Origin of the sequence: Undibacterium sp. Di27W, assembly GCF_049340345.1 — a bacterium.
Classification (GTDB): Bacteria; Pseudomonadota; Gammaproteobacteria; order Burkholderiales; family Burkholderiaceae_D; genus Undibacterium.
Window position 1 is genome coordinate 57672 of record NZ_JBMPOS010000006.1, and the last position, 57142, is coordinate 114813.

The following is a 57142-nucleotide window of genomic DNA, read 5'->3' on the forward strand; positions in this document are numbered from 1 at the left end:
CTCTGAAATCATCAGGCATTTCCACTACGCGCCCGGCGCGATAATCAAAAAATACAAAGCCTGACTTTGCCATGGCAATCAGGGTTTGATCTGCGGGTCGGCTAATGCGGAAAGTAATATCGCCACCATATTTATTAAAATCCATGACGCCAACTTCAAACATGAGCTGATCACGCGCATGGGCTTCCGCCTTATAGGTAGTGGCCAGGTCAGTGACAATGATGCCACTACCACCAGCCGCAGTTTCGCGTATGCCAAAGTCATACAGAAAGCGTGCGCGGGCTTCAGAAATCATGGAGATCATGGAATCATTGCCCAGATGGTTGGCGCCATTGATGTCGGTCACGCGCACGGTCAACTGGGTAGAGAAATAGTATTGATCTTCAGGGAAATGTAATTGCAGGCGTGCCATGATAATGAAAGAAAATACGCGATAAAAGCCTCATTTTACTGTGTTTACAAACTTCCCTTGCTAATCAACGTAGCGGCTGGCAATTACATTTGGAAACAAGCATCTCCTGCTATCCATACCTTTGTATAGTGAGCAAGGGGTTAAGCGCATGTTAACTTTGCATGACTGTCAGCCAACAAGAAAAAGCTGAGCAGTATTACCGGATTATCTGGCGCTATAGCGCTGTAAACATGTATATGTGAGGAAGACAAAGTGAGCGACAAACCAAAATTGAATCTGGCAGAACGCCGTGCCGTAGCCGACTACAAAGAAAGCACTTTCGCCAAGAAACTTGAAGACCTGCAAGGTGCTGCCGGTTTCCCGGTTGAAGTAGAAGTAGACTGGGAAAGTATGGCAGTATCCGGTCAGCAGGATTTTTATAGCCGTGAAGATTACTGGACCAATATTTTCTTTACTCCAACTGCCAAGGCCCTGGGCGAAGTCACCGCTGATGCCATGGGCAAAGAAGCTCTCACTGCAGAACTGAAAGCCATCAAATTCCACTACGATGAAGCAACTGCACCATCAATGGCATTTGAAAACGGCGTGAAATTTGAAGCAGGTGTTTTGACCATCAATTTCAAACCTTTCAGCAATGCTGATTCTATTGATGACCGCGCAAAGGCGATCAGGTCTACACTGGAAGCGGCACTGTAATATCAGCTTGCTGTGGCAGTGACGAGATAGTTGACGCCACATAAGTAAAAAGACCTGCAAAATATTGCAGGTCTTTTTTTCAGTTCTTTTGCAGTTGTTTTGCAGTTATTTTGACTATCAGTCCAGAACAGGCGGGTTCAGTATAAATGCAGCGTTTTGTATCAAGCCATCCCTGACTTCATACATGGCGATCATTTCCATATGCCCGGTGCCTTCAGGAAAAGTACGTGTCACATCCTCATGGTCAATGACAAGCTGGCCTATGACTTCGCGGCGTATTAGCCTGGAATGCAAATTGGGTTCAGTAAAGCGTGCCGCCATGCGGGGGCGGAGTTCTGCATGGCCGCTGGCCAGTAACTTGCCCGGAAACTCGAATTGCTGCGCATCGACTGCATAGGTCTTGAGTATGGCTTCGACGTCGCGGGCATTATAGGCATCAAGCTGGGCTTGCACGATGGCTTCGGGGGTAGTGTCAGTAGTGAGTGTCATCAATTTCATTCAAGTGTCATCAGGAAAATTTCAGCCTGGCTGGCGTAGTCGCTGTGCTCAGGTCAGCATCAGGTAAATTTTCTAGCACAGCTTCTACTGTTGGTTGCTCCAGCAAAGCGCTCAACACCGCCGCATGTGGTTCGGCCCAGATACCGTCGTAGTCTTGTTCACCTGCCGTGGCGATGGCAAAAGCCAGTTGCTCTTGCGGCGGACAAAACTCTGCCTGCACACCGGGTTTGTTGCCGCGCGCATCCAGCCTGTACCAGCCATGTTGAGGCAAAAACACGGCATTCAAGCCATGCAGGCAAAATGGTGGTTCATTGGCGATAGTCAGACGTTGATAACATAATCCGGCAGGAATACCATTGGCACGCAACAGGGCCGCCAGCAAGTGGCTCTTGGCATAGCAATAGCCCGTACCATGCACCAGCACATCGGAAGCCTTGCAGGTGACCGGGTTTTGCCGGTAATCCCAGCTATGCCTGATCTGGTCACGGACAAAATGAAAACAGCGACGCGCAATCTCGGTCTGATCATCACTGCGTCCTGCCAATTGCAGAGCCTGTGCCAAGACAGCAGGATGCTGCCAGTCTATATAAGTACTACTTGCCAGAAATTCTTCCATACGCCTCTACGCTGTATGCATGCGCAATTGCATCATACTTTATAAGCCATGCCACCATCACTCATCACCCATCTCCTATCACACGCCCCGTGCCAACGACCTGCGCACCCAGCATGATCTGTACCGCAAACAGGCTTGCTGGAGAATCAGATGTTTGCTTCGACAAAATTAAGCTCTATGCCATTGCCTTCAGGATCACTGAAAAGCACCTGATGTTGCGTGGCGAAACCAGGTGATGCTTCTACCGTCGCATGACGATAAGGGATGTTATCTGCCTGCAATATCGCCAGCATGGCAGGTAAATCAGTGCAGGCAAAGGCAACATGATCAAAGCCAGTTTTCAAGGCGGTCTGGCGCACTTCGCCAGGCCGGTTCTCGGACAAATGCAAGACATCGCGGCCACCGGCATACAGCCAATAACCAAAACTTTTCAAGGGACGTGGTCCTGCTGTCAGGCCTACATAGCGTAGATAAAAATCCCTGAGTTTTTCCAGGGTGACACGATCACCGCGCAGATTGTAATGGCCGAGTGCAATGGCGGGCATAAATTTTCTTTCTAAAAGCTATTCTTTATTTAAGCCAGCCACGACGGCGGAAATACCAGAATGGTGTAATCGCCGACGCCAGCATCAGGGCCAGTGCAAACGGATAACCCAGTTGCCAGTCCAGCTCCGGGAACCAGCCCTTGAAATTCATGCCATAGATACTGGCGATCAGCGTAGGTGGCAAGAATGCCACGCTGGCGACCGAGAATATCTTGATGATTTTGTTCTGGTTAATGTTGATGAAACCGACGGTGGCATCCATCAGGAAGTTGATCTTGTCGAACAAAAAGGAAGTATGACCATCGAGGGATTCTATATCCCGTAAAATCTGGCGAGCCTCTTCAAACTGATCCGCATTCAAGAGGCGGCCACGCATCAAAAAGCTGACGGCACGGCGTGTATCCATCATATTGCGGCGTATGCGGCCATTCAAATCTTCTTCGACGGCGATAGAGTTCAGGGCTGCAGCAGCATCCTGATCGCTAAAGTCTTTTTGCAGCACGCTACGGCTGACATCTTCCAGGTTTTGATAGATACCTTCCAGTGCATCGGCAGAATACTCGGCATCGGTCGCATACAGGTCCAGCAACACATCCTTGTAGTCGGCAATCGAACCAGGACGCGAGCGGGCGCGCATACGCACCAGCCGGAACACTGGCAAGTCTATGGTATGCACTGAGAATAAAATATCGCGCGCCAGGATAAAAGCCACCGTCACCGTGCGTGCTGGTTCATCGTCATCATCGATCAAGAAGTCAGTACGCAGATGCAGGTCACCGTTGTCGGCTTCATAATAACGCGCCGACGCTTCAATATCCTTGACCTCATCTTCCCCCGGCAAAGTCACGCCATAGATACTCTTTACCCATTCGCGCTCTTCTTCATTGGGGTCAGTCAGATCGACCCAGATAGGCAGGGTATTTTCAAGATCAGCGCGATTTTCCACATTGATCTGGCTCAGGCGGCCATTGTGCAAGACGAAGACATTAATCATAGGCAAATTCCGGGAAAGCAAAGTCTTTGGTTTGGCTGGATTGTAAACCTGTTTTCATTCCGTGGGCGCAGTGAGAAGAGATTTTTATCGCTGCCTCCTACATATCATACATGTCCTACATGACACTCCTGCAAGCCATCAGCAGCAAATAAAGTCAGCAAAGCTTATGATGCAAGTTTATCACTTTCAACTTGATTTCATCATGTTCAATATACGCGAAATTGATCACCTGGTACTGAGAGTGAAAGACCTGGACAGCATGCTGCATTTTTATTGCACCATACTGCCTTGCACGATAGAACGCAGGCAAGACGAAATAGGCTTGGTACAGCTACGTGCAGGCAGGTCCTTGATTGATCTTATTCCAGTGACCGGCAAGCTGGGCAGTATGGGTGGTGCAGCGCCCGGCAAGGAAGGCCGCAATCTGGATCACCTTTGTCTGCGGGTAGAACCCTTTGATGCCAATGACATATACACGCATCTGCAAGCCCATGGCGTGCCTGCCGGGGAAGTTGAGCAACGCTATGGGGCCGAGGGGGAAGGGCCATCGATCTATCTCAGCGACCCGGAAGGCAATGTTGTGGAACTCAAAGGGCCGCCCAATGTTGCCGGGTGACACTTTCTTGTAGAGCGATACAAGTACTGTGTAGCTAATGCTTAGTATAGTGCGCACCCTAGTTTTTCAGCGTTTGAAGCTCGCTGACAGTTCCATCAAACGCAAGAACCCGGCACGGTGGTAACACAGATTTGTTATCAACTTTTATTCAGGCCAGCTGTCAGGTCGCTTTACAACAAAAGCAATCCGCCTGCTGGTGCTTCTGCCCAGGTCGTTATGACGCACCTTGATCCAGTTCACTCATTGATGAGTAGAATGCCATCATTTTGCATTTTTTTATTGATTTCCTCGAACTCAAGAAATTCATCCGATTCGAAAAAATCATCAAAAGCGAGTTGAGGTAAAGCAGGATTTGCCTGCGTATTCCCATAGGCGAGATAGCGGCAAAAACTATCCAGCATGGTCAAGTCCTTGTGATATCTCTCCAGCCACAGGAATTGACCTGCCTCATTCAACTCCAGGAAAACATATTCACCTGAGGTGGAAAAAATCAAATCTATGCAGGCAAACACCAGGCCTAGTTGCTGACATAAACTCAGACAACGCTGGGTAACTTCTTCTGGCAACTCCAGTGGTTCTACCGGTATTTTGTTTTTAGGAAGATCATAACGCCAGTCCACTGTCTTCTCGTCACGCTGGCTGTCTATCTTTGCCGCAATGACGCGATTGCCTATCACGGTCACCCGTGCTTCAAATTGCTTGGCAACCAGATTTTGATAAATAGAGGGGCAAGCCATCAGTGCCATGTCGTGCTGCAATTGCTCTTCTTTGACTTTCGCAGTCTTGATGATATGGGCGGAGCCATCAACTGCCGTCCAGCCACCAACGCTAAAAGATTTTCTGACCATCTGTTTGTCATTGGCATGGAAAAAATCGCGCACCTGGCGGGCATCATTACCAATCATGGTATTGGGTATGGAAAAGCCCAGGGATCTGGCTATTTCCAATTGCAACATTTTGCTATTGGATCGCCTGGCAGCATGGATATCATTAACCCATAGCGCATGCTCGCCACCTGTGACAGAATAAATATTATTAAAGAAATGCGTAGACTCTTTCTTGATGATGCCCAGATCGGCAGGATGGCTATTTTCCATGGCTACGGGCAAAGTTGCACGGCGAAACCATACTTTGTCATACACGCCAGCATATTCGTGCCCATCCAGTTGAAAGGCAAATGCACCAGCTTGTTGATCACTAATAGACCAGCTTGCCGTAGCATGTCTTGGAAAACGCGTGGGGTCCCATAAAACAGCATCACTACCAAGTTTTTTTAATCCCCAGGAGACGGCAGCCGCATCCGCATCATCGAATGAGGAGATAATCAGTATCTTCATTATTTTTTCGCAGGTATTCAATGCACGTGCAGGTGTGCCAGTCATCCTGCAAAGTGACAGGATAGTATCCACACCAACTACCTGTGGATACTATGCAGTTCGAACCAAATTCAATAATTCATCACTCGTAATTATCAGGGTGCATATCGCTCATTGCTTCCCCGTTCGGCCTGATGTTAGATTGAGAAATATATCTGGTATTTCTTGATTCAAATCCACTGCCACCAGATACCATTGCCAGTTCTTCCGCAGTGATTTCATGTGCCAGTTCACGAGCCAAAATACGTTGCGCTTGTTGTTTTACTTCATTCATGTAAAGTCTCCAAAATTTTCAATGATTACCAAATTCATGACAGTCTTGCGAACGCCACGAAGCACTCAATGTAAATGATAGGAGTCATTTTTACATCTCATACTTTAGTAGTAGAAATTCAAAATTCACTCAACCCTCGGTGAAGATTATTAGCCGCCCAATACCAAAGTCTGTTTTGGGAAAAATGATGCATCTGCAAGCTAAGTCAGCCACCCTGCGGCCTATTTAGCTTGTACCACCGTCTCTGTTTGCGGCAAGCTTTGTATGATCTTGCCATTGTCATCCAGGAAGTTCAGCATGGGCTTGCCTTCCGGGGTGACTATCATCATGATGCGCGCCTTGCCTTTGGCATCTGCCATGATGATGGCTGAAGATTTACCGCGGGTTTTTCCAACAAACAGGCGATTGGTTTGCTGACCACCGGCGTCTTTCCATTTCTGTAGCAAGGCATCTTTCTCAAGGCCTGCAGGGGCTTTTTCATAGGCTTCATACAGGCCATCGTAATCTTTTTGCAGACCGCGATCATAAATTTTCAAACCTGACTCCATGCTGCCATTGCTTTCATAATGGCCCAGTGAGAGTTGCTGATCGCCGCCAAATCTGTCCATGGAAAAATGCATGCCTGAGACAGGCTTTCCCTGTTCATCGAGCTTGCCATCAAAGATGAAGCCGCCATTTTCATCGCCGGTCGCATTATAGAAAATCATGCCTGGCCTTTGTGGGCCACCGCGCTCAAGCTGCTTGCCATTGGTCACAGGTTGGGGCAGGCGCAAATGATTGGCGATGACCATCTCTTGCTTGCCTTCGGGCGTGATGATGTTGATGCGTTCCACATCAATTTCAGAAAACTTGCCGCGGTTTTCTGTATTCGCAGCGGCTGTCAATAGCATGACAGTCATGCCCGCAGCGCCAAGTGCCAAGGCTTGCTTGAGCAAACGGTTCTGGCGGCTTAATTGTGTGATGAGTTCTTGTTGATCCATAGGGTCTCCCTGTTTTTTAAGACGTTAAAATTTGCTTGCATGCACATCGTTCTGCAAGACCTACGCATGCTATTCATTTGCATGCAACTGAGCCAGATGACTGCGATTAGCGGTAGGATGGGAGGTTTGAATAGCAGATATATATGACCAACGGGAGTAATGAATAGTGCAAATTCCAGGGCAAATTAAAACCATAGGCCTGATCGGCGGCATAGGCTGGGCTTCCAGTGCTGAGTACTACCGTCTCATCAATGAATTAGTGGCTGAGCGCATGGGCCTGAGCCACAGCGCACGCATCGTTTTGTCCAGCCTGGATCAATACGATTTCACTTCTCGTGCGGCAGAAAAAGACCCGCAAGCCATCGCTGATTTTTTAGTCGCTCAGGTGCAGAATTTGCAAAATGCTGGTGCCGATTTTTTCTTGTTTTGTGCGAATGGTGCGCACCGTTTTGTCCCGGCTATTTTGCCGCGCCTGCCGCTACCCTTGATCAGCATCGTTGATGTTACTGTTAATCAGGTACAGGCAAGCGGCATCCATAAAGTGGGGCTGCTTGGTGTCAAGCAAACCATGGCTGGCAGTTTTTATCATGACAAATTGAGCGCGGCAGGCATCAGCACATTGACGCCAGACGCAGCTACGCAAGAGCGTATTCATGACATCATCTATAGCGAGCTGATACATAATCGACTGACAGAAAAAAGCCGCAAGCTCTTTATTGATTACATACGGGCACTGACAGATCAGGGGGCACAAGGCGTGATTCTGGGCTGCACCGAAATCCCCTTGCTCATTCACCAGACGGATGTCTCCATACCAGTATTCAATACCACGGCCTTACACTGTCAGGCAGCAGTCGACTTTGCCTTAGCTTAGCCACAAGCGAACCCGGGGCGTGGTATAGCTGATACTTTGGTCTGTATTCACAATGGCAGGAAATAGGCCTAGACTGGTCAGGCAAGACCATGCGAGACAACATGCAAGAGGTAAAGATGACTGAGCAAGTAAAATCCGTCTTGGGTAATTTAAAATTTTTCCCTGCCATGTACAGGGGCAGTTATGACGATGAGGCAGCAGCACTGGCAAACTCGAACTTGCCAGCAGGCAGCATCCAGGAATCGGAAGTCATCAACATGGTACGTGCTGCAAAAATGCTGATTTACCAGGCTCCCGCTGGCAGCACGGATGGTGATGGTAAATTGCTGCTGATACTGTCGCCCGCCCCAGGTGGTGCCTGTAATTTGTGGTTCACCTCCCTGGACATGGCCAGCGAAACCATAGAACAAGCCATGGATGACGTAGAGGAATTTGAAGCTATAGGTGGTGGCGGATTCCAGATATTTGAACTCTGAGTGTAGTGGTCAAGTTTGTGCCTGCAAATGAGAGCGTAAAATGCCTGGCTATTCATCTTAGTGACTTATGCAATATGCCTTATCACTTACTCAGCATCCCGTTTGAACATTTGCAGGCGCTGGCCAATGCAAGCTTGCCCACCACACCGCCTTATACCCAGGCCAGCGATGCCCTGCCACCCGCCTTTGTAGCTACGCGCGCACTGGAACAAATGGCAGCCGGTGCGTCAGCTTATTGGTGCAGCACGTTTTACATCATCGCCACAGAACGGCAGCACATCGTCGGCAGTTGCGGTTTCAAGCATGCGCCACGTGATGGAGTAGTGGAAATTGGCTATGGCATTTCGCCCGAATGCAGAAAACAAGGGGCCGCCAGCGCCGCCGTGCTAGCCTTGTTGCAACTGGCATTCGATGGCGGAGCGACGCAAGTATTGGCCGAGGTTAATCCAGCGAATCTGGCCTCGACCCGGGTCGTGAAAAAATTGGGATTTGTTGACACCGGCAGTTATATTGATGAAACTGAGGAAGAACTGGTACGCTGGCGCGTCAACAAAGTTGACTGGTGCCCATTGTCCCTCCCGCTTCATTAAATAAGCAGGAGGCCAGGAGAATGTCTTGAAAAAGCTTAAGCGGGAGCATTAACCAAGCCATAGGAAACTCCGGCATCATGTTTTACCGGTACTATCAAATAGTAAGCTTGGGTCAGACCTATCTTGCTGGCAGGACTATCTGGTGGCCCTGTCTATTGCCCGGTTCGTTGCTTTCATGTGCAGGTCATTTTCAGCTGCAGTAGAGGCAGTGGCACCCTTGCCCAGTGCCTGTTCCATGATTTTTCTTTTCACTTCTTCATCGGTCTGCGGCGCTGTCCCTGTCGTTCCATTTGTCGCTTTGTTGCCATCGTCATTGAGTACAGCTGCTTTCACAGGGTCCACACCTTTGGAATCAGCAAGCTTGATTTTTTTGGTACTGGGATTATTGTCCAGACATAAAGTATCTGAGTACACGGTCTTGCCGTCTATCGTGCAACGGCGTATGCCTTCGCTGGTGGTAGCAGCTTCGCGCATACCCGGCCCCTGGTTGTTACCGACAGGCAAGCCGGCGGCATTTTTCAAATCGTTGCCGATGACATTGGCCGATTTGCCCCAGCGCGCCCACAGGTCGGGCATGGGCAAATGACCATAGCGCACATAGTATAAAAAAGTCATGCCCAGTGCAGCCACCAGCATGGAGACGAAGGAAACCATCACCAGGCTGAGTCCGCGTTGTTTGGTATATTTCATGGTAATTCAGAATTGCCCATGCGTTGCAAGATGACTTCGCTGCGTCTTTGCAAATAACCTGAGCCTTGGTTCTTATCAAAATAACGTGGTTTAGGTAACATCACCGCCAGCCTGGCTGATTGCGAAGGACCAAGATTGGCAGCGCTGGTATGGTAATAATGCTGGGCGGCAGCTTCTGCTCCAAACACGCCCACACCCCATTCTACGACATTCAGGTAAATTTCCAAGATGCGTTGTTTATCCATGCACATTTCCAGCATATAAGTGATGATGAGTTCTTCACCCTTGCGAAAATAGCTACGATCTGCCGAGAGAAACAGGTTTTTAGCCAGTTGCTGGGTAATGGTAGATCCACCAGAAACCACTTTGCCTTTTTTCTGGTTTTTCTCATAAGCGGCTTGCATGGCTTCCCAGTCTACCCCTTCATGATCGACGAAACTGTCATCTTCCGAGGCAATCACGGCACGTTTCAGATTATTCGAAATGCGCTTATAAGGCACCCATTTATGCTGAAGTTTGAAGTCAGGTTTTTTTTCTTGCAAGACATCGAGTTGATGGCGCATGAAACTGGTGGAAGCTGGGTTGTGATCTACCCACCACCATATCTGCACCAGGAAATATGCCTGTAGCAAGAGGAACAAAAGCAGCGGCACCAGCACCAGCCAGATCAGAAGACGGCCAAATAATTTCATTCTTGGCTCGCTTGCAGTGCAGCACGCATTTCTGTCAACACCTGCGCAGATGGCGGGCGCACACCGCGCCACAGGGCAAAGGCTTCTGCCGCCTGCTCTACCAGCATACCAAGGCCATCACGGCATAATGCACCTTGGCTGGCAGCCAGGCGTAAAAATGCCGTAGGCGCAGCCGCATACATCATGTCGTAAGCCAGCGTGGTTTTACAAAATACGGTATCAGCCAAAGGCGGCACCTCGTCACTGATGCTGGCAGAAGTGGCATTGATGATGACATCAAAAGGCTGCTGCAAGTCTGCAAAGCAGTAGGCTTGCAGATCACAACTGGTACTCAAACTTTTTGCCTGTTCCAGTAAATCCTGGGCTTTGGTCAGCGTGCGGTTGGCGATAGTCAGTGTCGCTGGCTGTTCCTGCAGCAGCGGCAACAAGGCACCGCGTGCTGCACCACCGGCACCCAGCAACAACACGCGCTTGCCACGCAGGCTAACACCGGCATTACGCACGATATCCGCCACCAGGCCTATGCCGTCGGTGTTGTCGCCATACATGCGACCCGACTCAAACTTGAGGGTATTGACAGCACCTGCTATCCTGGCGCGTTCACTCAATTCTGTGGCGAGCGCAAAGGCTTCCAGCTTGAATGGCAGGGTCACATTGGCCCCCTTGCCACCAGCCACGACAAAGTCATGGACAGTCTTGGCAAAACCATCCAGCGGTGCCAGCAAGCCTTGATAATCGAGTTGCTGCGCTGCCAGTTCGGCAAAGCGGGCATGAATGGCGGGCGACTTGCTATGGGAGATAGGATTGCCTATGACGACATACTGGTCAGGCTTCAATTTGTTCCCCCGCGTAACTCGGTTTGCAATTGGAGGTCGCGATTGAAATTAAATTTTGTAATGACAGCCCATACATCCGTTTTATCTTCGGAACGCATATTTTTCGGGAAAGCACCAAAAGGTGCAGCGCGACGAACGATATTCAAGGCTGCAGCATCCAGCGCCTTATTGCCTGAAGATCTTTCTATCCTGGGTCCGCCCTCTGCTTCATAGATCGCGCCATCCTGAAAGACGGGGATATACACGAGTAATTCTCCATACATTTTTTTCCCGTCTTTACTAGGAAAATTCAATGTCCCCATGTCCTCAATGCGCTTTTGCATTTGCTTGTAATACTGCGCATATCCGGCTTTTTGGGTAGTCGGTGTGATGAAGGTCTTGCGAGGGCGCTTGTTTTGATCTTCAATTTGCTGATCAATCTCGGCTGCAGTACGCGATAGTCGCTTACTTGCTTCGGTTTGATCGGTTCCGTTTGCAGGCTTGGGTTTATCATCTTTCAAGCGCTTGTCCTGCTCTTCGACGAGTAGTTTTTCTTGATGTTTTTTTTGGTCCAATAATTGTTTTTGTTGCTCTTCCAACTCAGTAATACGGCGTGTTTCAACACGTACGGCATCACCATCTTCGCTCAGTTTCATGTCCGGCAAAGGTGACTTGCTGCGACCACTGTCGTGTGCGCCACCGCCATCAAGATCTGCCTGTGCCAGCGCTTCGGCCTTCATCGGGCGTTTTTCATGTTTGGCATTGACAAGGATGACTTCCAGGTCTGGTTCACGCAACTTATTGTCTGCTGTCTTGGGTGCCACAAAATGAATCAGCAAAGCCGTTGCGTGCAAGACTAACGAAGCAGTAATAGCTACGCCAAAAATCAATTTTTCATAGCTAAGCTTGCCTGCACTGAGTTGTGCAGGCTGGTTTTTAAGCGTGATCTGCGCAGTTTTGCCCGTGCTTTCACTCACGACGGGAGCTTTGCTGTCAGTCGCGGCAACCGCAACGACGGCATCATCCCCTGCCTTGGCGAGCTGGATTTGCTCGTCAGGCAGTTTTTCTTGTTTGACCTGTTTTCCAGGTTTGATTTTTTTATTCTGGCTTTTCATTACTAGGCTTGTGACTGTTCTTCATCTGGATTGGTCGCAGTGTGATCTGCTGCCGGTGCATCTGCAGCCGTAGCTGCTGCCTCGTTCGGTTCTACTGCAGCGCCCTCTTCTGCACTGAAATCTTCTGCAACTTCGGTACTGGTTTCATCGTCCAGTTCTTCTTCATCGAGTTCGGTGACGGTAGACAACAACTCCAGCAAGCGCGCTTCGACCTCAAGATCAACTTCATCCCAGCGCAAGATATCCAGGCGTACCTGGGCACCGCGGGCAGTTTGTGGCATGCCCGGCAAACGGATGATGAGCGGAATATCGACCAGGCGCAAGACTTCGTCTTTCAAAACAACAGCTTCGACCTGACGTTGCTCTTGCTGCCCCAGCCAGCGCAGGCACCAGTAGCGTTCCATATTGTTCTGGAAGTCGGCATAGGCTGCATAAGCTGCATCAAAGCCCGAGACAATGGCGAACAGGTCAGCATCCTTAGGCTTGAAGGTAGCCACCAGCGGTGCCGTAATGCCATGCTGTACGCAGGCGATGATCTGCCATTGATTGACCAGGTCGGTATAGCGGCGCAGCGGTGAGGTGCTCCAGGCATATTGATCGACACCCAGGCCCTGATGCGGCGCTGCATGGGTTAGCATGCGTACCTGCATGCGCGCGGTCCAGCCACCGGGGCCGCGGCCACCAGCCACACCCTGGGCACGGTAGATACCAGGGATGCCATGGTCAGCCATGAGTTTGCCCCAGGTGCTGTTGGCAAAAATCATCAGTTCGGCGACGATCTTGTCCAGCGGCGCACCACGCTTGCGGCGCACGATGGAGACAACATCGTCTTCCACATAGAAATTGAAATCGACACGGTTATTTTGCTCAGGCTTCATGCCAAAGCTTTCACGCTTGAGCATGCGGCCCTGCTCCAGCACTTGCGCCCACTTCCACAATTGCGCAATGTCGGCCTTGTGTGGATATTCACCGGCATCATTAGCGAGATTGTCTTCAGTCACTAATGCATCCAGATCATTGTGGCGCAGATTGCTGGCCATGGGCACGGCTTCTACCTTGGTCTCGGTGCTGATAACAGACCAGTCTTCAGTATTCAAAGTCGCATACAGTGATACTGCCGGGCGGGTCTGGCTGGCACCGAGGGTATAGACATTGACGAGTTCATCCGGCAGCATGGTGATCTTGTCGCCAGGCATATACACGGTAGACATGCGGCCACGGGCGATATGGTCTATCGCATCGCCACGCTGTATGCCCAGGGCTGGCGCAGCGATGTGGATGCCGACGCGCAGTTGGCCATTGCCAAGATCAACGACAGAAAAGGCATCATCAATCTCAGTCGTGGTAACGTCATCGATGGAGAAAGCCTGCACATCAGCCACCGGCAAATCGGTAGGCAAGGTCGGTACGTTGATTGCAGGGAAACCCACACCTTTGGGGAAATGTTCGTAATGAAACTTGGCCAGGTGCAAATGCTTGGGGCTGGCAATGCCACCGACCGCCAGCATCAGGCGTTGTGGCGACATTTGCATGGCGTCGCAGGCTTCTGCCAGGGCCTTGTATTCTATGCTGTTCTTGTCGGGCTTGAACAAGAGTTGCAGCGCCAGTGATTTCATCGTATCTGGCAGGTGGTTTTGCTTGAGCTCTTCTACATAGCCAGCCTGTACCAAGGCTTGCTGTTTTTTCTTTTCGATACCAGCGAGTGCGGCTTTTAAGGATGCTTCGGGCGCAGCCTTGTAGCGGCCACGGCCTTTTTTGTAGAAATAAACGGGCGCGTTATGCAAGGCATAGATCAGGCCAGCCGCTTCCACCGGTTGTGGTGCATGGCCAAAATATTCTGTGCCCAGTTCGGCAAAACCAAATTCTTCCTGGCCAGCGACTTCCCACAAGAATTCCAGGTCTATCTCAGCCGCTGCGGCTTTCGCCTGCTCTATCAGACTGGCAGGATCGGGAGAGGCAAATTGCAGCAGCACATCCTTGGCCTTGACCTTGGTGCGTTTGCCACTGGCCATCTCAACCTGATAAGCCTCACCAGCATGCGTCATGATACTGCCTGCCTTGAAATCACCGGATTCTTCGAAAAATAAATTCATTCAATACTTCTTTATGTTTTAAGACCAAAAAGCTCAACACTGAGGTACGGAGACATAGAGAAAGACAGGAGAAAATCCTGGATTTTTGCTGCCTCTTTTTTTATTCTCTGTGTCTCTTGGTTGAGATGTTTGTTGTTCTATATTTACTTTGCTTTTATCAGCAAAGCGGAAAATTATTCATATGCCTATTTCATTTCCCTCCCCTTCAAGGGGAGGGTTAGGGTGGGGATGGGGTTCGGTTGATTAGCTGCTTACTTCGTTTGCTGAAGAACCCCATCCCCATCCCAACCTTCCCCTTGAAGGGGAAGGAGTTTACACATTGCAGCTTACGTTTTGGCTGCATCAGTTTGCCACGAACGCCACTGGATTCCTGCCTTCGCAGGAATGACGACTTTACGATTGCGGCTTCATTAATAAAGTGACGCAATGTACCTCTCAACCTCTTTTTTGCATTTCTCTGTGTCCCTCAGTGATATCTCTGTGTCTCTGTGTTGAGAGGTCTTAAGGTTTTACATCTAAACCAGGCGCAAACCCTCAACCACGGGCAAAAACACTTCCGTCACCTGCAAACACCCGCCCTTGCGCCAGAACAAAGACCTGCGTGCCAGCATGCTGTGCACGCCTGCCAGTTCCGGCTGTCTCGCCACGATGCGGCGTATCAGCGGGTGGCTCTGGCGTAGTCTGGCGTAATACAACTCACCACGACGCACCAGCGGGTCCTTGAACAAGGTGCTGCCCAAGGACTTTTCACCGAGCGCTTGAAACAGCGGCCATTCATTGGCAGTAGCACTCAACGGGACGATGGTATGTCCATACACCATGGCCACACCATCGCAACGCAAAAACACCTCGCGCTCATGGACTTTCATGGCGCGCGGCAAACCTATGGCAGCATATTCATCCTGCAAGCAGATTGCCTTTTTCTGCGACAAACGCTGTACGCGAAACTGCTGGCATCTTGCCACCAGCCTGGCTGTCAGCGAATCGCGATTGGTCAGCCAGTCTTCCATCAATGCACTGGTATCAACAGCATTCACATGCGCATACCATTGTGCGGCCAATGGGCGCTGCATCTGCTTACTTATCTGCAAATCCACAGGCAACATCTTTGCATTCAAATCAAGTCCTGTCATCCGCAAAGTCCATCACCTGATCCAGGTAATCAGCAAATTCTGCTATGCCATGATCACTGCCTTCAATCACAACTTGCTTGGCACGCGGATAATGGGCCACCATTTCGCGCCAGTCCAGTACTTCATCGCCAGTCGCAGCAATCAAGAAATAACGCTCAGGCTGGGTGATCTGTTCTACGGCCAGGGCGCGCAGCTCAGCCATGTATTCTGCCTTGAATTCAAAGACGCGGTCGCTATGGTAATAAGTCGTTACACCTACATAGCTTTCCAGGTCACGCGGCGGCTTGACGGCGGGATTCAGCAAAATGGCTTTACAGCCATATTTTTCCGCCAGCCAGGTTGCATAATAACCACCCAGCGATGAGCCTATGATGCAGATATCTTCTGCCTTGTGCCCGGCCAGCAAAGCTTCGGCCTGTTGTATCGCCAGCGTTGGCGAGGGTGACAGGTCGGGGCAGGCTATGTCATCGCTACGACCCAGCTTTGCCATATGCGCGAGCATGCAACGTGCCTTGTAGGAATCTGGCGATGAGCGAAAGCCATGCAGGTAGAGGATCATGCTGCAATCGCCTGTTTGTCTGCTTGCTGGGCACGGTCTTGCAAGGCATCCAGCAATTTTTGGTGGACACCGCCAAATCCGCCATTGCTCATGACAAGCACATGGTCACCAGCTTGTGCCTTGCTGACGATGTCCTGTACCAGCTCATCTATTTTTTGATGGCATGCGACTTTATCTCCCAGCGGTGCCAGGGCTTCTGCCAGATCCCAGCCTAAAGCTGATTTACCGTCTGCCTCGCCAAAACCAAAGACCAGGTCGGCGTGCTCCAGACTACCGGGCAGGGCTTGCTTCATGGTGCCCAGTTTCATGGTATTCGAGCGCGGTTCCAGCACAGCCAGGATGCGCGCTTCGCCGACCTTGCGGCGCAAACCTTCAACGGTTGTCGCAACAGCGGTGGGATGATGGGCAAAATCGTCAATGACGGTAACGCCATCTGCGACACCGCGTACTTCCATGCGACGCTTGACGCTGACAAACTGGGCCAGGGCTTCTATGGCAATTTCTGGTGTGACACCGACATGGCGGGCGGCGGCAATTGCGGCCAGGGCATTCTGGCGATTATGTTCACCGTTCAAATTCCATTGCACCTTGCCTTGCAACTGGTCATTGAAGTAGACCTCAAAGTCTTCACCGTCTTGCATAACCAGACGCCAGGCCTGGTCCTTGCCAAAGAATTCTTTTTCACTCCAGCAGCCGCGTTTAAGCACACGTTCCAGTGATTCATTGTTGCCATTCACGATCAAACGGCCTACACCGGGCACGGTACGCACCAGGTGGTGGAACTGGGTTTCTATGGCTGCGACATCTGGGAAGATGTCGGCATGATCATATTCAAGATTATTCAGCACAGCAGTCTTGGCATGGTAGTGCACGAACTTGCTGCGCTTGTCGAAGAAGGCGGTATCGTACTCATCTGCCTCGATGACAAAAAAGTCAGATGAATGGCTGCCCCACAAGCGCGCCGAAATGCCGAAGTTCAGCGGTACGCCACCGATCAAAAAACCTGGTGCATAACCGGCATATTCCAAAATCCAGGCCAGCATGGCCGATGTGGTGGTCTTGCCATGGGTACCAGCAACAGCGAGTACCCACTTGTCACGCAGGATATGCTCGCCCATCCATTGTGGGCCAGACACATAGGGCAAGCCTCGGTTGAGGATTTCTTCCATCAAGGGGTTGCCACGGGTGACTACATTGCCTATGACATATAAATCCGGTTCCAGCGCTATCTGCTCAGCCCCAAACCCCTGGGTCAGGCTGATGCCCTGGGATTCTAGCTGGGTGCTCATGGGCGGATAGACATTGGCATCACAACCAGTCACTGTATGACCTGCTTCTTTTGCCAGCACAGCCAGGCCACCCATGAAAGTGCCGCAGATACCTAAAATATGAATATGCATAATTGAACCAAATTCCAGAATCCCGCAATTCTACCTGAGAGCGGCCATAGTAAGCAGTGTTCTTAAAACCTCTCAACACAGAGTAAGGAAAGGCTGCTTGCAAGCAGCCTTCGTTTCGCAGGCGTGGGGTATGCCCCACGAATTCCCCACTTCACCACGAAGGGTGCACAAAGATTCATAGAGAAAATCAAAAATATTAAAAATACAAGGCATTAATAGGTTTTGCCTTTCTCTTGTATTTCTCTGTGTCTCCGTGTCTCTGTGTTGAGGGGTCTTATGTATTCAGTTATGATTACCCCATGATGATCCATACACCAAATGAAGCAGAAAGCCTGAGGGCTGAGATTGCGGCGCTGGCAGCGCGCATGATAGCCGAGGATGGGGCTGACTATGCCTCGGCCAAGCGCAAGGCGGCCAAGCAGTTGCTGGGCAACCATAAAGTCAAGGGCGATGTCTTGCCTGACAATGCGCAAATTGAGCAGGAAGTGCGCGAATACAATGAATTATTCTTTGGCGACACCCAGCCGCAGCGTTTATTGCACTTGCGGCAACTTGCTCTCGAAATCATGGACGAGCTGGAGCGCTACTCCCCCTACATCGTAGGTGCAGTGCTGAATGGCACAGCAGGCAATCATTCCGACATATACCTGCATCTGTTTGCCGACAATACCAAGGATGTTGCCATTTATTTATTGAACAAGGATGTGCAGTTTGAAGTTTCAGAAAGTTTCAATAATCGCAATGACCGCATAGAAACCCTGAGTTTCATGTACAAGAACGAAGGCGTGCATCTGGTCTTGCAAGATCAGGATGCCATACGCAGCGGTCACGGCAAGAGCACTGAGCGTGCCACTGCGGCTGGCTTGCGGGCAATATTGGCAGAAGCTGAAACTGAGTAAAAGCTTGCCTGAGCCATCAACATGCCAGGCTTGATCTACAGAACCCTGACCATCTGAACAGGGCGGCATCAGAAGAACGAGGTGATCCATGCGATCTGTTTCAAAAGCAATCCTCGGTTTTTGTCTCGTCCTGCATTTGCCTGTTTCAATGGCAAATGAATATGGCAGCCCGGCTGAAGCGATTGCTATGGTGAAAAAAGCTGGCCGCCTGATACGGGCCGAAGGGCCAGCCGCTTACGCCAAAATCAGCGATCCCCAGGGGCAATTTGTAGACCGCGACATGTATGTCTATGTGACCAATATGCAAGGCGTAATCCTGGCCCATGGTGCTACCCCTAAAGTCATAGGCAAGGACATCATGGATATCCAGGATGGCAATGGCAAGTTTGTCATGAAAGAAATCCTGCAACTGGCCAATGGCAAGGGATCAGGCTGGGTAGACTATCAATGGCCAAATACTGTCAACAAAGCCATAGAGGCAAAATCGACGTATATAGAAAAAGTCGGCAATGTCGTCGTAGCTTGCGGCATTTTTCGCAAATAGCCAGGGGCTCTGCTCTATTTCTGTTCCATCGCTGCAGCTGCTTCTCTAAAACGGGCAATGCGCTCGTCCGTCGCCGGATGACTGGAGGTATAGCCATAGACCGCGCGCAACCATTTCGGGGTCGCGTCTATTCCCGATCGCTTGCGAGTATGACTCATTTCTTCCAGCGCATCTGCGAGATGTATGGGTGAAATATTTCTCTTTGTGAGAGCTGCAATGGCATAAGTATCAGCCTCAGTTTCCATCTCCCTGCCATATTCCTGCCCTATCAGCGTTGCCGGAGCAAGCGCCGCAACTGAACTGAAATCACCGAACAGACTACCAGCAGCAACCGTCACCAGTGCTTGGCGTGCCAGACGGCGCATCGCATGGTGGTTTTGTATATGGCCGATTTCATGGGCCAGCACGCCCGATAATTCATCCGCCAGAAAACCACTCAACTCATTACCACTATGGCCAACGATGAGAGTAATCAACTGGTCCGTCACGACCACGGTGCCCCCTGGCAAGGCAAAGGCATTCGGGCCTATGCCTGGCGCATCGCGCACTTCCAGGTGGATCGGCACATAGGCATCTTCAGGGCGCAGGCGGCGCAATAATTGCTCGGCTTGCGCTATGGTGCGGTCGTCGAGTTTGCTTGGTTTAAGCATGGTTTGATCAAGAAAATTAATGATCTCGCTGCCAAGCACACGCTCATAACTGACAGGAACGAGGGTCGCAACCCGGTCTGCCAATACAGGTACACCCCATTTATACGCCGAGAACAAGATACCGGCCATGACGATAATGGCCAGCAAGGCTGCCTGCCATCTGTGCTGCCAGCGTTCTATGAGGGATGGCGTATAGCCAAGATGGGCCAGCAGGCTTTGTTTGTCGGTCTGCCCATAAATTTCACAATGGCTGCCATCAGCAAAATTAAGTACGCATGGGGCATCCTGGAAAGCTTCTTCCAGTTGCAACTGGCTCTTGTCTATCTGCCTGTCTATACCCTCACCCGTCAGGCTGATACCGCTCGCCTGAAAATACAGAATGACCTTGTGCAGCAAAGCCTGGCGATGATCAAAATAATGTGCTTGTATCATAAATGCTCTCTACCACGATAAATCAAAACCAAACAAATCTGCACTGCTCTCACCGCTGGCCTGGCCAACCTGTCCAGATTTTCCTGCCTGTGCAACCTGTGCATACTGGCTCGCGAGTATTTGTTCAAGACCGGCAGCTTTCAGGCTGACATGCTGCAAACGGAAACGGTAGACATTCACCACCGCAAAAGGCCGGTATAAACCCAGCGTCAGCAGAGTCAGAAGCAGGTTTTTCATCTGCAAAAAATAATAGGCTTTGTAAGGCAGATGTGAGTCGATTGCTATACCCGGGAAACTGGTGGCATTCCAGGATTTGTTCCAGATTTTGACTTGCAATAAAGTGCTGCCACTGAGGAGGATGGCATAGGCCAAGACAGCCACCGCAAATCCTACCGGAACCAGGAGCCAGCCATAGGTTTCCATAAAAATCTGATAGTTGCTCATTGCCTGATTTTTGAGCGAAGCAAAGAAAACCGCAGCTCCCATACCAACCAGCATGGCAAAGACCAGCAAGCTGAGGCCAATAATGAAATAAGACAGGAAAAAAGATCCTCGGGTGAGGCTGCACCTACTCCTCAATTGGGCAAAGGTCAGCTCTTTGTGCTGGTACATGCGCATGCGTGCATGCAACCAGGGCCAGCTTAAATAAGGAATAAATGCATACAGCAGCGTGGTCGGTCGATGCGGAATTAATACACCGACCAGAGCCGGTAATAAAACCATCATGCCTAACGGTGTATAGGTCTTAAAAGCATCTGACAATGTGCCGTGAAATTGAAAACGCAGGCCAAGATAACTGGTATTGCGCAAGCGAAAACGCAAAGCGCTACGCATGATCCAGGGAATTCCCAACAGGAAAATGAAGAACAGGCTCAGCGCAACCGTTTTTGAAAGGGAGAAAAGATAGTGATAACAAAACAGCAGTATCACTGCAATCACCCTGCCGCGAAATATGATTTTGGGATCGCCATGAAAATTGAAGGCTGCGCCGTTCAACTGGGTATTACGATCAAAATAGCTGAGCCGCCGCACTTTCGCCCAGGCCGAATAAATACCCAGGGTCGCCAGACTTAAGCAGAGATTGACTATCCAGATACGGAAGTATTCTTTGCCCGTACCGGTGAATGACAAGTTGTATTCCGTTTGCTGCTCTGTCGCTGCCACGGCATTGGCGGCTGCGGCGGCATCACGGTCTGGATTGGTAGTTGCCGGCTCAGTATTTGCCGCAGTTGGCCACATCCCTGTGGCCTCGGTTTGTATTTGCATGCCTGAATCTTTATGGACTATATCCCGCTCTATTGGCAGGAAAGCTGCAAAATAACATGAGACTCATGAATTTGTAAAATTTTGTTACATATTTTATTCAACTGCTGTTGCGCCGACGGTCAAACCCTGCCTGCGAATCGCTACTCCCACACATTATTGTGCCGCCGCCCGGAAGCGGGCTACCCGGTCTGCTGTCGCGGGGTGACTGGACATGTATTGGCTGATTTGTCTTCCCGTCGAAGAGTCTTGATCTTGCTCGTGTCCGCGTTCGTGTTCGCGTTTGTGCTGGTTTTCCATGCGTTCCAGCGCATTCGCCAGGCGTACAGGTGACATATTGACTTCTTTCATGCGCTTGATGGCATAGTCATCGGCTTCGGTTTCCATTTCGCGCGAAAATTTCTTATTCACGATACCCGCCGTGGCCAGGCTGACGACTGAACTGAAATCTGAAAACAGGCTGCCAGCGATCACCGTCACCATGGCGTCGCGCACCAGGCCACGCATGCTGTGATTGCCTTCTACATGGCCGATTTCATGGGCCAGCACACCCGCCAGTTCCTCGACTTGTCCGGGGCTCAGTTCACCCTCTTTTTTGCCACTGAGCAGACGTATCATGTCATCGGTGACGACGACGGTGCCACCAGGCAGAGCGAAGGCATTGGCGCCAATTTTCGGCGCATGCCTGACTTCAAGATGGATGGCAATACGGGCATGGGCAGGCATGACGCGCAATATCGCTTCCCTCGCCTGATTGACACGTGCTTCACTCAGGTTGCTGGGATTGAGTATAGTATTGTCCAGCAACTTCATGATTTCCGTCCCTAGCGACTGCTCGTAGCGGGTCGGCAAACTGGCCGCAATCTTGTCTGCCAGGACAGGGACACCCCATTCTTTTGCTGCCAGCAATATGGCAGCCATGATGATAATGGCGACCAGAGCCCACTTCCATTGTTTTTGCCAGCGCTGCACCAGACTGGGCTGGTAGTGAAGGTAGTCAAACAGCGTCTGCTGATCGGCCTTGTCATGAATTTCACAATGGCTACCATCGCTAAAATTAAGTATGCAGGGTGCATGCTCAAAAGGCTCGGCCACTTTCAGCCTGGCTTTTTTGACGGGGAAGGTTTTACCTTCAAAGAGTACATTGACGACACCCTCTTGCAAGTCCAGATAAATACTCTGTATCAGGCTTTGGCGGTGGTCGAAATAATTGGCTTTAATCATCATTCACCAGGATAAATCAAACCCAAACATATCGGCTGAGCTATCGCCCGTGGCCTGGGCTTGCCCGACTTTCCGGGTCGCCTGCACCTGATCGAGGTCTTCAGAACGCAGACGCATATGCGCCAGCCGGAAGCGGTATACAGCAACGATGGCAAATGGTCGGTACAGGCCCAGACTGAACAAGGTGAAAAAGAAATTCTTCACTTGCAGCAGCCAATAGGGCCGGTAAGGCAGCACAGAATCTATATCTACCCCAGGAAAACTGGTGCTATCCCAGGACTTGTTCCAGGCCACGACCTGGATATAGCTGATGCAGGCGAGCGCCCCCAGAATGTAGATCACGGACATGACGAAGCCCAGCAACAGATAAAATACCTCCTGGCGGCTCAAATACTGCATCAGGCTGCTACCATGTTTTTGCAAGACTATGGACACGACACCTATCAGTAGAAATCCCAAAAAGACAGCGCACACCAGCGCCAGCAATACCCCGACATAGCTCCAGCTGAACGCCCCGCTTTTCATATCGCAAGTGGCGCGCAAATTGCCATAACTGATATTGTCATGCTGGTATATACGCATCCTCGCATGCAACCAGGGCCAATAAAGATAGCCTATGAATGCCAGGCCCGCCAGGTAGGACTCTTCAGGAAACAGCACGCCAAACAGACCCGGCAACAGGAAAACGAAGGCCACCGGAAAATAGGCTGCATAGGCATTTGGTATGGAGCCATGAAACTGAAAACGCAGACCACGGTAACTGGTCTGGTGCAGACGAAAACGCAGCGCACTGCGCATCATGAAGGGTATGCCCAGCAAGAAAATGATAAAAAAAGTCAGGGCCAGGCTTTTGGAAAAAGTAAACAGATAGTGGTAGCAGAACAGCAAAATCACTGCCACGATGCGGCCACGCAATATGGTCTTGGCCTCACCATGAAAATTGAAACCACCGCCAGCAAAACTGGTATTGCGGTCAAAATATTCCAGGCGTCTGACCTTGGCCCAGGCGGAATAAATGCCCAATGTTGCCAGGCTCAGGCAAAGATTGACTATCCAGATACGAAAATATTCTTTACCTGTGCCGGTAAACACTGGATTTTGCCATTCAGGCACTACGACCTCATTGGCAATGCTGGCCGTAGTCGCAACTTCTGTTGCTGACATCGGTACCCCAGTTTCACTATTCCAGTCATGATAATCAGCAAGGGGAATGGTGGGCAGCCAGACTTCTGCTTCTGTGTGAATTTGCATTGCTCAAGATGGTGAAATGAGTATCTGTGAAATAGAATGTCAGAATAAGATATCAAAACAATATGACAAAATAACACAAATTTTAACTACGTATAATTTTTTAACAATGCTTTAAGCAGATAAGCAAAACCTGCACGCAAGCCAACTCAACCATCTCATGGATAGAACACCCCTACATGAAAGCCCGCGGCTTTGAGAGTGGGTAATTCAAAATACAGTTTAATGTTTTGCTCGCCGCCCGCCGCAAAACCTTTTTCCAGTTTGTCTTTTTCGGTCAGATAATCGGCCGGAGTAAAAGCACGCTGCAACAAGGGTTTGTCCTTGATGTCGTTCAAGACCAATTCTATATTGGGCCAGGTTTGCACCACATCGCTCTGGTTCTGGATTTGCATGACCAGCATGAAGACATTGCGTTCCGGGGCCAGGTTTTGTAATTCATTGGAATCGACAATGATCTTTTCTATCTGTGCTGGCAAAGCCACCTGACAACTCAGGTATTTGCAGGCTTGCTGCAACCAGGGCCTGGTGTCTGGCAAGCGGACCGCAAGCTGGTTACGGAAAATATAGGCAGACTGCCCCACCAGGAGTGGGATCAGCAAGACTATCATCAAGCCCAGCATGATATTAGCCATGCGCTTGCGGGCACGCTGTTTTTCAGCCTGGATGACAAAGTTCGGTTTATCCTGTTCGACCTCGATATCGCTGCTGGAATCTTCATTGATGGCGGCCTGCTGGGCCAATGCTACCTCAGCAGCATCGATATAAGCTTTCTGGTGGCTGTCTTCGTCCACCGCATCATTGAGAGAAACGGCATCGCCAGGCTCTGCCAATTCGCCATGATCTTTATGACGCCATACCTTGGTGACGCTATTGGGCGATAGTATTTCTGTCGGTGCAAAGGCACTTGCCTGGTCGGCTTTTTTGCTTTGCTTGTCGACTTTCTTGATTTGTTCTTCCGTCACTTCACTGACTGACCAGTCGGCTGTTGGCGGATCCATCAGGGCTGCGCGGGTTTCCAGCTCCACACGGGCGACATCAGTCTCATGCAGCTCTTCGGCAGGCAAGAGCAAACCACCGTCACCCATATCAAACTCTAGCGCAGAAGCCGTGCTGGGCACAGTCTCTGGTTTAGGCGGGGTACCTTTGGCAATGCCCGGCTTAGGTACTGCCGATGGGGTTGCAGGCGCGGATTGTGCAGCCACTGGCGGAACAGCTTTGACTGGTGGCGATGCTGGAGAAACAGGGCTTGGCTGATGTGGTACTTTGACATCCCTGGGCATGTCAAAAGTCTCCGCTTCAAATTCCAGTTCTGCCTTGCTGATCGCAGCCAGGACCTCGGTTGCAGGCTTGGCCGTAGCGCTCGCAGGTCTGGCCACGATGACTGGCTTCTCTGACGCAGGTGTTGCTGGAGACACTGCTGGCTTGGCTGCAGCAGCAGGCGCAGTCGTTGGTGCAGCAGGCGGCACTACTGTAGCCGCCGGAATTGCAGGCTTGGGGGCTTCAGGTGCCGGTGCTTTTATTTCTTCAAGCGCGGGGCTGGCTTCTGGCGTGAACTCAGTCCGTACTTCGCTGACTACCGCCGGCGTGACCGGCCTGGCAGATGCAGTTTGAACAGATACGGGTTGGGCAGTCTCGACCTGGGGCTTGGCAGCCATTACAGGCGTGCCGGGTATACTACTGGTCGTCACTGCTGGCGTTGCCGCCGCTGGTAATGCTACCGCACTTGCTGTACTGGTCGGCTTGGCCGGAACCGGTGCAGGCTGCGGCGCTTCCGCCGGTATCAGGTTTTCTACGGCATTAAAAGTTTGCTGACATGAGCCACAACGCACCAGGCCCGCATGCAATTTCAACTGATCATTGGCTACCTTGAAGGCAGTCTGACAGTGGGGGCAGCGGGTCGCCAGTGCCATAGTCGCCTCAGTTATTCAAAGAGCCTGACAACGCGACCCAGCCTTCATGCTCAGCCCAGACGGTGAGCTTGATGAAAGGCGCATAGGCTGCTGCCACTTCTTCAGCCTGCCTTGCCAGCACGCCTGAGAGTATCAGTGAGCCACCGTGGGCGACACGGCCAGCCAGCATCGGTGCCATCAACTTGAGCGGGCTGGACAGGATATTCGCCACGACCACATCAAATTTCTGGGAGGCCGGATGGGCAGCACCAAAACCTTCTGGCAATGCATATTCTATCTGGCAGTTATTACGTTCTGCATTGAAATTCGCAGATTCTATGGCTTGCGGATCGATATCCACACCAATCACACTGGCGGCGCCCAGCTTGCTGGCGACCATGGCCAGAATGCCGGAACCGCAACCATAATCGAGGACAGACAAATCCTTGGGTGCGTGTGCTTCCAGCCATTCCATGCACAGCTTGGTGGTAGGGTGGCTGCCGGTACCAAAGGCCAGACCGGGATCGAGTTCCAGGATCAGGGCATCAGGATCAGGCGCATCATGCCAGCTAGGCACAACCCAGATATTCTTGCCGATATGGATAGGGGCAAACTGCGATTGCGTCAGGCGCACCCAGTCTTGCTCTTCGACATTGCGGGTGAGATAGGCTGGCACTACAGCCAGGCCAATAGCGGCGGCAGCTTCAGCCACCAGCTCAGCGTGATCGGCGTCGATATCAGCCAGGGCCACTACGCGGCTACGGTCCCAGGCGGCTTCGTCCGGCTCCATGCCTGGCTCACCAAACAAGGGGCGTTCAGCATCCGTACCTTCATCGGCATCTTCCACAGACACCGACAGGGCGCCCACATCCATCAGGGCATCCGACAAAGCCTCAGCCTGCTCACGCGCTACTTCTATGACTATTTCTATCCAGCCCATATCACAAATTCCAATGCAACTTTTAAACTTCCAAACCAAAAGGCCTCACGCCACAGAGGAGGGAAAGGCTGCCTACAGGCTGCCTTCGTTCCGCAGGCGAACGGCATGCCGTTCGAAACCCCTGCTACACCACCGAGACACGGAGAAAAGCAAGAGAAAAAATTCATCTTGAACTCTGCGAGGCTCAACCATTTATGCGGCGATTATTAATTCATTAAACATCTCAACAACAAAAAGCTTACCACAGAGGCTCCATAACAAAGCCAAAAGCACAGGGAAAAACTTGTGTTTTCTCTGTGCTTCTTTTTCAACTTCGTAGGTTGGGCCGGGCCTCGCTAGGCTACGCCTTATCAGCCCAACACTGTGCCTTCGATTAACGTTTACACAGAATCGGATGCCGAGTGTTGGGCTGGTGATGCGTAGCCCAACCTACATTGCTGAACCTCAACAAACGTATGCGTTATTCAAACGCAGAGTGTTGGGCTGGTAAATCGTAGCCCAACCTACAATCCTTCGTGACTCTGTGTTGAGAGGTCTTCACTCCAAATTACTTGGATTTTTTAGACAACTCCGGCATATCCGCTAACTTGTGTTCCAAATAATGAATATTCGTACCACCCTCAATAAAGCGTGCATCTATCATCAGCTCGCGGTGCAGGGGGATGTTGGTTTGTATGCCTTCTACCACCATCTCTGACAAGGCGATCTGCATGCGACGGATGGCTTGTTCGCGGGTTTCGCCATAGGCGATGACCTTGCCTATCATGGAATCATAATTCGGCGGCACGAAATAACCGGCGTAAGCATGCGAATCCACGCGTATCCCTGGGCCACCCGGTGTATGCCATGATGTTATACGGCCTGGAGACGGGGTGAACTTGAACGCATCTTCAGCATTGATACGGCACTCTATGGCATGGCCCTTGAGCATGATATCAGTTTGCTTGAAGCGCAGTTTTTCATTGAAAGCAATGCGGATTTGCTCTTGTACGATATCGACACCAGTGATCATTTCTGTCACTGGATGCTCAACCTGCACACGGGTATTCATTTCTATGAAATAGAATTCGCCGTTTTCATACAGGAATTCAAAAGTACCAGCACCACGATAACCTATCTTGCGGCAGGCAGCAGCGCAACGGTCACCAATTTTCTCTATGATCTTGCGCGGTATGCCTGGTGCCGGCGCTTCTTCTATGACTTTTTGATGGCGGCGCTGCATCGAGCAATCGCGCTCACCCAGCCAGATGGCATTGCCATGCTGATCTGCAAGAATCTGGATTTCCACGTGACGCGGATTTTCCAAAAACTTTTCCATATACACTTCAGGATTACCAAACGCTGCACCCGCCTCTGACTTGGTCATGGTGACGGCGTTAAGCAAAGCAGCTTCAGTATGCACCACGCGCATACCACGACCACCACCACCGCCAGCGGCCTTGATGATGACAGGGTAACCAACCTTGCGGGCAGTTTGCACAATGACTTTAGGATCATCTGGCAATGCGCCTTCAGACCCGGGCACGCATGGCACGCCTGCCTTGATCATGGCATGCTTGGCAGATACCTTATCACCCATCAAACGGATGGATTCAGCACGCGGGCCGATGAAGACAAAACCGGATTGCTCTACACGTTCAGCAAAATCGGCGTTTTCAGACAAAAAGCCATAACCTGGATGGATAGCCTGGGCGTCAGTCACTTCAGCAGCACTGATGATGGCTGGCATGCTCAGGTAACTCAAATTGGACGGAGCCGGGCCTATGCAAACAGATTCGTCGGCCAGCTTCACATATTTTGCTTCGCGGTCGGCTTCAGAATGCACGACCACGGTTTTGATACCCATCTCGCGGCAAGCGCGCTGTATGCGCAGCGCGATTTCACCACGATTGGCGATAAGAATTTTTTCAAACATGATTTAACTTTGCGGTGGCAATGGTTGCAATTGCGTGAGCAGGAAACCCTGTCCAGTATTACCCTCAACACGGGCAAATCGACAGTCAGTTCGCGCACGCGCGCCTGGATCAGCCAATCACGAACAGCGGCTGGCCGTATTCTACAGGCTGACCATTTTCAACCAGAATCTGTTTGATGGTGCCACTGAAATCGCTTTCGATTTCATTCAGCAACTTCATTGCTTCAATAATGCAGAGGGTGTCGCCAGCATTGACGCTCTTGCCGATATCAGCAAAAGGCGCAGCACCTGGAGAGGAAGAACGATAAAAAGTACCGACCATGGGGGATTTGACAATATGACCATCTGGCACAACCGGGGCCGCTGCCACTGGGGCCGCTGTAGCGGCAGGCGCTGCAGCTGGCATCATTTGATGCTGCGGTTGCATCATGACTACCTGGTTTTGCGGCATCGCAGAAGACTTGACGATGCGGACCTTACCTTCACCTTCTGTTACTTCCAGTTCAGCGATATCTGATTCTGCTACTAGGTCGATCAGGGTCTTGAGTTTTCTTAAATCCATGTGGAATCCCCTTGAAAAAAGTGGTTCTGAATTAATTGAGATGCACCACCGAACATGAAAATAGCTCTGATGATGCCATCGAAGATTGGATTATATACGAAATAAGCTGTCATTATCAGCAAATTACGCGAAGATGCAAGAATTTAAATATTTTTTAATGAAAAGTCAATCGCCAGACGGTAACCTTCGGTACCCAGGCCGCAAATCACGCCCTTGGCGATTGCAGACAAGAAAGAGTGATGCCTGAAGGCTTCTCTCTGGTGCACATTCGAGATATGCACTTCAATAAACGGGATTGCCACCCCTGCCAAAGCATCCCGCAAGGCGACGCTGGTATGGGTCAGGCCGCCAGGGTTGATGATAATAGCATCGACTTGCTCATTACGGGCAGCATGGATGCGATCAATTAACGCGCCCTCATGATTACTTTGAAAAAATGACAACTCCGCGCCAGCTGCTTTTGCCTGCTCCTGCGCTGCTGCTTCTATCTCTGCCAGGCTAGTGGCACCATAGGTAGTGGGCTCGCGTGTACCGAGCAGGTTCAGATTGGGGCCATTCAGCAGCAATAGTTTGCGCGCCATAGTCACATTCAATTTGACGAAGATGGCCGCATTTTGCCGTTAATCAGCGCAGATTGGCAAGGAAAAACGAAGCAACTTCTATTTTTCCAAAGAAAATTTGGCAATATCGGCGCGCAATTCTTGCATCTTCAGGCGCCCCAGGTAAGATTTCAACACCCTGCCATCAGGGCTGATCAGAATAGTAAACGGCAAGCCCCCTCCCGCATTCCCCAATTGGCGCGACAATTCCGTACCTTCCATGCCCGCCGCAAACAAGGGATAACTGATCTGGTATTTTTTTGAGAATTCGGCAATATTGCTGGGGCTATCGATGCCAGGCCCGAGGATTTGTACAGGCTTGCCCTTGAACTCTTGTTGCAAACTCGACAACTCAGGCATTTCTTGCACACAAGGTGCGCACCAGGTTGCCCAAAAATTAACAACCAGGAACTTTCCCTGCCACTGCGCCATGGTCTGGCTCTTGCCTTCTGCATCCTTGAACTGCTGCACCATCAATTGCGCCACTGCCTTATCGGCTGGCGGCTTGGGAGTGGTCTGAAGATTACCTGCATAAATCCCCAAACCAGCAAACACAGCACCCAGCACTACCGCCAGGACAATAAACTTCTTATTCATAGACACACTCACATAAAACCAGCATCGCGGCTCAAGGCAGGGATATTAGCTTAGCTGGGGGATTTATGCTCGACAGCCCGAGGCTTCAACAATATAGCAGCGGAATACTATTATCCAAATATCATGAAATAATATTCCGCACCACAACTCACCTGACGTTTGCTGCCTACACCTCTACATCCATCAAAAAGATAGACTCCGACCAGGTCGCAGCACCAAGACAATTCACGGCTTTGCGTAATTGCGCTTCAAGCCTTGCACTTGCAGCAGGATCAGCCGACATGCCAGGTAATTGCTCAGTATGCGCACGCGTCCGGTCGCAAGCCTGCAAACCCTGTCTTTGCTCTTGCGACGGCAACAGGCGCTCCAGCAATTCTGGCTCAGCCATGATGCTGAAGAAGCATTTGATGACTTGCTGCGCATTGAACTGGTCTTTGCAATGCTCCCAGATTGCCAGCTCCAGCCACTCGATGACAGCATCACCGAGCTGTATCTGCCTCAGCCCGGCAAAACTGTCTGACCACAAACGCTCGTCAAAATACCTGAGCAAAAGACACAGACCCAGTGGTGTCAAGCCCTGGTAATGCATATCGCGACCATGCACCTGATGTATGCCCAGCGCACTGGCATAGTCAAAAAATTCCTGCATGGCCTCTGCATCTACCTCCACGCGTGCTGGGCGTGATTCAGATTTGCAACTGATATCGAAAGAACTGTAGCTGTCACTATCAAGCGCATCTGGCAAACTGTGTTTGGACAATTTCCTGGACATGGATCTTGGACGTGACATGTCAGGCGCAGAAATACAGGGTGCCGCCATTGCGGGCACTGGCGCGCATGGAGCGCACGCAGCTCCAGCAGCTACAGCCCCCATGCCACCCCAGCCAGCAGGCAGCATATGCGCCACTTCTATCAAGGCTGGCATATCCAGTGGTTTGTCTTGTTCCGCCCTTTCTTCGACGATCAGGAAGCTGGTTTCTTTGGAGATCAATTGGTATTGCACAGCCAATTCCTGCACCACTGATTCTTGCCCCACCACTCCTTGCTTGCCAGATAAATAAGTAGCGGCCGCCACACGTGACAAACCACGTCCTGACTGCACATCATGTGTCAACTCCAGTCTGCCTATCTCGATTTCTTCGGCCTGTCCTGGCAAACGGGCAAACAATTTCATCAAGCCCTCAGGTTTTTCTGGCAAGAGATAAAACATATTCAGGGTCTCACCTTTGAACACGCTTGCAGGCAAGCTTGTGGACCACAGCGGCTGGCTGACAAAACCGGTATCAATACGAATATCTTGCCAGACTGGCGAACGCAATTTCATGAACATGCGCAAGATGGCCGGTGCTACGTCTTCACCTGGAGCCACATATTCACAGGAACCACCACTGGCCGTGGCCAGGCGTTCCAGATGTACTTCTGCCGGACTGGAACCTATGCCAACGATAAACACTCTTTGTCCGGCAGCGCGGGCACTGACTATCAAACTATCGACACTGTCGATTTCACCATCGGTAATCATCAACACATCGCTACGCCCGCTGCTCTGGATGGCAAAGGTGGATTCCAGCGCCAGTGCCATTTCGGTGCCGCCAAGATTGGCACCAAGCTCATCTACCCAGCGCAGGGCTGCAGCCTTGCTAGGCTTGGCAAATTTCCACATCACCGGTGAACGATGCTGGACCTCGCTGCCAAAGCGCGACAAGGAAATATGGTCTCCCGCATTGAGTTGCCCGACTATTTCTTTCAGAGCCGTGCGCGCAGCCCTGATACTGTCGCCATTCATGGAACCAGAACAATCGACCAGCAGCTTGACAGCCACATCATTCATGTTTTCAGGCGCAATGTGCGGACAAAAGCTGGCCAGCAAAGCAACATGCCCGGGCTGGTGGTAGTCTTGCCCCAGGACGCTGAATGCCTGCTGCCTGAACTGGTCTATGCACAATAAAAAATCACGGTCCAGATTACCTTTGCGGGACAAGCTGACGATCACACCACTATCCCTGGGCATGACGCTGATGGGATGGCTGGGTGAGGCAATGCGTGCACCCGCCACCTCTGCTGCGAGGCGCAGTGTGATATCGAAGGGATACTCTACCCGCACATCATGTTTGGGCGCTGTCAGGCGCTCAAACAGGTTTGGCTTCTTGCCCGTTATGGCTTGTGTCATTTCATAACGCGGCGCGATCACCGTGGGCACACAAATGCGCAAGGCATTCAAGCCATCCATCTCGAAAAAACGCAGGCTTTGCGCATAACTCATGCTCAGTGTACAAGCTTCGCCAGGGGCCAGATTACCTATGCTGAGGCTATAACTGCGATCTCCATTTTCTTGCAGCATGAAAGCCGTATTACCTTCAGAGATGGCTTCTTCATAATCGATTTCTGCTTTCTTCCTGGGTATGACAGTGCCAGATAACTTCTTACCATCCAGCTCGACTTGTATGTCCAGTAACACTGCATCGATGGGCAACGGAAAGGTGTACAACACCTCTACATGCTCTTTATCCGAAGGATTGATAAAGCTTTGCGTGAGCTGCATTTCCAGCGACATGCCTTGTATGACGCCGCTGGCACTGACTTTGGTCAAGGCCATGTCCTGGCCCAGACTGGATTGTATTCTTGCTGTGTTTTGATCAAACATATTTATCTTCCTCCACTAAGCCTTCGCATTCATGCGTCCAGGCTGGTTTTCATACTCTCTGCCAATGCTATCGCCTGCCTGACAAATTCCCTGAGCTGCTCTGGAGTCCAGCCTGCCTTGCCGGCATCAATCACCAGTTCTACTCCGTGCGCTACTGTCAAATGCGTGCAAACAGAAATTGACCCGATTTGCTGCAGTTTCACTTCCAGCGGGGCAGGTGCGCCGTGCAGCAATTCACGTATGCGCTCCAGTGATACCCCCGCAGAACTCCACTTCTTAATCAACAACAATTGTTCGAGATGCTGCGCTCCATAACGCGCCGCCCGCGTCCCGCCTTCAGGCTTGCTGACCAGCCCTATCTGCATGTAGTAACGCACCGTGCGTACCGACATCTCTGCCATCAAACAGAGTTCAGGGAGCAGATAGCTGCTGTCTTTTTTATCAGAAGAAGTATTCATACAGTACTTTATAACAGTTAAACTGTCATTATTCAAGTTTACTTTTTGAGCTACGCTGAGCAGCCCTTCAAACAGAGATGAGATAGTTTGAAAAAGACGAAAAAAAAGCGCTCATGTCATGAGCGCTTCTTCTTGCCTTTCTGAACCTGGAGCCTAATGCGCCCCACCTGCATCCACAGGTACCGCCGATTTTTTCGGCTTGGTCAGCCACACCAGACCTATCATGCCGATGAACATACAGTCCGACATCCAGAAAATATACGTTGCGGCCATGGTGCTGGCCAGCCAGCGCGTGGCTTTATTAAAGGGCAACTTACTCAGCCAGCCCTCCTCTCCAGGTTTGATTCAAGTTTCCATTGCTTTTTTCCATAATGGCATCAGCAAGTGCGTCGACATATTCGCGACCTGGCCTGACTTCATCTGTGATATCACTGAAGTACTTGCCATAATAGCTTTTTACCGCATTTGGACTCAAGTTTTCCAGGTACTCTTTCGCCTTTTCGTGATCCACCACAACACCCAGGCCATTTTTGTACATCATGCCTAGTATCAGGTATGCCTGCTTGTATCCCTGCGCTGCGGATTTAAGATACCAGGTCAGTGCAATTTTGTAGTCTTGCAATACCCCCAGTCCCAATCTGTAGGCATCTCCCATTTTTGCCTGTGCAGCTGGCTGGCCTTGTTCTGCAGCTTTGCTATACCAGAAAATAACACGATCCCGGAAATTCTCCCAGGAAACAGGTGGCATCTTATCTTCCAGCCATATTTTTCCATGTAAGTAATCTGATTGATGCCCCATCAAAAACTGCGCGTCGGCGTTGCCAGCTTCAGCTATGCTCTTCAACACATTAGTGTCGATACCCTGAATTCCTGTGCGCCGGGCAGGCATTAAAAGAAGTTTTGCCAACTCCAGCCGGCCTTGTGCCATCAGGATTTTTGCATTGAGGTTCATTACCTGAAATGCTTCAGGATCTCTTCCGTTTTTTGCAATCTCAAGAGCGAGAAGCTCCTGATAAATTGCAATTGCATCGGTAGATTTTCCCTGTAATTGATAAAGGTCAGCAAGTTTGATTTTGACTTCAAACAATTGAGCATCGGCCCGTCTATGAGAGCTCTGGAGACAAAGCGCTTTTGACTGAAAATACAGTTTGCTGGCTTGATCGAATTGCTTATGCTCTGCAAGCATATCTGCGAATTTCAGCAGAAAATCGACGTCATCGCCATATTTGGGCGGACAGGATTCAAAATATTTCAAGCCACGGAGGTACAGAGCTTCTATCGCGCCAAATTGCTCTGTCTCGCAATACAGCACAGCCAGTTCAAGCAAAATTTTTTCCAGATAGTGGCTATTTGGCGTCAACTCTTCAAACTTGGCCAGGCTTTGCTTCAACAATTCTATGGCCTGTCCGAACTGATTTTGCTGTCGATAAAACTCAGCAAACTCCACACTTACCCGTGAAGCTTCAAAATCTGCATACTTTCCTTCTTTATACGTATCACAACAAGCCAAAGCCAATTTAAATATTTCTGCAGCTTTATCCAGTTTATTTTGTGCACGATAAAACCTGACCAGGCTTGTTGGACTTGGGAATCCCCTATCCAATGAATCAGTCAGATTGCCTTGAAACTCTATCAGTCTTATCTGTATCAATTTTTCAAGCAAGGCTGCATCAGAGGCGTAGTCAGTTTGTATCGCTTGTCTTTCCCAGCCATAGAAGACAGGATTTTCCATGCATCTCGCACGCAGGCTGTATCCATCTTCCATATTGAAAGGCATGGGCCCTCGTACAAGTTCTGAATAGGATTCTTTACCATTCTGTTCAGGCAAATGTACGTCACACGAAAATTGTCGTAAAAAACTCTCGCGCCTGCCCTCTTCTATCCCACCCTGCCGGAACCAGAGATGAAATACTTCTGGATGAAAATGCAGGATGACACTGTCTTGTTCTTTCCAAAGTTGATATCTGTCTTGCAGACTGCCTGAAAAAATCCGCTTAACGGCAGGCAGAGCAAACTCATCTGGCAACTCATAAAGCGTAAATCGCACACCGGGGAAATAGAGAGAGATATCCAGCAAATTGCTTAGATAGTAGGGATTGATCCGTTCGTAAATATATATAAGGGCATCACCTTTTTTCAGGCAATTGCACCGGCGATAAGCCCTGGCCCAATCTATATGAAACAAAACCGACTGCAAATCCATTTTGTCATCAACATTTTCTGCCATGATGATGACGGTTTGATCGTAACCCATGCCGTAGTCCGTATTATGTTTGACACGCACAGGGTGAAAACCCGTGGACTGTTAAAGTCCACTAGCGAGTTCATCCCTGTAAAATGGAAACTTGAGCTTACTCGGAGGCTACTCAAGCAAAGTAGCAAGACAATGACGACTCAATCTTCTCTTGCCAAGTAAATCAATATTCTAGCATCGCTGTGGCAACCCACCCTGGTGAGATACTTTTACCGCGCGGAGAACATGAATTCAAAATCAAATTGTCTGATTTGCCATCACCTCTTTTTGAAAACCAGGCTAGAGCGTTAATACAACATCCAAAAAATGAAACACCCCGGATTACGACAAATCTTAATCCGGGGTGTTTTTCATGCATCTGCAAGACTTTCTAAAAGCCGCAGCTATAAACCTACAGCATCAATGCGCCCCACCCGCATCCACAGGCACAGCTGATTTCTTGGGCTTGGTCAACCACACCAGGCCGATGAGGCCGATGAACATATAAGCCGACATCCAGAAAATATCCGTCGCCGCCATGGTGCTGGCCTGCACGCTGATGGTACGATCAATGAGGGCGTAGGCACCCTGTTCTGGCATGCCTTGCTGTACCAGACCCTGTACGGTCTGTACAAAGGTCGGGAAGCTGCTGCCCGTGTTTTCGGCGATCTGGGCATGGTGCAGGGTGCTGCGGCTGTCCCAGATGGTGGTCATGATGGAAGCTCCCATACCACCGCACATGATACGCACGAAGTTCGACAAGCCCGATGCTGCCGGGATTTTATCCGGTGGCTGGCCTGACAAGATAATCGACGTCAGCGGAATAAAGAACATCGACATCGCCGCGCCCTGTATCAGCGTAGGAACCAGCAAGGTATAAGTATCCACCTCAGTATTAAAACGCGCACGCAGGAAAAACACCGCGGCAAAGCCCATGAAGGCCGCTGAGGCGATTTTTCTGGCATCCACCTTGGGCAAGATCTTGCCTATGATGGGTGACAATAAAATCGCAAAGATACCCACCGGTGCCATGACCTTGCCTGCCTCTGTCGCGGTATAAGCCAGTTGCGTTTGCAACCACAGCGGCATGATGACCAGGCTGCCAAAGAACAGGCCATAGCCTATGGAAATCGCGATCACACCAGCGCTGAAATTTCGCCCCTTGAACAGCGACAGGTCAACCACAGGATGGTCCTGCCCCAGCTCCCAAACGATGAAATAAATCAGGCCGATCACAGCAATTACCGTCAACAGGACGATCTCACCAGAATTGAACCAGTCCAGCTCCTTGCCCTTATCGAGCATGATTTGCAAGGCACCTACCCAGATCACCAGCAGGAACAAACCAACCTTGTCGATAGGCAGGCTCTTGATGGCAGACTCGCGTTTGCGATAGATGGACCAGGTGGCCCAGGCAGTAAACAAACCTACCGGGATGTTGATATAAAAAATCCAGGGCCAGGAATAATTATCCGATATCCAGCCACCCAGCAAAGGCCCCATGATGGGCGCTACCAGGGTAGTCATACCCCATAACGCCAGGGCCATGGAGCTTTTGGTGGGCGGATAACTACCCAGCAATAATGCCTGAGACAAAGGAATCATGGGCCCGGCAACTGCACCCTGCAAGATACGGGCAGCAATCAAAATCTCGATATTCGGCGCCATGCCACACAGCCACGAGGAAATGACAAACAGCAGGATGGACGACAGGAACAATCTGACCTGACCAAAGCGGGTCGTCAGCCATCCCGTCAGCGGTACAGAGATCGCATTGGCTACCGCAAATGAGGTAATGACCCAGGTACCTTGCTGTGGCGAGACGCCAAGATTACCGGAGATGGCCGGTATCGACACATTGGCGATCGATGAATCCAGCACATTCATGAACACCGCCAGCGACAAGGCCAGCGTGCCCATTGCCAGCTGCCCACCTTTCAGTGGCGGATGCGGTGCCTGAGGACGTGGCGCGCTCATTACTTGCCTTTGTTGGTAGAAGTATTTGCAGTAGCCGCGGAGGCTGCAGTGGCTGACGTTGCTGCAGTCATGGCAGCAGCCTTGCTATCCCTGGTCGCGGGTAAATTTGCCGCGATAATTTCAGCAATACGCAGATCAGCATCCTTGCCGTTTTGTTCAAACACAGCAGTCTGATAAGCAGGCGCGGTACGTGCAGCAGCAGTCACCGGAGCACCTTGTTGTTGCGAGATATTGACCTGCACTTGCATGGAGACACCTATGCGTAAAGGATGGGCTTCCAGCTCTTTAGGGTCAAGACTGATACGCACAGGCACGCGTTGCACCACCTTGATCCAGTTACCGCTGGCATTTTGGGCTGGCAGCAGGGCAAAGGCAGAACCCGTACCTGCCGACATACCGAGTACCTTGCCGTGATAAGTGATATCGCTACCATACAGGTCAGAATGCAATTCCACATCCTGACCTATGCGCATATGGGCAAGCTGCACTTCCTTGAAGTTGGCATCCACCCACAAGGTATTCAAAGGAACGATGGACAGCAAAGGCGCACCAGGGGCGATACGCTGGCCGACTTGCACGGCGCGCTTGGCGACAAAGCCATTCATCGGTGCGGGCAGACTGGTACGGCTCAGGGCCAGCAGGGTTTCACGCACACGGGCAGCGGCACGCAAGACATTCGGGTGCTGGGTGACGGTGGTGTTTTCTGTCAGCGTACGATTGGATGTCAGTTGCTCGTTCGCAGCTTGCAAGCCGGCTTCTGCACTCTTGACGGCATTGCGGGCATGCTCCAATTCTTCAGCAGAGACTGCGCCTGTACTGAGTAGCTGTGTGCGGCGCGCCAGGTCAGACTTGGCTTTTTCGACTTCGCTGCTGCGCAGGCTGACATTGGCCTGCAGGCTGCCGTTATTGGCAAACAGGACACGTACTTCGCGCACGGTTTGCGCCAACTGGGCTTCAGCCTGATCAACGGCGACCCTGGCATCGGTCTTGTCGAGTTCAACCAGGGCTTTGCCTGCTTGCACCACATCCGTATCATCTGCATGGATGGCAACTACCGTACCCGCAACCTGCGAAGTCACTTGCACGACATTGCCAGCAGCATAGGCATCTTCAGTATGTTCAAAATTGCGGCCCACGGTATACCACCAGGTCGCATAGACAGCAGTTGCTGCCAGTACGATGAGGGTGATGATAATCAGTAATATGCGGCGCTTGCCACTTTTTTCTGGTGCGTATTCAGCTTGTGCAGGCGTGTTAGATGGCGCGTTCACTGTTTTGTTTTGATCTGGGGCGTTCATAACGCAGCCTCCGGTGTGTTTTTAACTTGGGATTGAGTGATGGTTTGATTAGTGCTGGCGGTGCTGGAATTACTTGCAGGCAGGTCCTTGCTTTCATAACCGCCACCCAGCGCCTTGATCAGATTGATGCGTGCTTCGGTATGGCGCACGGCCAGCTCCAGCGAGAGTTTCTGCTGGGACAGCACGGCACTTTCTGCAGCCAGCACCGGCAATTTGTTGGCAGTGCCGGCTTTTTGTCTTTGCTGTGCCAATTGCAGGCCAACGCGGGCAGCTTGTTCAGCAGCTCGTTGTTCCAGCAATTGTGACTGGCTGGCTTGCAGTATCTGCACCTGGTCTGCCACTTCATGCAAGGCATCTGTCAGGCTCTGGTTATACGTTGCCACGGCCACATCATAAGCTGCAACCTTGCCTTTCAATTGGGCACGCAAGCGGCCACCTTCGAAGATGGGCAGACGTATCGCCGGGCCGACGCCTATGATGCTGCTGCCAGTATTGGCCAGATTCGAGAGCCCCAGGCTGGATAAACCGGCAAAGCCAACGATATTGATATTGGGATAAAACTGGGTCTTGGCAACATCGATATCACTCTGCCCTGCTTCTACCCGCCAGCGCGCCGAGACGATATCGGGGCGACGGCCCAGCAATTCCAGCGGCAAGTTACCCGGCAATGCCGTGTCTGCCACAGGCTGGAATTTGGGAGTGGCGATCAACTTACCCTCTTCTGGACCCAGGCCTTGCAAGGCAGCGATCTGGTTACGCGTCAGTGCCATGGCTTCCTGCCATTGGGCGAGTTCATTTTTAAGGCCAGACAATTGCACCAGGTTTTGCTGCACTTCTACCCTGGTATCGAGACCGGCTTTGACACGTTGTTGCGTCAGGCTATCAAACTGCTCACGCACGGCCAGTTGCTGCTTGCTGAGTTCCAGTTGCGCATTCTGGCGTGCCAGTTGCAGCCAGGCGCGGGCAATGGCATTGCTGAGCATCAGGCGTACGCTTTGCGCTTCAGCCTCAGCCACTTTTTCCTGTGACAATGCGCTGCGCATTTCAGCACTGTGCTTGCCCCAGAAATCCAGTTCATAAGAGGCATTGAAACTGATCTGGTTATTACTGTTATAAGTACCTGCCAGTGGCGGTGGCACCAGACCATGCTCGGTAAAGCGCTGATAAGTGCTGTCCACACTCAAATTAGCCGAAGGCAATTTATTCGCCCCCACAGCGGCACTGGCTGCCTGGGCGGCCTGCAAACGTGCAGCAGCAACCTGCAGGCTGGGGTGATTTGCCAGAGCACGATCTATCAGTGCCTGCAATTCTGTACCACCTATGCCTGTGGCCCATTGCAAATCAGGCCAGGCAGCATTACCCCCCTGATCGGGAAAGGCACCGGCTTGCGCACTCAGGGTCTTGAGTTGCGCCTGGCTTTGTATGCCTTGATAGCTGACGCAGGCTGACAAGAGTGCCAGTGCGCTGCTCGCGGCCAGCAGGCGCAGCATTTTGCTGGCAGTCGCTGTATTGAAATTGAGTTTTTTCATGATTAGCACTATTTACTTGACGTAGAACAACAAATTTAATTGCCCTTGCAACGATTTTCCCTGGCTTCCAGCAAAGGACGGTTAGCCAGCAACTTGCGTAGCAGATACTTGAGGAACTGGATTTCTTCAGTAGCGAAACCGGTGAAGCCATGATCCAGCACTTCTGCATAGATAGGCGGCAGACGCGCTGCCATGGCTTTGCCAGTTTCAGTCAACTCCAGCTTGTAGAGACGCTTGTCATTTTCATCAGCAAAGCGGCGTATATAGCCCTTGACTTCAAGCTTGTCCAGCGTGCGCTTCATAGCAGCAGAGTCGATAAACATCTCACGCGCCAGATCAGCCGCCGTATTACACCTGCCCATGGCCAGCAGCAGGAAAACCCCGCCCTGTGCATGGGTCACGTCCAGATCACTGAGTGCTTCTTCTATGGCCCGCGACAACATGGTGCGCGCCCTGGCAATCAGGTAGCCCACGCTTTCCTCTACCTGGTTCGCATACAGCTCTGGTTGTTGATTTTCTGTACTCATCATCTTCATTAATCATTGACTAGTCAACAGTTTATACTAGTTTTTAAATTTTTGCAGAGCAACATGGAAAGTTTACTGCAGGCCTTATTCCAACATGCAAAAGCGTCAATAAGCGTCAAAACCCACTTGCAGCACAAACGATGCAGCGCGACTAATTAACAGCAAGATCAAACAGGGTTGGAAGGAAAAACCAGGATTTAGGTAGCGATGAGCCATGCAAGAAGATTGCAGGCTATTCGCCTTTTAGAGCAGAAGTAAAAAAGGGGTGAGACGAAGGATGGGGTGGTGCGTGGACTCAGGATGATTTTGTTGAGACAAGACCTGCATTGCTTGAAGGCCCAAATACATCCCTACGTGCATAGATCATTTCAATGGCTCATTTCCTGTGACGGCCCAGGTAGATATGCAAACATAAGACGAACGGCAAAGCCAGGCCTAAGCCCCAATGTGCCACAGACCAATAAGGGCGCAGGGTTTCGCTGGCGAAGTAATACAGGGCATAGCCAGTCAGTGCCAGCCAGACCAGTGTCAGCAGCATGCTCCAGCCGCTGTTGCGGTTGCGTTGCGCGCGGTAGGCACGGCGCATATGCTGGAACAGCAAACCACCCATCAGAAAACTCAGCGGGATGATGAGAGCGCCATGCGCTTGCATAGCCCAGTGTTCCAGTGGATGTATGCTTTCACCATATTCGCCTGTCACGCGCAAGAAGTAGCGCGCCAGCAACCAGGCCAGGCCACTGACAAACAGGGCGGCGACCAGGCCATACAGCGCATACTTGTGCCAGGCTTCCAGCTTGAATTGCTGAGTGGTGGCAGATGCCAGGGGGCGATGGTGCAGGCTATGTTTATTGGTGCGCATGATGGGCAGGCAGGAAAAGCCGGCAGGCAATGTGACAAAATCAGATTATAAAAGCTTCTGCCTCGTACAGGCTCAAACATCGGTGTTGGGTATCACCGCTGGCAGCGACCACCTTGGTCAGGGCATCAGCCCACAGACAAGTCGGGGCAATGACGGTATAGCTATGCTGGTCAACGATGGCATTGCCGGTGTGTGGATGCAATAAGGCGCTGCGCATCTTGCCTGCGGTGTCCTGGCGGGAAAAATAACTGGCCGAAGTCGCCATGGCTTGCCCGGCCAGTTGCACCTTCATGGCCATGCTGTGCGGTTGGTGCGGATCACGCACCAGCACCGTTTGCGCCTGCCCCAGGACCCGCAAATCACCGCCCGCATTGACACAGGCATGCTGCACACCACATGTCTGCAAGGCAGCGATGGCGCAATCAACAGCATAACCCTTGGCGATACCACCCAGGTCCAGCCAGTCGTCACCATGCTTTTCTACTTGTGTTGCCGAGGGCAGGCTATACATCTGATTGCTCTGGCTGCTCTGGCTGCTCTGGCTGCTCTGGCTGCTCTGGCTGCTCTGGCTGCTCTGGCTGCTCTGGTTGCTCTGGCTGCTCTGGCTGCTCTGGCTGCTCTGGTTGCTCTGGCTGCTCTGGCTGCTCTGGCTGCTCTGGTTGCTCTGGTTGCTCTGGCTGCTCTGGTTGCTTGCATCAGCCGCAAGCATTGCTGGCGCAGGCAGGTAATCCCATGCCACCAGTTGCCTGGCGATGCGGATATCAAACAAGCCTTCTGATTGTTGATGCAAATCCCTGGCGGCGGCCAGCACGTTCGCAGTATGCGCATGAATGTCTAACAGCGTACCAGGATTTGCCCGGTTATAGCGACTGATATCGCTATCAGCATCATGGAAACTCATGAGACGATGAATTTCATGGATGGCGGCGAAGCCAGCCTGGAAAGCTGCCTGGCTATGCGCCTCATCCAGTTCATCGCTGATGCTGATTTCTACCAGCGTCCCCAGTGCAGGCTGGGCACGGCGTTTCATTTCTTGAGAGTGACCTGGGCAATCGCGGCGATGCGGCGCACGCCCTCAGTGACATGGGTACAGGACAAGGTAGCGCCACTGATATTGGCTATGCCTTCGCCTATTGCCAGCCCACTGGCAGCAGTCTTGCCGGTGAATTGCTTGCGCCAGTTGGCATTGCGGATTTCAAAACCATGGCTTTCGCGGTAGGCCAAAATCTCGACCTGGCGCACACTGGCATCTACCTGCAGGCCCACGGCATAAGAGATCAGTTCAAACTTGCCGATGACTTCATCAAAGATGATATGGCCTAGCAATTTATCATCCTTGTAGGCAGCGACAGCACGCCAGGCGACTGAGCGCGCTGGTAAGCCAGACAGTTTTTCCACCTGTTTCATTTGTGCAGCATCAAGTTGCAGCGGCACAGGCTTGAAGCTGCTGGCTTCTGGAAATATCGCTGCCTGGGCCTGCTCCGTGGTCAGGTATTGCGTGGCAAATGCACTGCCACTGAAACCGGCAAGGGCAATCAAAGACAAAGGAGCAAGCTTGGACATAAATTTATTTCAGAACGCACATCAGAATGAATAACCAGCACCGAGATTAAAACGATCACGGCTGCTGTCTTGTTTGAATTTCTGGTAATCAGCCTTCAATACCACGCCTTCACCTATCTTGAAGCTGGCACCTATGGTCGTTACTTTTTCATCCGGGCTGGCAGCAACGCCCAGACCCAGAGGAACGAAAGCATAAGACTTGGCAGTATTGAACTGCTCATAGCGCAAGAACGGTGTCAGGCTGTAGTCTTCATTTTTCCACAATTGATAAGCACCTTGCAGATACCAGCCAGCAAAGGCAGATGGTACAGGATTCGGCTGCCCAACAAAAGTCAGGTTCAAGTCGCCAGTGTTACTGATGCTGCCGCGCGCATACAACGCTGTCAGATCCAGCTTGCCGGGGTTATAACGAGCATGCAAATCCCACAGCGTGAGTCTGGCATCATTGGCGGCGAAGTCCGTCGTTGCATGACCAACCTTGCCAGAGAAGACCGAGCCACCCAGCAACAAGCCAGGCACACCGCGCCAGTTGACAGCAGCATGCATGCTGAGATCACGGGATTTGGCAAACTGACCTTCCTGGTGGATAGCACCCAGAGGTGATTCACGGCCATCGCCAGAATTGGCATCCCACTTGGTGAGGTTAAAGCCTGTGGTCAAGCCCAGATCCCAGCTCAGGCCATTGTCATGTGAGCCAGACAAACCCAGACCCACTTCACGCCAGGTCGAAGGAATGATCGCGGTTTCTACAAAATTGCGATGCACGCCATAATACGCCGTAGGTTCATGGCTGGTATTGAGCAAACCGGCTGGTATCAGGAATAAACCAGCCTTGGCAGACAAACCTGGTTTGATTTCATGTTCCACATACAGTTGCTCAACTTCTGTTTCACCATCATCACCCTTGGAAGCAATCGCATGCTCCCATTCAAACTCGGCCACCATCTTGGTTTTTTCATTGAAGCGATGCGTAATACCAATGACCGCGCGGCCTACGTCAGCTTGCGCCTGGTTGCTGGCTTCACGTGGGCGGGTGTAATTGATCTCACCATAGCTGCTGATGACGGTTTGTTGCATTGCTTTGCGCAAGCTGTCGTTATTGACATCTGTAGTCTGGGCTGATGCCAGTGGGGCAATGGCAGCAGGTGTTGCCGACTGCGCTTTGGCAGCATTGCTGATCATGACTTCCTGCTTTTGCTCAACCACTTCTGTCTTCTTGCGTGTGCTTGCCAGCTCTGCCTTGATGGCTTCCAGCTCTGCTGCCAGTTTTTCTATTTTTTGCAGCAATTCAGCCTCGCCTGCATGGGCAGGGGCGACAAATATGCCAGAGATCAGTGCTGCAGATACGGCTTTGACGAAGAATGTTTTTTTCATGATGGGTTTCCAGTTTTTTTAAATTATTAAGTAGTGATGATCAGCTTCATGCATCAAGGCTTGTAACCATCATTGAGTGTCGCCAGGAACTTGACGACATCATCCACTTCATCCGACGATAGCGCCGCGGCCATGCCGCGTTGGCGGTTATAGGGGACTTCTTTGACGTTCACATTGCTGACATACAGGGAGGGCAAGTCATTGAACTTGATGACATTGCCATCTGCGCCTAGTGGAAACCACTCTTCAGGATTGGTATCGCGACGCACATAAAAATTCACTGCATCACGCAGGCTCTTGAATTTGCCATTGTGGAAAAACACCTTACGGGTTGCCACATTGCGCAGGGTTGGCACCTTAAAAGCACCGCACAGGTCGCTACGTGTTGCCAAGTCGGCGCGGTCAGGGCCACATAGTCCAAAATCAAAATAGGCCGGGTCGGCGGTAGCCGGAATATCAGTGTTGCGGGGAACTCCCAGGTTATCAAAAGTAAAGTCCGTGAACAAAGGAGAAGCTCCGTTAGCACCCTTACTGCTGGCATGGCAAGCCGCGCAATTGCCTTTGACAGGATTATTGAACAGCGCCAGACCACGCAACTCGGCATCACTCAACTTGGCACGGCCAGCCAGGAATTGATCGTATTTGGAATCATAAGGATGGAAGTCACTATCTTCTTTTTGGTACTGCTGCAGCGAAAACAAGATGCGCTCAAAAGCAGTATCGGCATTATCAAAGATCGTCACGCCAAATGCCGTCTTGAATTCATTCACATAACCGGTTCTTTGCAGTTTGGCGACGACATCGGCACGGTCTTTGTTGGCCATTTCATGCGCTGCCAGGAAAGGCGTTTCTGCCTGTTGCGCCAGGGTATTAGCCTTGCCATCGCGGGTAAAACCACCGGTAGGTGTACCATCAGCCGCGAAGAAGAAAGATGGATTTAACTCCAGGTAGCGCAAAGACGGCACGGCGCGGGTGCCTGGTACATCGAGGTTGGGCCCGCCCAGTTGCACGGCCAGGTCGTTCTTGGGCGCGTGGGCATTGTCCGCATCATGGCAAGTCGCGCAAGACATCTTGCCAGAGGCTGACAGACTTACATCCTTGAAGATTTTCTCGCCCAATTGCGCTGCGGCGCTCATGCCCGCATCAGGCACGGCTGGCGTACCGCCGGCACTACTGCTGCCCCCGCCACTATTACTACTACTGCCACCACCACAGGCAGCCAGGCTGAGTACCAGTCCGGCAAGCATCATGCTGGGTATTTTTTGAGAAAAAACGCGTACTGCGATCGTCCGTTGAAGGACATCAAAAGTGAATGACATCATTGAATCCGTGAGTTCGCCCAGGAAGGGCTGATATAAATGCAAATGAGAATGATTGCCATTATATCGCGTTGATCTGGTTCGGGACAAGCAGGTGTTGTCAAATAGCATAATTTGTTACAAATAAGCAAAGACTTGATGAAGCTCAAAGCTTTTACCAGCCGCTGCCACTAGCGGCTTCATCTCAGGCAACTTGCTACTATTTCCCAACATGAAGCAGCATGCGCATTTGCATACAGCATCATTTCTCACAAATAGTTAAAAAATCATATCTAATTGCTAATGCGTTCTATAATCCATTATGGATTTTGCATTTTTCCGAAAACCAGCAATTCCCAGCACTGCTTTGCAGCACCAGCAAATGATGGAAGGACTTGTTTCATGACCACGATGACTGCTATCAATACCGGCCTTCCTGAGCCGACTCCCAAGAAATTCCCGATTACCACACTGGCGGTTGGCTTCGTTATCCTGGTTTGCACCTCCTTGATACTGCTACAGATCTGGGTTACCTGGAGAGCCCGTGAAGTACAACTGGCAGAGACCGAGAGAGCCTCTTCCAATCTGGCCCGTGCGGTAGGTCAACATGCCTATGACACCATAAAAGGGGCGGATACTGTTCTGGTTGGCCTGGTGGAAAGACTGGAAGTCGACGGCGCTACCGAGATCAATCTGTCACGCCTGCACTCTTTACTGGTGAAACGAGTAGAAGAATTACCACAACTGCACGGCCTGTTTGTGTATGACCAATACGGCAACTGGCTGGTGAATTCACAGCCTTCGCTTAAAAGAAACGGCAATAATTCAGAGCGCGAATACTTCATGTTTCACCGCGACCATACTGATCGCGACGCACACATAGGGCCACCGATCAAAAGTAAGTCCACCAATGAATGGGTGATTACCGTTTCGCGGCGCATTAACAAGCGAGATGGCAGTTTTGGCGGCGTCGTGCTGGCCACGATACAAATGGACTATTTCAAAAAATTTTACGAGCAATTTGACATAGGCGACACCGGTGCCATTTTTGTTGCTCTCGCCAATGGCACAGTCTTGCTGAGACGGCCTTTTGAAGAGGGTTCTCTAGGCAGGAATATTTCTCAACTCCCTCTGTTTCGCGACTATCTGCCAAATGCCAAAGTGGCTACTGCGACCTTCACTTCAGGCCAGGATGGCATCACCCGCATCAATAGCTACCGGCAACTGGACAGTTATCCGCTAGTGGTTTCGGCGGCTCTTTCCAAAGAAGAAGTCCTGGCTGACTGGAAATCAAATGCCATTATCCATGCCATAGGGGTAGCTTGCCTGGTGTCTGGTCTGGCCCTGATAGGTTCACGGCTGATCAGACAGATAAGCTTGCGGGTACAGGCTGAAGCCGAATTACTCAAAACCCGTAACTCACTGGAGCAATTGAATCACACCCTGGAAAAACTGGCCATGCAAGATGGCCTCACCGGCCTGGCTAACCGGCGTCAGTTTGATATCGCCTTGAAAGATGAGTTCAGCCGCGCCATGCGCAACGCCAGTTCATTGGCACTCATCATGATCGATGTAGACTGCTTCAAGCAATATAACGATATCTATGGTCATGCGGCAGGTGATGAATGCCTGCGCGCCATCAGCAAGGTAGTGGCCGATGGCAAGCACCGGCCAGGTGATCTGAGCGCCCGTTACGGCGGTGAAGAAATGGTCATCCTGTTACCTGGTACTGACGTAGCCGGTGCCATGAAAGTCGCTGAAAATATACGGCAAGCCATCTACCATCTGGAACTCAAGCACACGGGCAATAGCAGCGGTGTCGTCACTGTCAGCGCGGGTATAGATGCATTTGTACCAGTACGCGAAAACAACCGGCCGCTGGAATTGATAGAGGCCGCCGACAAGGCACTGTATTGTGCAAAATCACAAGGACGCAATTGCGTACGCGTCAGTAATGGGCATGATGCATAAGTTTGCATGGGTTGACCAACCAGAAAGATACCAAGTGTAAGCCTGGTTGTTAAATCAAACCATCTGCCGTATGGTTGTGGCATTGTCCATTCCACGCCATGAACCATGAAGCCATTCCGCCATATCACTCTACTTGCTGCCGGCCTGTTTGCCCTCACTAGCGGAGCTGCGGGAGCCGCTGATCTGGCTTATAAGAAATTGTCAGCCTCTGAATATGAATTGCGGCTGACCAGTGATGTCAGCTTAACGGTAGAGCAGGCGCAAGTCATGATGTCTGATCCTTCATCAACCCTGTGCGCAGGCAAAATACCGCAATATGGCAAATACAAATTTGCGGCCAGCGAAACCCTGGGTGGACAAAAGACCACGGACAAAAGCCCAGTGTTCGATATGGTGCAAATGCTGAGCTGCGTCGCCGACATACCTGAACGCCCGAAAGCCGTGGCCGCCATCAAACTCGATAGCGACCAGGAACTCAAGCTCAAGGTAGAAGGTAAAAAGCTGAGCAATGCCTATATGTCAGCCATAGAAAATGGCTACTATGAAACGGCCTATGACATGCTCAGCCCCAGCATGAAAAACCTCCAGACCCTGCCTGAATGGCAAGCCAGGGTCATCGCCTACCAGGCGCAAACCGGCAAATTACTGGCAAGCGACTTGTGGCGTATCACGGTCTATGAAAACCCGGCAAACTCCCCCCAGCCCGGCACCTATATCGCGGTTGATTATGAAACCAAAAACAGCATCGCCCCCATCACCTGCGGCTACCTGATCTGGTTTTTGCCTGCTGGCAGTAAAAACCACTTCAACCTCATGCGCGAAGAATATGGCCATATCCCGGAAAATATCTATAAATCCACCGCCGCAAACGACATGGGGAAATTGCGCAAGCAGATGGGGTGCAAGGGGTGACGGTATTCCGACTACACTGACTGCAAAAAAATAGCCTCCAGATGGAGGCTATTTATCTATCTGATGCCATATCAGATTTCAAGCATGTACAGTTACAATGCTATCCACTAAACGACATCAGGCAGTTTCCACAAAAGCCTTCAAACTACCCAGCGCCACTTCCCATTGCTGGCCTATGATGTCCAGCGTGCGTCTGGCTTCGGCGATCTGACCGGGTTCCAGTTGCCATAGCCGTTCACGCCCCAGTTTGATATCGCGCACCACACCGGCTTGCGCCAGTACCTGCAAATGCTTGGTTACCCCCTGGCGGCTGATGTCGGTATTGGCTGTCAGCTGTGCAATCGAAAACGCGCCGCCCACGCACAAGGCCGCCACCAGCTTCAGGCGTACAGGGTCACCCAGGGCAGCAAACACATTTGCCATGGTATCACTGGCCTGTATCAAGGCAGACATGCCCGCCCCCTGCTGCGAAGATTCAGCCACCCCGGATGTCGGCTTTGACTCAGGCTTCGGCATGGCGGGCGATGTTACGGAGCTGGGCTTCCCAGCCATTGTTATTCATACGGAAGGCTTCCAGGCGACGGCCTGGCGGCACCTTGTCAAAGCCTGCCTCCACCACCGTCAGCAAGGTGCCATTGCCAGGGACATCGCTCAGGCTAAAGGTCACCGTCGTCGGTTCTTCACTATCGTAGTCCACCGCCGGGTCCATGGGATAAGGATGCCAGCGATAAGCAAACACATCTTGCGGTTCAATGCGCTCTACCACCACATCAAACTGGATATGCTCAAAGCCCTTATGGATAATCGGCCCCATGGTGCGCTGGCCTACCGTAAAACTTTGTCCTTTCAGGTTAGCACCAAACCAGGTGCCAAATTCTTCGGCAGTGGTCAGCGCGCGCCACACGCGTTCACGCGGGGCATTGATCATGACTTGACGTTCTATGCGGTCGGTTTCTGTCGTGCTACTCATAGCATTCACTCCTGAATTTTTTCGTTGATTAAAATCATTAATACAGATTTTTGATGCGCGTGCCATCTCAATGGTGGCATGCAGCCTGAACCATGCAAGGCTCAGGCAGCCGCCACTGTCAGCAGTTCAAACGGCGTTCCCTTTCCTGTCTCCAGCAATTGCTGCAAGCTGGCCAGGTAATAACGCCAGCCATCATTGCACATGGCATAGCACTCCAGCTCAGGCACCAGGCCGACATGCTCAAAGTCCAGCCGCGTGCGCCCTGCTCCAACCTGCGTCAAACGGAAGACCAGACGCGTGCCCAGCCATTCATCCTTGCGCACCAGCCTGTCGACGGCGATATGTGCCTCAACACATAACCAGCGCACCTCACGCCCCGGCTCCAGCCTTTCGACCAGCATGCTCTTATGATGCGGCCCAAACCTGAAATGACTGCTGCCACCCAGCGCCACCGCCACATCGCAATCCTGCGTCCACCATCCCCGTAAACCCTCAGGGGTGGCAAGCGCTGCATACACAGTCGCAGGATCAGCCCCGATCACGAGGCTTTGCTGATAATGACTCATAGAATCCCCTTTTCACGATTAAGCAACCAAACGGTTGCAAATGCATGATAGAAGAGGAGTCCAATAAATGCAACCATAAAGTTGCATTTATTAAAAAGCATCAACTACACTAGCAATTGAAATCTTGATGGCAGGCGGAAAGTTTTTTTATCTGACAAGGTGAGGCAAGGCCGCCGCGCTTAAATGGGCGGCCTTGACTCACCAAGTTCCCAGGTAGAAGCGGCTTCAGCCGCGAACAAGCCGCACAAGGAACTCAGTGACACGGCCCTTGCCGCGCATATTCGCGGCTAAAGCCGCTCCTACATGGCGCTAAGGCCGGCAACCCAGCTTGGCCAGCTCTACCCGGCGGTTGCGTGCACGGCCAATGTCCGTGCTGTTATCAGCCACGGGGCGAGATTTGCCATAGCCTATGGAAGTCAGGCGCGCAGCATCTATGCCATGCTGCACCAGCCAGTTGCGCACACTGGCGGCACGGGCATCGGACAGCTTGAGGTTATAGTCGTCGCCACCGACATTATCGGTATGCCCCTCAACCTCGGCCTTGATGCTGGCATCAGTCTTGAGCAAGCTGGCAACCTTGCCCAGCACGCTATCTGACTCAGGCTTGAGCGTGGCCTTGTTGAAATCAAAGAACACACCATACAGCGGCACATGGCAATCCTTGGCGAAGGCACTGCCCAGATCAGTCTTGCCCACGTCAGTGGTACTGATGGTCAGTGAAGCAGTAAATTCATAGTTCAGGCGCGCCCAGATGTCACGCCCATCTTGCGTATAGTGCGCCACCAGCATGCCATAGTCGCGCACTGCAGCCGCACTGGCAGGGAAGATCACCGTCCAGCCATTCTTGATCAAAGCCTCGCGATACTCACCAATGAACTGCAGCTTGGAGAGGGTAGTCGGCCCCTGGTAATTGCGTGTCTCCACAGCCTGCCCCACCAACTGCGCCTCCTGGCTTTTGCCTGGTTCAGCCACATCCATAGGCCCATCCCCACGCCCCTCGCCTATGCGTTTGGAACCAGGCCAGGGCAGCAGATAAGGAATATCATCCTTGACGCCAAACTTTTCAGGCTGCTTGCCAGGCTTGGGAACGCTGAACGCAGCACCCGCATCGGCAGACTCTATCAACTCCACCCACACCTGCGCCTGCGGCGCATCCATCTTCACCTCAGCCCAGGCCTGCTTGCCACCAGCCTGATAACGCATGGTCCAGCGCGCCTTGTTATCATCTGCGCGCACAGTCTGCCAGCCGCTCTTGCTCAATGTCGCCTGCATGGCCGTATAGATGCGCGCCTCACTGCCATTGTAATAACCCAGCGCAGGCTCACCCGCAGCAGGCTTATAAGTCATCCAGCGCGCAAAGCGCTTGCCTTTGAACAGCTTGCTGGTGCCCGCAGCATCCACCACGAACTCAGCCTCCGCCACATTCTCCACCTGCAAGGCCTGATCCGTGTTCAACACGATTTGCGGCGGTAGTTTCAGATAATCAGGAAAACCCAGATCAGCCCAGGCGGGTGATGCGTGCAGGCAGGCAATGACTAACAGCAAGATGGGGAACTTGAAAAACTTTGGCATAAGATTTCTAGGTGATTGAGGGTGATGGCTGATTTATATTAACCTGATGGGGAAGTGTTGATCAAGGTGTGTGGTTGAGTGCAAGCTTTGAGGTACAGGCATAAAACTCCAGATAAAACACAATGCTGCACAGCCAGCAGGGTCATTTGCAACGGCAAGACAAATGGAAAATGTAAATTTCACAATACCAGGCTCAATAATAATTTGAATTTGCTCGCACTGGCTTTCATGCAATTTGAAATATACGCCAATGGCGTATATTTTGAAGATAAAATACCGATGTATTGAAGGGGTGTCGATGGTTTTTATAGAAACTACGATTTTCACCAGTCAGTTGAAAGGCTTGTTGACTGACGAGGAATACCGGCAATTACAAAACGAACTGGTAGAAAATCCCGAATCTGGCAGCCTGATTAGCGGCGGTGGCGGAATTCGAAAGATACGTGTCAATTACGGCAGTAAAGGTAAAAGCGGCGGAGCAAGAGCAATTTACTATTTCAAATCAGCAGATGATCAAATCTACATGCTGGTGATCTACCCCAAATCAGTGAAAGACAACTTATCCGCCGGGGAAAAAGCATACTCAAAGATTTGGCAAAATCATTGTAAGCAGTAAATGCAAGGAGTTAAAAATGGACAAAGAATTATTCGCAAACCTGGTTGCAAGTCTTACAGAAGCAGGTAAGATCGCTAAAGGCGAGGCCAAACCTGCTCGTACTACGACATTGAATAAATCTGGCAAGACGAACAAAGTCCAGGCAAAACCAGGAAACAAATCAGCCACTACACCAGCAATTCAGCATGCAAAAATCGATGCCAGACAAGTACGCGAGAAAACCGGTTTGTCACAAAGCGATTTTGCGATTGTCATGAACGTGAGTATCAAGACCCTGCAAAACTGGGAACAACACAGACGCGAGCCAACTGGTGCGGCAGATTCGCTACTCAGAGTATTTGCTGCTGCACCAGAGTTGGTTTTGAAGGCTTTGCATCATCCGTGACTGTTTTTTGCACGCGTGGTTAAGTCATGAATGATAAATTCAATTGAATATTGTGAAAACTATCTCTTGTTTGAGGTATTTACAGTAAATTTACATGCGTGCGATTAAGTTGAGCTTGCAAGGTTATAAGTAACGATTTCTGAGAAACTAGAGAGCTTCGAGGTAGAGAGACAAAGTCGCGCATCTTCAATTTTAGTTGACAGACCCAACTAGAACTAACTGTATCTACACAGGCTATATCTAGAAAATGCTATATAAACAATGTTAATATGCTACTATTCTCAGAACTTACCTTGAAAGTAACTCAGAATGACGACAGCAAGAAGCGTCTCTTTTAGATCTCACCTACAGTCAAACGTGCTGGATTTAATGCGCGAAGTAAATTGGGACTGTTCTCGCACCTCTAAGTTAGTTACAGGAGTAGTGTCTCGACTTGCAGCATACACTGAAGAAGGAGTTTCAATGACTCCGACTGTGTTTATCTGCAATTCTATTTCGGAACTTTTGCAGCACGCTGGAATGGGGGAGCATGTTCCTCTGTCTACAAGTATTCCACTAGATGACAATTCGGCTTCAAAACTTCTTAAGGCTGCCGCACCACTTTGTCGAGACAACTGGCGAATTTACGTTGAACGCTTAGATGATGGAACGAAATACTGTTTTGGTGTGTTTTGCGGCAGCAGCGATCCCGCGTCTCTTTCAGTAGATGAGGTAATTTTTAATGACACCACGACTGAATTTCCAATTGTTAAGATTGCTCAAAGCGCTATTAACAAAGTAGAAGTGCGCACAAGTGCTGGCAAGAGAGTTGAATTCCGATTTAACGATGATGTAGATGTAAATGAACTGAACAATCAAGCACATATTCAAGGGCTTGCAAAAGCTATATCGAATGGTGCAGGAACTCAGAGTGAATTATTTTCAGGTTTCGTAGAACGATTATTGACCTCTGCTATCAAGAACAGTCATGGGACGCTAATAGCTGTGCTTCCATGCGGAATCAATGCGCTCCCCAACTCTCTGCAGGATGTCGTCCCATTAATGCCACCAGTAAACTTGTATGAGCGCTTTGCGCGACATATAGAAGAAGGAAAGACAGCAACATCCGTAGGCCGCCTACAGACTGCTGTAGAGCTAGTATCTGGTTTTATTTGCAGTGACGGAATTACAATTTTCAACGGGTCAGGTAATGTTTTAGGATATCGTGCATTCATAAGAAGTGACGCTACAAACACACCGTCGGCAGGAGGTGCACGTAGTCGAGCTTACGCTTCAATGTGTAGCCTTATCGGCAGCAATTTAGATGCCGTATTTTTTAGATCACAAGATGGAGGAACTCAATTTCTCCAACGAACCATGGACAGCACCAATGAATAACTCTGTCGTCGTTTGGAAAGAGCCTACCGGCACTATCGTACCGAAATCTGCCGACAATGCTCCAGCGATTGCTAACGTCGCTAAGAATTTGAGTTCGAGAGACCAAAAGCAAATCATCACAGCCTTTCAGTCCGAAGCATTCGAAATGATGGCTGGGTTCGTTTTAAATAAAGCGTTGTCACAATTAAAGCGAGCACTTGCTTCTTTAGGAATGGCATTCGTGGGCGAAATGTTGGGACGTGCAGATCTAAACGAAGACTCTGTTCCTACTGTTAGTATTTCTGACTATGAAGCTATCACGCTCGCTCGCGAACTTGGGCTTATCAACCAAACCGACGCAACTCGTTTAACTCAACATCTAGAACTATTGGCGCATTTTGATAGTCTTAACATTGAAGATGCAGAGACTCAAGAAATGACAAGGGAAGAAGCTCTTTCTTTTCTTAGAACTTGTGTGAATGCTGTACTTGGGCGAGAAGGGGACATAGCTCCAGCCGAGTTTGTTTCTTTCCGAGCGGAACTTCAAGGTAGAACCTTTAAGGAAAATGATCCTGAAGTTATCACTCTCCAGGTTGCCCCTTATTTTTTTAAAAAAACCACATTGAGTATTTTACTAGCTGGCATAAAGACAAAATCAGGAGCACAATTCGAACACACACTTGGAAATATCGTCGTACTTGTCCCCGCTCTATGGAAAACGCTGCGTGACGCAGAGAAATGGTCTATCGGTCAATCATACGCGGAAGCTGTCAATGCGGCCATCTCCCCTGCGGTTTTAGCGCTTAAAAAGGCACTTACTGGTGTTCGAGGATTTGATTATGTACCCGAGTCGTTACGCTCCCAAACATTTGCGGCAGCAGCTGCAAATGTTATTAGCGTACACACTGCAATGAACAATTTCTATAATGAGCCCGCAGCTATATCAGCTCTTGCAAAATTGGGGACAACAATTCCATGGCCAGCATTCCCCATTAGTATGTCAGCAGTATTAGCTGTTCAATTAGGCAATAAATATGGAACATCTCATGCAGCTTTATCTGAAGCAGCCAGTTTACTTGACAGACTAACAAACAATCAATGGGAATATTATCTTAATGAATGCCTCCTCGGTGATGAACTAATTCTACAAAAACTTTGCTGGTACGAGGGGCCTCAAAACAGATGGTTTTCACTGGTGGAAACATATCAGTTGGCAACAAAAACAATAAAGCAAAAAACTATAGATATTTTAATCAAAGCAAGTATTACCAAAAACAATGCTACTTTGACCACAGCCGCTAGGCAGCTTTTAAATGAACTGACTACAAAATAATTACTTCTGCAGATACTGCTACAGCAATCGTCTAAATTGAATATAGTTAGCAAGCGTAGGTACGATTACGCGTGCGCTAATCGTACCTACGCGAGTTGATGTGGATGAATTGGATGCATGGCTTTTACCACAAACGCCACTAGGCTCCTGCCTGCGCAGGAGCGACGGATTTGAGGCTAAGCTCCTTGCGGACTTTACTACTTGCCAGCATCACACAAATTACGGTTGCGCATTTGAGTGACTCGACTAGATGGCAGTTTAAATGCTCACTGATAAATCGATGAACAACAACTCACAAAAATTTTACTGAAAACAAAAAACCCGTCGCTCCTGCGTAGGCAGGAGCCCAGCGGCGTTCGTTGATCAATCCGGAAAACCGAAAAAACCCCGTGTAGGTACGATTAGTGCAACGTAATCGTACGCATGCAATTTGCTGAGATAACGGCAATACCCCATACTCACTCAAAATTTTTGCTATAATCGTCTTTTAAAAAGCCATGCGTACGATTACGCTTGCGCTAATCGTACCTACGGTAGTCTGTTTAAGAGTGACCAGCATAGCCATAAGCTAGCTGGCTCACGAAAATAGCAACATCTGAGGTGAAGCACTTTGAACAATCAAGGTAAGCTACAAACTCACTTCCCCACCCTATCGCCCGCAAACCCGATTACCGACGCATTCGCCCAGTTCGCGCACACGCCGGCTTTGCCATTCGCCTTGACACCCGTCGTCTTCAACACCAGCTTGCTGATTCCACGTATATCCAGTTCTGGCTTGACTACGGCTGGTGCGGCGATCAGGCCGCTGTCGAACAATAATTTATCATCGCCCCAGACCTGGAATTGCAGGCCGCCGTTGTTGCGGCAGGTGTCGTCTATGCCTACGTCGGCGCGGAAGGTTTGCCAGTCGCCTGCGAGTTTGTATGCCACTTCGCTATTGCCTGCTACACCCAGGCCCTTGCGGAAGCGCAGGCCGTTCATTTGCATGCCTGCCTCTGTTTTGACTGGCTGGACTTTGTAGGCGAGGTCTTTGGCATAGCTCGTTTTATTACTGGCGACAGCATCCGACAAATACACTTGCGCCTTGGGTTTGTCGGGCATGGGGTGTTCAAGAATGCTGAACTCTGAAATGGTGATGGGGGTGACGACCACGGGGTTGAAGGCGTTGTATGCCTTGGCGGCATTGGCCGCGCCTGTGCTGGTCAGCACCATGGGGTCTTGTGCTTCGCCATCATCATTCTGGTCGTGCGTACTGAGTACGCGGAAGCGGAACAGACGGCCTGCCTTGGCAGCAAATTCTACTTTCTGTTTTTCCTGCTGTTGCTTCAGGCGGCCCGTGTAGACAGGTTTGCCCCATTCACCGTTGGTATCGGCCAGGTAGATTTCAAAGTCCTTGACCTGGCCATATTGCCAGTTCTTGTCATTGCGCGGGGCGATTTCAAAGCCGCTGACCATGCGGCGCTCACCCAATGCCAGGCTGAACTCATGGGCG

General features: G+C 50.8%; 57 protein-coding genes (2 of these 57 only partly in view). 13 read left to right on the forward strand and 44 right to left on the reverse strand.

What is annotated here, in order from left to right:
• Nucleotides 1-412, reverse strand: partial view of a thioesterase family protein gene (locus ACO0LF_RS13730; protein ID WP_423014783.1) — the 5' portion only. Its footprint begins 32 nt before the window's first position; only the first 412 of its 444 coding nucleotides appear in the window; it begins with the start codon at nt 410-412; its stop codon lies beyond the left edge, outside the window.
• Nucleotides 413-664: 252 nt separating this feature from the next.
• Here ACO0LF_RS13730 and ACO0LF_RS13735 point away from each other — a divergent pair, with 252 nt between their 5' ends.
• Nucleotides 665-1108, forward strand: coding sequence for a hypothetical protein (locus ACO0LF_RS13735; RefSeq protein ID WP_423014785.1), 444 nt, complete (start codon nt 665-667; stop codon nt 1106-1108).
• Between the two features lie 117 nt (nt 1109-1225).
• Here the strand turns inward: ACO0LF_RS13735 and ACO0LF_RS13740 are convergent, their stop codons facing one another.
• The 4 genes from ACO0LF_RS13740 to corA all read right to left on the reverse strand — a co-directional run bounded on the left by ACO0LF_RS13740 (nt 1226) and on the right by corA (nt 3761).
• Entirely contained in the window at nt 1226-1597 is a 372-nt protein-coding gene (locus ACO0LF_RS13740) for a nuclear transport factor 2 family protein (RefSeq protein WP_423014786.1), read from the reverse strand.
• A 19-nt stretch (nt 1598-1616) separates the two neighbouring features.
• The gene (locus ACO0LF_RS13745) at nt 1617-2222 is read right to left on the reverse strand and encodes a transglutaminase-like domain-containing protein (RefSeq protein ID WP_423014788.1); all 606 of its coding nucleotides are present in this window, start codon (nt 2220-2222) and stop codon (nt 1617-1619) included.
• Nucleotides 2223-2368: 146 nt separating this feature from the next.
• Nucleotides 2369-2767, reverse strand: a complete 399-nt coding sequence (locus ACO0LF_RS13750) for a diguanylate cyclase (protein WP_423014790.1) — start codon at nt 2765-2767, stop codon at nt 2369-2371.
• A 25-nt stretch (nt 2768-2792) separates the two neighbouring features.
• Nucleotides 2793-3761 carry a magnesium/cobalt transporter CorA gene (gene corA / locus ACO0LF_RS13755; protein WP_423007864.1) on the reverse strand — a complete coding sequence of 323 codons (969 nt, stop codon included), beginning with the start codon at nt 3759-3761 and terminating at the stop codon, nt 2793-2795.
• Nucleotides 3762-3963: 202 nt separating this feature from the next.
• Here corA and ACO0LF_RS13760 point away from each other — a divergent pair, with 202 nt between their 5' ends.
• Entirely contained in the window at nt 3964-4377 is a 414-nt protein-coding gene (locus ACO0LF_RS13760; RefSeq protein ID WP_423015313.1) for a VOC family protein, read from the forward strand.
• 236 nt (nt 4378-4613) lie between these two features.
• Here the strand turns inward: ACO0LF_RS13760 and ACO0LF_RS13765 are convergent, their stop codons facing one another.
• The 3 genes from ACO0LF_RS13765 to ACO0LF_RS13775 all read right to left on the reverse strand — a co-directional run bounded on the left by ACO0LF_RS13765 (nt 4614) and on the right by ACO0LF_RS13775 (nt 7007).
• Nucleotides 4614-5714 (reverse strand): hypothetical protein, encoded by a 1101-nt coding sequence (locus tag ACO0LF_RS13765; RefSeq protein WP_423014792.1) that lies wholly within the window; start codon nt 5712-5714, stop codon nt 4614-4616.
• Nucleotides 5715-5835: 121 nt separating this feature from the next.
• On the reverse strand, nt 5836-6027 hold the full coding sequence (locus ACO0LF_RS13770; RefSeq protein ID WP_423014794.1) for a hypothetical protein: 192 nt from the start codon (nt 6025-6027) through the stop codon (nt 5836-5838).
• Between the two features lie 221 nt (nt 6028-6248).
• Nucleotides 6249-7007 carry a hypothetical protein gene (locus tag ACO0LF_RS13775; protein WP_423014796.1) on the reverse strand — a complete coding sequence of 253 codons (759 nt, stop codon included), beginning with the start codon at nt 7005-7007 and terminating at the stop codon, nt 6249-6251.
• 166 nt (nt 7008-7173) lie between these two features.
• On the opposite strand from ACO0LF_RS13775, the gene ACO0LF_RS13780 reads away from it, so the two are divergent.
• From ACO0LF_RS13780 to ACO0LF_RS13790, 3 genes are all read left to right on the forward strand, one after another.
• Complete coding sequence (locus ACO0LF_RS13780; protein WP_423014798.1) at nt 7174-7881, forward strand: aspartate/glutamate racemase family protein; 708 nt, start codon at nt 7174-7176, stop codon at nt 7879-7881.
• Between the two features lie 116 nt (nt 7882-7997).
• A complete protein-coding gene (locus ACO0LF_RS13785) occupies nt 7998-8357 on the forward strand; it encodes a hypothetical protein (protein ID WP_423014800.1) in 360 nt (119 codons plus the stop codon).
• A gap of 74 nt (nt 8358-8431) precedes the next feature.
• Nucleotides 8432-8947 (forward strand): GNAT family N-acetyltransferase, encoded by a 516-nt coding sequence (locus ACO0LF_RS13790; protein WP_423014802.1) that lies wholly within the window; start codon nt 8432-8434, stop codon nt 8945-8947.
• Between the two features lie 135 nt (nt 8948-9082).
• Here ACO0LF_RS13790 and ACO0LF_RS13795 read toward each other — a convergent pair whose 3' ends face one another.
• The 8 genes from ACO0LF_RS13795 to mpl all read right to left on the reverse strand — a co-directional run bounded on the left by ACO0LF_RS13795 (nt 9083) and on the right by mpl (nt 17444).
• Nucleotides 9083-9637, reverse strand: coding sequence for a hypothetical protein (locus ACO0LF_RS13795; protein ID WP_423014804.1), 555 nt, complete (start codon nt 9635-9637; stop codon nt 9083-9085).
• Nucleotides 9634-10329: a monofunctional biosynthetic peptidoglycan transglycosylase gene (gene mtgA, locus ACO0LF_RS13800; protein ID WP_423014806.1), complete on the reverse strand. Its 696-nt coding sequence runs from the start codon at nt 10327-10329 to the stop codon at nt 9634-9636. Before mtgA ends, ACO0LF_RS13795 begins: the two co-directional genes overlap by 4 nt.
• Nucleotides 10326-11165 (reverse strand): shikimate dehydrogenase, encoded by an 840-nt coding sequence (aroE, locus tag ACO0LF_RS13805; RefSeq protein WP_423014808.1) that lies wholly within the window; start codon nt 11163-11165, stop codon nt 10326-10328. The genes mtgA and aroE overlap by 4 nt, the downstream gene beginning before the upstream one ends.
• Complete coding sequence (locus ACO0LF_RS13810) at nt 11162-12259, reverse strand: TonB C-terminal domain-containing protein (RefSeq protein WP_423014810.1); 1098 nt, start codon at nt 12257-12259, stop codon at nt 11162-11164. The genes aroE and ACO0LF_RS13810 overlap by 4 nt, the downstream gene beginning before the upstream one ends.
• Before the next feature lie 2 nt (nt 12260-12261).
• On the reverse strand, nt 12262-14352 hold the full coding sequence (locus ACO0LF_RS13815) for a ribonuclease catalytic domain-containing protein (RefSeq protein ID WP_423014812.1): 2091 nt from the start codon (nt 14350-14352) through the stop codon (nt 12262-12264).
• A 515-nt stretch (nt 14353-14867) separates the two neighbouring features.
• Nucleotides 14868-15485 carry a chorismate--pyruvate lyase family protein gene (locus tag ACO0LF_RS13820; protein WP_423014814.1) on the reverse strand — a complete coding sequence of 206 codons (618 nt, stop codon included), beginning with the start codon at nt 15483-15485 and terminating at the stop codon, nt 14868-14870.
• Nucleotides 15472-16044, reverse strand: coding sequence for a YqiA/YcfP family alpha/beta fold hydrolase (locus tag ACO0LF_RS13825; protein WP_423014816.1), 573 nt, complete (start codon nt 16042-16044; stop codon nt 15472-15474). Before ACO0LF_RS13825 ends, ACO0LF_RS13820 begins: the two co-directional genes overlap by 14 nt.
• Complete coding sequence (gene mpl / locus ACO0LF_RS13830) at nt 16041-17444, reverse strand: UDP-N-acetylmuramate:L-alanyl-gamma-D-glutamyl-meso-diaminopimelate ligase (protein WP_423014818.1); 1404 nt, start codon at nt 17442-17444, stop codon at nt 16041-16043. Before mpl ends, ACO0LF_RS13825 begins: the two co-directional genes overlap by 4 nt.
• 299 nt (nt 17445-17743) lie before the next feature.
• On the opposite strand from mpl, the gene ACO0LF_RS13835 reads away from it, so the two are divergent.
• Both ACO0LF_RS13835 and ACO0LF_RS13840 read left to right on the forward strand, forming a co-directional pair.
• Nucleotides 17744-18343: a hypothetical protein gene (locus ACO0LF_RS13835; RefSeq protein WP_423014820.1), complete on the forward strand. Its 600-nt coding sequence runs from the start codon at nt 17744-17746 to the stop codon at nt 18341-18343.
• Nucleotides 18344-18431: 88 nt separating this feature from the next.
• A complete protein-coding gene (locus ACO0LF_RS13840; RefSeq protein ID WP_423014822.1) occupies nt 18432-18887 on the forward strand; it encodes a cache domain-containing protein in 456 nt (151 codons plus the stop codon).
• A gap of 14 nt (nt 18888-18901) precedes the next feature.
• Here ACO0LF_RS13840 and ACO0LF_RS13845 read toward each other — a convergent pair whose 3' ends face one another.
• The 23 genes from ACO0LF_RS13845 to ACO0LF_RS13955 form a co-directional block, all read right to left on the reverse strand.
• A complete protein-coding gene (locus tag ACO0LF_RS13845) occupies nt 18902-19969 on the reverse strand; it encodes a M48 family metallopeptidase (protein WP_423014824.1) in 1068 nt (355 codons plus the stop codon).
• 9 nt (nt 19970-19978) lie between these two features.
• Nucleotides 19979-21235 (reverse strand): YjgN family protein, encoded by a 1257-nt coding sequence (locus tag ACO0LF_RS13850; RefSeq protein WP_423014826.1) that lies wholly within the window; start codon nt 21233-21235, stop codon nt 19979-19981.
• Between the two features lie 153 nt (nt 21236-21388).
• Nucleotides 21389-22459: a M48 family metallopeptidase gene (locus tag ACO0LF_RS13855; protein ID WP_423014828.1), complete on the reverse strand. Its 1071-nt coding sequence runs from the start codon at nt 22457-22459 to the stop codon at nt 21389-21391.
• Entirely contained in the window at nt 22460-23707 is a 1248-nt protein-coding gene (locus tag ACO0LF_RS13860; protein ID WP_423014830.1) for a YjgN family protein, read from the reverse strand.
• 155 nt (nt 23708-23862) lie between these two features.
• Nucleotides 23863-25617 (reverse strand): DUF3426 domain-containing protein, encoded by a 1755-nt coding sequence (locus tag ACO0LF_RS13865; protein WP_423014832.1) that lies wholly within the window; start codon nt 25615-25617, stop codon nt 23863-23865.
• A 7-nt stretch (nt 25618-25624) separates the two neighbouring features.
• Nucleotides 25625-26536, reverse strand: coding sequence for a 50S ribosomal protein L11 methyltransferase (gene prmA, locus ACO0LF_RS13870; RefSeq protein WP_423014834.1), 912 nt, complete (start codon nt 26534-26536; stop codon nt 25625-25627).
• Nucleotides 26537-27083: 547 nt separating this feature from the next.
• Nucleotides 27084-28451 (reverse strand): acetyl-CoA carboxylase biotin carboxylase subunit, encoded by a 1368-nt coding sequence (gene accC, locus ACO0LF_RS13875; protein WP_423014836.1) that lies wholly within the window; start codon nt 28449-28451, stop codon nt 27084-27086.
• A 109-nt stretch (nt 28452-28560) separates the two neighbouring features.
• The gene (gene accB, locus ACO0LF_RS13880; RefSeq protein ID WP_423014838.1) at nt 28561-29013 is read right to left on the reverse strand and encodes an acetyl-CoA carboxylase biotin carboxyl carrier protein; all 453 of its coding nucleotides are present in this window, start codon (nt 29011-29013) and stop codon (nt 28561-28563) included.
• 143 nt (nt 29014-29156) lie between these two features.
• Complete coding sequence (gene aroQ / locus ACO0LF_RS13885; protein ID WP_423014840.1) at nt 29157-29594, reverse strand: type II 3-dehydroquinate dehydratase; 438 nt, start codon at nt 29592-29594, stop codon at nt 29157-29159.
• A 78-nt stretch (nt 29595-29672) separates the two neighbouring features.
• Entirely contained in the window at nt 29673-30209 is a 537-nt protein-coding gene (locus ACO0LF_RS13890) for a TlpA disulfide reductase family protein (RefSeq protein ID WP_423014842.1), read from the reverse strand.
• 166 nt (nt 30210-30375) lie between these two features.
• On the reverse strand, nt 30376-32853 hold the full coding sequence (locus ACO0LF_RS13895) for a VIT and vWA domain-containing protein (protein WP_423014844.1): 2478 nt from the start codon (nt 32851-32853) through the stop codon (nt 30376-30378).
• A 29-nt stretch (nt 32854-32882) separates the two neighbouring features.
• Nucleotides 32883-33311, reverse strand: coding sequence for a MerR family transcriptional regulator (locus tag ACO0LF_RS13900; protein WP_423014846.1), 429 nt, complete (start codon nt 33309-33311; stop codon nt 32883-32885).
• Nucleotides 33312-33464: 153 nt separating this feature from the next.
• Nucleotides 33465-33623, reverse strand: a complete 159-nt coding sequence (locus tag ACO0LF_RS13905) for a hypothetical protein (protein WP_423014848.1) — start codon at nt 33621-33623, stop codon at nt 33465-33467.
• A 1-nt stretch (nt 33624) separates the two neighbouring features.
• On the reverse strand, nt 33625-35565 hold the full coding sequence (locus ACO0LF_RS13910) for an SEL1-like repeat protein (RefSeq protein ID WP_423014850.1): 1941 nt from the start codon (nt 35563-35565) through the stop codon (nt 33625-33627).
• A 399-nt stretch (nt 35566-35964) separates the two neighbouring features.
• Nucleotides 35965-37521 (reverse strand): DHA2 family efflux MFS transporter permease subunit, encoded by a 1557-nt coding sequence (locus ACO0LF_RS13915; protein ID WP_423014852.1) that lies wholly within the window; start codon nt 37519-37521, stop codon nt 35965-35967.
• Complete coding sequence (locus tag ACO0LF_RS13920) at nt 37521-38819, reverse strand: HlyD family efflux transporter periplasmic adaptor subunit (RefSeq protein ID WP_423014854.1); 1299 nt, start codon at nt 38817-38819, stop codon at nt 37521-37523. Before ACO0LF_RS13920 ends, ACO0LF_RS13915 begins: the two co-directional genes overlap by 1 nt.
• Nucleotides 38816-40348, reverse strand: coding sequence for an efflux transporter outer membrane subunit (locus tag ACO0LF_RS13925; protein WP_423014856.1), 1533 nt, complete (start codon nt 40346-40348; stop codon nt 38816-38818). Before ACO0LF_RS13925 ends, ACO0LF_RS13920 begins: the two co-directional genes overlap by 4 nt.
• Before the next feature lie 35 nt (nt 40349-40383).
• Nucleotides 40384-40878 carry a MarR family winged helix-turn-helix transcriptional regulator gene (locus tag ACO0LF_RS13930; RefSeq protein ID WP_423014858.1) on the reverse strand — a complete coding sequence of 165 codons (495 nt, stop codon included), beginning with the start codon at nt 40876-40878 and terminating at the stop codon, nt 40384-40386.
• A 373-nt stretch (nt 40879-41251) separates the two neighbouring features.
• The gene (locus ACO0LF_RS13935) at nt 41252-41734 is read right to left on the reverse strand and encodes a DUF4405 domain-containing protein (RefSeq protein WP_423014860.1); all 483 of its coding nucleotides are present in this window, start codon (nt 41732-41734) and stop codon (nt 41252-41254) included.
• Nucleotides 41735-41774: 40 nt separating this feature from the next.
• Nucleotides 41775-42764 (reverse strand): FAD:protein FMN transferase, encoded by a 990-nt coding sequence (locus ACO0LF_RS13940; RefSeq protein ID WP_423014862.1) that lies wholly within the window; start codon nt 42762-42764, stop codon nt 41775-41777.
• Nucleotides 42761-43297, reverse strand: a complete 537-nt coding sequence (locus ACO0LF_RS13945) for an FMN-binding protein (protein WP_423014864.1) — start codon at nt 43295-43297, stop codon at nt 42761-42763. The genes ACO0LF_RS13940 and ACO0LF_RS13945 overlap by 4 nt, the downstream gene beginning before the upstream one ends.
• Before the next feature lie 21 nt (nt 43298-43318).
• Nucleotides 43319-44671 (reverse strand): hypothetical protein, encoded by a 1353-nt coding sequence (locus tag ACO0LF_RS13950; protein ID WP_423014866.1) that lies wholly within the window; start codon nt 44669-44671, stop codon nt 43319-43321.
• 53 nt (nt 44672-44724) lie between these two features.
• Nucleotides 44725-45921, reverse strand: a complete 1197-nt coding sequence (locus ACO0LF_RS13955; RefSeq protein WP_423014868.1) for a cytochrome-c peroxidase — start codon at nt 45919-45921, stop codon at nt 44725-44727.
• A gap of 450 nt (nt 45922-46371) precedes the next feature.
• Between ACO0LF_RS13955 and ACO0LF_RS13960 the strand changes: the two genes are divergently transcribed.
• Nucleotides 46372-47940, forward strand: coding sequence for a sensor domain-containing diguanylate cyclase (locus ACO0LF_RS13960; RefSeq protein WP_423014870.1), 1569 nt, complete (start codon nt 46372-46374; stop codon nt 47938-47940).
• A 105-nt stretch (nt 47941-48045) separates the two neighbouring features.
• On the forward strand, nt 48046-48852 hold the full coding sequence (locus ACO0LF_RS13965) for a DUF4019 domain-containing protein (RefSeq protein ID WP_423014872.1): 807 nt from the start codon (nt 48046-48048) through the stop codon (nt 48850-48852).
• A 117-nt stretch (nt 48853-48969) separates the two neighbouring features.
• Here ACO0LF_RS13965 and ACO0LF_RS13970 read toward each other — a convergent pair whose 3' ends face one another.
• The 4 genes from ACO0LF_RS13970 to ACO0LF_RS13985 all read right to left on the reverse strand — a co-directional run bounded on the left by ACO0LF_RS13970 (nt 48970) and on the right by ACO0LF_RS13985 (nt 51960).
• Nucleotides 48970-49305 (reverse strand): ArsR/SmtB family transcription factor, encoded by a 336-nt coding sequence (locus ACO0LF_RS13970; protein WP_423014874.1) that lies wholly within the window; start codon nt 49303-49305, stop codon nt 48970-48972.
• 49 nt (nt 49306-49354) lie between these two features.
• Entirely contained in the window at nt 49355-49822 is a 468-nt protein-coding gene (locus tag ACO0LF_RS13975) for an SRPBCC family protein (RefSeq protein ID WP_423014876.1), read from the reverse strand.
• A 101-nt stretch (nt 49823-49923) separates the two neighbouring features.
• Complete coding sequence (locus ACO0LF_RS13980; RefSeq protein ID WP_423014878.1) at nt 49924-50388, reverse strand: SRPBCC family protein; 465 nt, start codon at nt 50386-50388, stop codon at nt 49924-49926.
• Between the two features lie 309 nt (nt 50389-50697).
• Entirely contained in the window at nt 50698-51960 is a 1263-nt protein-coding gene (locus ACO0LF_RS13985) for an OmpA family protein (RefSeq protein ID WP_423014880.1), read from the reverse strand.
• A 298-nt stretch (nt 51961-52258) separates the two neighbouring features.
• On the opposite strand from ACO0LF_RS13985, the gene ACO0LF_RS13990 reads away from it, so the two are divergent.
• The 4 genes from ACO0LF_RS13990 (at nt 52259) to ACO0LF_RS14005 (ending at nt 55650) form a co-directional block, all read left to right on the forward strand.
• Entirely contained in the window at nt 52259-52576 is a 318-nt protein-coding gene (locus tag ACO0LF_RS13990) for a type II toxin-antitoxin system RelE/ParE family toxin (RefSeq protein ID WP_423014882.1), read from the forward strand.
• 16 nt (nt 52577-52592) lie between these two features.
• Entirely contained in the window at nt 52593-52961 is a 369-nt protein-coding gene (locus ACO0LF_RS13995) for a helix-turn-helix domain-containing protein (RefSeq protein ID WP_423014884.1), read from the forward strand.
• 462 nt (nt 52962-53423) lie between these two features.
• On the forward strand, nt 53424-54338 hold the full coding sequence (locus ACO0LF_RS14000) for a hypothetical protein (protein ID WP_423014886.1): 915 nt from the start codon (nt 53424-53426) through the stop codon (nt 54336-54338).
• Nucleotides 54331-55650 carry a hypothetical protein gene (locus ACO0LF_RS14005; protein ID WP_423014888.1) on the forward strand — a complete coding sequence of 440 codons (1320 nt, stop codon included), beginning with the start codon at nt 54331-54333 and terminating at the stop codon, nt 55648-55650. Before ACO0LF_RS14000 ends, ACO0LF_RS14005 begins: the two co-directional genes overlap by 8 nt.
• Nucleotides 55651-56286: 636 nt before the next feature.
• On the opposite strand, the gene ACO0LF_RS14010 is transcribed toward ACO0LF_RS14005, so the two are convergent.
• Nucleotides 56287-57142, reverse strand: partial view of a TIM-barrel domain-containing protein gene (locus ACO0LF_RS14010; RefSeq protein WP_423014890.1) — the end only. The gene runs 2492 nt beyond the window's last position; 856 of the gene's 3348 nt are visible here — the last part of the coding sequence; its start codon lies off the right edge, out of view — the gene reads right to left on this strand; the stop codon is at nt 56287-56289.

What these genes read in the sequence shown, in the direction of transcription:
- ACO0LF_RS13740 (WP_423014786.1), bottom strand. Translation starts at nt 1,597, where the DNA reads ATGACACTCACTACTGACACTACCCCCGAAGCCATCGTGCAAGCCCAG.
- ACO0LF_RS13745 (WP_423014788.1), bottom strand. Translation starts at nt 2,222, where the DNA reads ATGGAAGAATTTCTGGCAAGTAGTACTTATATAGACTGGCAGCATCCT.
- ACO0LF_RS13750 (WP_423014790.1), bottom strand. Translation starts at nt 2,767, where the DNA reads ATGCCCGCCATTGCACTCGGCCATTACAATCTGCGCGGTGATCGTGTC.
- corA (WP_423007864.1), bottom strand. Translation starts at nt 3,761, where the DNA reads ATGATTAATGTCTTCGTCTTGCACAATGGCCGCCTGAGCCAGATCAAT.
- ACO0LF_RS13760 (WP_423015313.1), top strand. Translation starts at nt 3,964, where the DNA reads ATGTTCAATATACGCGAAATTGATCACCTGGTACTGAGAGTGAAAGAC.
- ACO0LF_RS13765 (WP_423014792.1), bottom strand. Translation starts at nt 5,714, where the DNA reads ATGAAGATACTGATTATCTCCTCATTCGATGATGCGGATGCGGCTGCC.
- ACO0LF_RS13770 (WP_423014794.1), bottom strand. Translation starts at nt 6,027, where the DNA reads ATGAATGAAGTAAAACAACAAGCGCAACGTATTTTGGCTCGTGAACTG.
- ACO0LF_RS13775 (WP_423014796.1), bottom strand. Translation starts at nt 7,007, where the DNA reads ATGGATCAACAAGAACTCATCACACAATTAAGCCGCCAGAACCGTTTG.
- ACO0LF_RS13785 (WP_423014800.1), top strand. Translation starts at nt 7,998, where the DNA reads ATGACTGAGCAAGTAAAATCCGTCTTGGGTAATTTAAAATTTTTCCCT.
- ACO0LF_RS13790 (WP_423014802.1), top strand. Translation starts at nt 8,432, where the DNA reads ATGCCTTATCACTTACTCAGCATCCCGTTTGAACATTTGCAGGCGCTG.
- ACO0LF_RS13795 (WP_423014804.1), bottom strand. Translation starts at nt 9,637, where the DNA reads ATGAAATATACCAAACAACGCGGACTCAGCCTGGTGATGGTTTCCTTC.
- mtgA (WP_423014806.1), bottom strand. Translation starts at nt 10,329, where the DNA reads ATGAAATTATTTGGCCGTCTTCTGATCTGGCTGGTGCTGGTGCCGCTG.
- ACO0LF_RS13810 (WP_423014810.1), bottom strand. Translation starts at nt 12,259, where the DNA reads ATGAAAAGCCAGAATAAAAAAATCAAACCTGGAAAACAGGTCAAACAA.
- ACO0LF_RS13815 (WP_423014812.1), bottom strand. Translation starts at nt 14,352, where the DNA reads ATGAATTTATTTTTCGAAGAATCCGGTGATTTCAAGGCAGGCAGTATC.
- ACO0LF_RS13820 (WP_423014814.1), bottom strand. Translation starts at nt 15,485, where the DNA reads ATGACAGGACTTGATTTGAATGCAAAGATGTTGCCTGTGGATTTGCAG.
- ACO0LF_RS13825 (WP_423014816.1), bottom strand. Translation starts at nt 16,044, where the DNA reads ATGATCCTCTACCTGCATGGCTTTCGCTCATCGCCAGATTCCTACAAG.
- mpl (WP_423014818.1), bottom strand. Translation starts at nt 17,444, where the DNA reads ATGCATATTCATATTTTAGGTATCTGCGGCACTTTCATGGGTGGCCTG.
- ACO0LF_RS13835 (WP_423014820.1), top strand. Translation starts at nt 17,744, where the DNA reads ATGATGATCCATACACCAAATGAAGCAGAAAGCCTGAGGGCTGAGATT.
- ACO0LF_RS13840 (WP_423014822.1), top strand. Translation starts at nt 18,432, where the DNA reads ATGCGATCTGTTTCAAAAGCAATCCTCGGTTTTTGTCTCGTCCTGCAT.
- ACO0LF_RS13845 (WP_423014824.1), bottom strand. Translation starts at nt 19,969, where the DNA reads ATGATACAAGCACATTATTTTGATCATCGCCAGGCTTTGCTGCACAAG.
- ACO0LF_RS13850 (WP_423014826.1), bottom strand. Translation starts at nt 21,235, where the DNA reads ATGCAAATACAAACCGAGGCCACAGGGATGTGGCCAACTGCGGCAAAT.
- ACO0LF_RS13855 (WP_423014828.1), bottom strand. Translation starts at nt 22,459, where the DNA reads ATGATGATTAAAGCCAATTATTTCGACCACCGCCAAAGCCTGATACAG.
- ACO0LF_RS13860 (WP_423014830.1), bottom strand. Translation starts at nt 23,707, where the DNA reads ATGCAAATTCACACAGAAGCAGAAGTCTGGCTGCCCACCATTCCCCTT.
- ACO0LF_RS13865 (WP_423014832.1), bottom strand. Translation starts at nt 25,617, where the DNA reads ATGGCACTGGCGACCCGCTGCCCCCACTGTCAGACTGCCTTCAAGGTA.
- prmA (WP_423014834.1), bottom strand. Translation starts at nt 26,536, where the DNA reads ATGGGCTGGATAGAAATAGTCATAGAAGTAGCGCGTGAGCAGGCTGAG.
- accC (WP_423014836.1), bottom strand. Translation starts at nt 28,451, where the DNA reads ATGTTTGAAAAAATTCTTATCGCCAATCGTGGTGAAATCGCGCTGCGC.
- accB (WP_423014838.1), bottom strand. Translation starts at nt 29,013, where the DNA reads ATGGATTTAAGAAAACTCAAGACCCTGATCGACCTAGTAGCAGAATCA.
- aroQ (WP_423014840.1), bottom strand. Translation starts at nt 29,594, where the DNA reads ATGGCGCGCAAACTATTGCTGCTGAATGGCCCCAATCTGAACCTGCTC.
- ACO0LF_RS13890 (WP_423014842.1), bottom strand. Translation starts at nt 30,209, where the DNA reads ATGAATAAGAAGTTTATTGTCCTGGCGGTAGTGCTGGGTGCTGTGTTT.
- ACO0LF_RS13895 (WP_423014844.1), bottom strand. Translation starts at nt 32,853, where the DNA reads ATGTTTGATCAAAACACAGCAAGAATACAATCCAGTCTGGGCCAGGAC.
- ACO0LF_RS13900 (WP_423014846.1), bottom strand. Translation starts at nt 33,311, where the DNA reads ATGAATACTTCTTCTGATAAAAAAGACAGCAGCTATCTGCTCCCTGAA.
- ACO0LF_RS13910 (WP_423014850.1), bottom strand. Translation starts at nt 35,565, where the DNA reads ATGGGTTACGATCAAACCGTCATCATCATGGCAGAAAATGTTGATGAC.
- ACO0LF_RS13915 (WP_423014852.1), bottom strand. Translation starts at nt 37,521, where the DNA reads ATGAGCGCGCCACGTCCTCAGGCACCGCATCCGCCACTGAAAGGTGGG.
- ACO0LF_RS13920 (WP_423014854.1), bottom strand. Translation starts at nt 38,819, where the DNA reads ATGAACGCCCCAGATCAAAACAAAACAGTGAACGCGCCATCTAACACG.
- ACO0LF_RS13925 (WP_423014856.1), bottom strand. Translation starts at nt 40,348, where the DNA reads ATGAAAAAACTCAATTTCAATACAGCGACTGCCAGCAAAATGCTGCGC.
- ACO0LF_RS13930 (WP_423014858.1), bottom strand. Translation starts at nt 40,878, where the DNA reads ATGATGAGTACAGAAAATCAACAACCAGAGCTGTATGCGAACCAGGTA.
- ACO0LF_RS13935 (WP_423014860.1), bottom strand. Translation starts at nt 41,734, where the DNA reads ATGCGCACCAATAAACATAGCCTGCACCATCGCCCCCTGGCATCTGCC.
- ACO0LF_RS13940 (WP_423014862.1), bottom strand. Translation starts at nt 42,764, where the DNA reads ATGAAACGCCGTGCCCAGCCTGCACTGGGGACGCTGGTAGAAATCAGC.
- ACO0LF_RS13945 (WP_423014864.1), bottom strand. Translation starts at nt 43,297, where the DNA reads ATGTCCAAGCTTGCTCCTTTGTCTTTGATTGCCCTTGCCGGTTTCAGT.
- ACO0LF_RS13950 (WP_423014866.1), bottom strand. Translation starts at nt 44,671, where the DNA reads ATGAAAAAAACATTCTTCGTCAAAGCCGTATCTGCAGCACTGATCTCT.
- ACO0LF_RS13955 (WP_423014868.1), bottom strand. Translation starts at nt 45,921, where the DNA reads ATGATGCTTGCCGGACTGGTACTCAGCCTGGCTGCCTGTGGTGGTGGC.
- ACO0LF_RS13960 (WP_423014870.1), top strand. Translation starts at nt 46,372, where the DNA reads ATGACCACGATGACTGCTATCAATACCGGCCTTCCTGAGCCGACTCCC.
- ACO0LF_RS13965 (WP_423014872.1), top strand. Translation starts at nt 48,046, where the DNA reads ATGAAGCCATTCCGCCATATCACTCTACTTGCTGCCGGCCTGTTTGCC.
- ACO0LF_RS13970 (WP_423014874.1), bottom strand. Translation starts at nt 49,305, where the DNA reads ATGTCTGCCTTGATACAGGCCAGTGATACCATGGCAAATGTGTTTGCT.
- ACO0LF_RS13975 (WP_423014876.1), bottom strand. Translation starts at nt 49,822, where the DNA reads ATGAGTAGCACGACAGAAACCGACCGCATAGAACGTCAAGTCATGATC.
- ACO0LF_RS13980 (WP_423014878.1), bottom strand. Translation starts at nt 50,388, where the DNA reads ATGAGTCATTATCAGCAAAGCCTCGTGATCGGGGCTGATCCTGCGACT.
- ACO0LF_RS13985 (WP_423014880.1), bottom strand. Translation starts at nt 51,960, where the DNA reads ATGCCAAAGTTTTTCAAGTTCCCCATCTTGCTGTTAGTCATTGCCTGC.
- ACO0LF_RS13990 (WP_423014882.1), top strand. Translation starts at nt 52,259, where the DNA reads ATGGTTTTTATAGAAACTACGATTTTCACCAGTCAGTTGAAAGGCTTG.
- ACO0LF_RS13995 (WP_423014884.1), top strand. Translation starts at nt 52,593, where the DNA reads ATGGACAAAGAATTATTCGCAAACCTGGTTGCAAGTCTTACAGAAGCA.
- ACO0LF_RS14000 (WP_423014886.1), top strand. Translation starts at nt 53,424, where the DNA reads ATGACTCCGACTGTGTTTATCTGCAATTCTATTTCGGAACTTTTGCAG.
- ACO0LF_RS14005 (WP_423014888.1), top strand. Translation starts at nt 54,331, where the DNA reads ATGAATAACTCTGTCGTCGTTTGGAAAGAGCCTACCGGCACTATCGTA.